Annotated in this window: 47 protein-coding genes and 2 pseudogenes (1 of these 49 running past the window's edge); 25 read left to right on the top strand and 24 right to left on the bottom strand. The window is 70.1% G+C overall.

Annotation, left to right across the window (positions count from 1 at the left end):
• A protein-coding gene (locus ACFY2X_RS29435) for an MFS transporter (RefSeq protein WP_389944240.1) crosses the window boundary here: on the bottom strand, positions 1–181 show its beginning. The gene continues 1268 nt to the left of window position 1, outside the view; the window shows 181 of its 1449 coding nt (coding positions 1–181); the start codon lies at positions 179–181; the stop codon falls past the left edge of the window.
• A 54-nt stretch (positions 182–235) separates the two neighbouring features.
• Positions 236–1849: a methyltransferase domain-containing protein gene (locus ACFY2X_RS29430; protein ID WP_389944237.1), complete on the bottom strand. Its 1614-nt coding sequence runs from the start codon at positions 1847–1849 to the stop codon at positions 236–238.
• A 67-nt stretch (positions 1850–1916) separates the two neighbouring features.
• Here ACFY2X_RS29430 and ACFY2X_RS29425 point away from each other — a divergent pair, with 67 nt between their 5' ends.
• Positions 1917–2519, top strand: coding sequence for a helix-turn-helix domain-containing protein (locus ACFY2X_RS29425; protein ID WP_389944234.1), 603 nt, complete (start codon positions 1917–1919; stop codon positions 2517–2519).
• A gap of 102 nt (positions 2520–2621) precedes the next feature.
• Here ACFY2X_RS29425 and ACFY2X_RS29420 read toward each other — a convergent pair whose 3' ends face one another.
• On the bottom strand, positions 2622–3368 hold the full coding sequence (locus ACFY2X_RS29420; protein ID WP_389944231.1) for a hypothetical protein: 747 nt from the start codon (positions 3366–3368) through the stop codon (positions 2622–2624).
• Positions 3369–3784: 416 nt separating this feature from the next.
• Between ACFY2X_RS29420 and ACFY2X_RS29415 the strand changes: the two genes are divergently transcribed.
• Entirely contained in the window at positions 3785–5248 is a 1464-nt protein-coding gene (locus ACFY2X_RS29415; RefSeq protein ID WP_389944229.1) for a multicopper oxidase family protein, read from the top strand.
• Between the two features lie 136 nt (positions 5249–5384).
• Here the strand turns inward: ACFY2X_RS29415 and ACFY2X_RS29410 are convergent, their stop codons facing one another.
• Together ACFY2X_RS29410 and ACFY2X_RS29405 are read right to left on the bottom strand one after the other, a co-directional pair.
• Positions 5385–6362 (bottom strand): asparaginase, encoded by a 978-nt coding sequence (locus ACFY2X_RS29410; RefSeq protein WP_389944227.1) that lies wholly within the window; start codon positions 6360–6362, stop codon positions 5385–5387.
• A 20-nt stretch (positions 6363–6382) separates the two neighbouring features.
• Complete coding sequence (locus ACFY2X_RS29405) at positions 6383–7138, bottom strand: Clp protease N-terminal domain-containing protein (protein WP_389944224.1); 756 nt, start codon at positions 7136–7138, stop codon at positions 6383–6385.
• 96 nt (positions 7139–7234) lie between these two features.
• Between ACFY2X_RS29405 and ACFY2X_RS29400 the strand changes: the two genes are divergently transcribed.
• Positions 7235–7447: a hypothetical protein gene (locus tag ACFY2X_RS29400; RefSeq protein ID WP_389944220.1), complete on the top strand. Its 213-nt coding sequence runs from the start codon at positions 7235–7237 to the stop codon at positions 7445–7447.
• A gap of 82 nt (positions 7448–7529) precedes the next feature.
• On the opposite strand, the gene ACFY2X_RS29395 is transcribed toward ACFY2X_RS29400, so the two are convergent.
• Both ACFY2X_RS29395 and ACFY2X_RS29390 read right to left on the bottom strand, forming a co-directional pair.
• Complete coding sequence (locus ACFY2X_RS29395; protein WP_389944217.1) at positions 7530–8186, bottom strand: response regulator; 657 nt, start codon at positions 8184–8186, stop codon at positions 7530–7532.
• Positions 8183–9346 (bottom strand): sensor histidine kinase, encoded by a 1164-nt coding sequence (locus ACFY2X_RS29390; protein WP_389944214.1) that lies wholly within the window; start codon positions 9344–9346, stop codon positions 8183–8185. The genes ACFY2X_RS29395 and ACFY2X_RS29390 overlap by 4 nt, the downstream gene beginning before the upstream one ends.
• Positions 9347–9694: 348 nt before the next feature.
• On the opposite strand from ACFY2X_RS29390, the gene ACFY2X_RS29385 reads away from it, so the two are divergent.
• Positions 9695–10636: a DUF418 domain-containing protein gene (locus tag ACFY2X_RS29385; protein WP_389944211.1), complete on the top strand. Its 942-nt coding sequence runs from the start codon at positions 9695–9697 to the stop codon at positions 10634–10636.
• A gap of 180 nt (positions 10637–10816) precedes the next feature.
• On the opposite strand, the gene ACFY2X_RS29380 is transcribed toward ACFY2X_RS29385, so the two are convergent.
• Positions 10817–11839 carry an Lrp/AsnC family transcriptional regulator gene (locus ACFY2X_RS29380; protein WP_389944208.1) on the bottom strand — a complete coding sequence of 341 codons (1023 nt, stop codon included), beginning with the start codon at positions 11837–11839 and terminating at the stop codon, positions 10817–10819.
• A gap of 81 nt (positions 11840–11920) precedes the next feature.
• On the opposite strand from ACFY2X_RS29380, the gene ACFY2X_RS29375 reads away from it, so the two are divergent.
• Positions 11921–12784: an NAD(P)H-binding protein gene (locus tag ACFY2X_RS29375; RefSeq protein ID WP_389944205.1), complete on the top strand. Its 864-nt coding sequence runs from the start codon at positions 11921–11923 to the stop codon at positions 12782–12784.
• Between the two features lie 111 nt (positions 12785–12895).
• Here the strand turns inward: ACFY2X_RS29375 and ACFY2X_RS29370 are convergent, their stop codons facing one another.
• Complete coding sequence (locus ACFY2X_RS29370; RefSeq protein ID WP_389944567.1) at positions 12896–13321, bottom strand: VOC family protein; 426 nt, start codon at positions 13319–13321, stop codon at positions 12896–12898.
• A 268-nt stretch (positions 13322–13589) separates the two neighbouring features.
• On the opposite strand from ACFY2X_RS29370, the gene ACFY2X_RS29365 reads away from it, so the two are divergent.
• Complete coding sequence (locus tag ACFY2X_RS29365) at positions 13590–14816, top strand: MFS transporter (protein WP_389944202.1); 1227 nt, start codon at positions 13590–13592, stop codon at positions 14814–14816.
• 127 nt (positions 14817–14943) lie between these two features.
• On the opposite strand, the gene ACFY2X_RS29360 is transcribed toward ACFY2X_RS29365, so the two are convergent.
• Positions 14944–15981 (bottom strand): hypothetical protein, encoded by a 1038-nt coding sequence (locus ACFY2X_RS29360; protein WP_389944199.1) that lies wholly within the window; start codon positions 15979–15981, stop codon positions 14944–14946.
• An 846-nt stretch (positions 15982–16827) separates the two neighbouring features.
• On the opposite strand from ACFY2X_RS29360, the gene ACFY2X_RS29355 reads away from it, so the two are divergent.
• From ACFY2X_RS29355 to ACFY2X_RS29310, 10 genes are all read left to right on the top strand, one after another.
• Positions 16828–17226, top strand: coding sequence for a hypothetical protein (locus ACFY2X_RS29355; protein WP_389944196.1), 399 nt, complete (start codon positions 16828–16830; stop codon positions 17224–17226).
• Positions 17227–17259: 33 nt separating this feature from the next.
• Complete coding sequence (locus ACFY2X_RS29350) at positions 17260–18441, top strand: hypothetical protein (protein WP_389944193.1); 1182 nt, start codon at positions 17260–17262, stop codon at positions 18439–18441.
• Positions 18442–18445: 4 nt separating this feature from the next.
• On the top strand, positions 18446–19435 hold the full coding sequence (locus tag ACFY2X_RS29345) for a hypothetical protein (protein WP_389944190.1): 990 nt from the start codon (positions 18446–18448) through the stop codon (positions 19433–19435).
• A gap of 6 nt (positions 19436–19441) precedes the next feature.
• Entirely contained in the window at positions 19442–21721 is a 2280-nt protein-coding gene (locus ACFY2X_RS29340) for a hypothetical protein (RefSeq protein WP_389944187.1), read from the top strand.
• Positions 21718–22863 (top strand): hypothetical protein, encoded by a 1146-nt coding sequence (locus tag ACFY2X_RS29335; RefSeq protein ID WP_389944184.1) that lies wholly within the window; start codon positions 21718–21720, stop codon positions 22861–22863. Before ACFY2X_RS29340 ends, ACFY2X_RS29335 begins: the two co-directional genes overlap by 4 nt.
• A gap of 9 nt (positions 22864–22872) precedes the next feature.
• Positions 22873–23679, top strand: a complete 807-nt coding sequence (locus ACFY2X_RS29330) for a hypothetical protein (protein WP_389944181.1) — start codon at positions 22873–22875, stop codon at positions 23677–23679.
• 1 nt (position 23680) lies between these two features.
• Positions 23681–36892 carry a LysM peptidoglycan-binding domain-containing protein gene (locus ACFY2X_RS29325; protein WP_389944178.1) on the top strand — a complete coding sequence of 4404 codons (13212 nt, stop codon included), beginning with the start codon at positions 23681–23683 and terminating at the stop codon, positions 36890–36892.
• Between the two features lie 207 nt (positions 36893–37099).
• Positions 37100–38638, top strand: a complete 1539-nt coding sequence (locus ACFY2X_RS29320; protein WP_389944175.1) for a N,N-dimethylformamidase beta subunit family domain-containing protein — start codon at positions 37100–37102, stop codon at positions 38636–38638.
• Positions 38639–38785: 147 nt separating this feature from the next.
• On the top strand, positions 38786–39388 hold the full coding sequence (locus ACFY2X_RS29315; RefSeq protein WP_389944172.1) for a winged helix-turn-helix domain-containing protein: 603 nt from the start codon (positions 38786–38788) through the stop codon (positions 39386–39388).
• Positions 39389–39456: 68 nt separating this feature from the next.
• Entirely contained in the window at positions 39457–40743 is a 1287-nt protein-coding gene (locus ACFY2X_RS29310; RefSeq protein WP_389944169.1) for an MFS transporter, read from the top strand.
• A gap of 27 nt (positions 40744–40770) precedes the next feature.
• On the opposite strand, the gene ACFY2X_RS29305 is transcribed toward ACFY2X_RS29310, so the two are convergent.
• Positions 40771–41823 carry a DUF5937 family protein gene (locus ACFY2X_RS29305; protein WP_389944165.1) on the bottom strand — a complete coding sequence of 351 codons (1053 nt, stop codon included), beginning with the start codon at positions 41821–41823 and terminating at the stop codon, positions 40771–40773.
• A 93-nt stretch (positions 41824–41916) separates the two neighbouring features.
• On the opposite strand from ACFY2X_RS29305, the gene ACFY2X_RS29300 reads away from it, so the two are divergent.
• Positions 41917–43296, top strand: a complete 1380-nt coding sequence (locus ACFY2X_RS29300) for an MFS transporter (RefSeq protein ID WP_389944162.1) — start codon at positions 41917–41919, stop codon at positions 43294–43296.
• A 38-nt stretch (positions 43297–43334) separates the two neighbouring features.
• On the opposite strand, the pseudogene ACFY2X_RS29295 reads toward ACFY2X_RS29300, so the two are convergent.
• A pseudogene (locus tag ACFY2X_RS29295) lies at positions 43335–43510 on the bottom strand (IS5/IS1182 family transposase); the annotation flags it as partial.
• A 219-nt stretch (positions 43511–43729) separates the two neighbouring features.
• On the opposite strand from ACFY2X_RS29295, the gene ACFY2X_RS29290 reads away from it, so the two are divergent.
• Positions 43730–45079, top strand: coding sequence for a carotenoid oxygenase family protein (locus tag ACFY2X_RS29290; protein WP_389944159.1), 1350 nt, complete (start codon positions 43730–43732; stop codon positions 45077–45079).
• Between the two features lie 67 nt (positions 45080–45146).
• Here ACFY2X_RS29290 and ACFY2X_RS29285 read toward each other — a convergent pair whose 3' ends face one another.
• The 3 genes from ACFY2X_RS29285 to ACFY2X_RS29275 form a co-directional block, all read right to left on the bottom strand.
• The gene (locus ACFY2X_RS29285) at positions 45147–45818 is read right to left on the bottom strand and encodes a shikimate kinase (RefSeq protein ID WP_389944156.1); all 672 of its coding nucleotides are present in this window, start codon (positions 45816–45818) and stop codon (positions 45147–45149) included.
• A gap of 79 nt (positions 45819–45897) precedes the next feature.
• Entirely contained in the window at positions 45898–46128 is a 231-nt protein-coding gene (locus ACFY2X_RS29280) for a hypothetical protein (RefSeq protein ID WP_389944153.1), read from the bottom strand.
• Between the two features lie 3 nt (positions 46129–46131).
• Positions 46132–46641 (bottom strand): Lrp/AsnC family transcriptional regulator, encoded by a 510-nt coding sequence (locus ACFY2X_RS29275; protein ID WP_389944150.1) that lies wholly within the window; start codon positions 46639–46641, stop codon positions 46132–46134.
• Between the two features lie 114 nt (positions 46642–46755).
• On the opposite strand from ACFY2X_RS29275, the gene ACFY2X_RS29270 reads away from it, so the two are divergent.
• The 3 genes from ACFY2X_RS29270 (at position 46756) to ACFY2X_RS29260 (ending at position 48884) form a co-directional block, all read left to right on the top strand.
• Positions 46756–47817 carry a Glu/Leu/Phe/Val dehydrogenase dimerization domain-containing protein gene (locus ACFY2X_RS29270; protein ID WP_389944147.1) on the top strand — a complete coding sequence of 354 codons (1062 nt, stop codon included), beginning with the start codon at positions 46756–46758 and terminating at the stop codon, positions 47815–47817.
• Positions 47814–48251 carry a DUF2000 domain-containing protein gene (locus ACFY2X_RS29265; RefSeq protein WP_389944144.1) on the top strand — a complete coding sequence of 146 codons (438 nt, stop codon included), beginning with the start codon at positions 47814–47816 and terminating at the stop codon, positions 48249–48251. Before ACFY2X_RS29270 ends, ACFY2X_RS29265 begins: the two co-directional genes overlap by 4 nt.
• Positions 48252–48422: 171 nt before the next feature.
• Positions 48423–48884 carry a DinB family protein gene (locus ACFY2X_RS29260; protein ID WP_389944141.1) on the top strand — a complete coding sequence of 154 codons (462 nt, stop codon included), beginning with the start codon at positions 48423–48425 and terminating at the stop codon, positions 48882–48884.
• A 16-nt stretch (positions 48885–48900) separates the two neighbouring features.
• On the opposite strand, the gene ACFY2X_RS29255 is transcribed toward ACFY2X_RS29260, so the two are convergent.
• Both ACFY2X_RS29255 and ACFY2X_RS29250 read right to left on the bottom strand, forming a co-directional pair.
• On the bottom strand, positions 48901–49029 hold the full coding sequence (locus ACFY2X_RS29255) for a hypothetical protein (RefSeq protein WP_389944138.1): 129 nt from the start codon (positions 49027–49029) through the stop codon (positions 48901–48903).
• Between the two features lie 129 nt (positions 49030–49158).
• Positions 49159–49704 carry a hypothetical protein gene (locus ACFY2X_RS29250; RefSeq protein WP_389944135.1) on the bottom strand — a complete coding sequence of 182 codons (546 nt, stop codon included), beginning with the start codon at positions 49702–49704 and terminating at the stop codon, positions 49159–49161.
• 114 nt (positions 49705–49818) lie between these two features.
• Between ACFY2X_RS29250 and ACFY2X_RS29245 the strand changes: the two are divergent.
• Positions 49819–49956: pseudogene (locus ACFY2X_RS29245) on the top strand (IS5/IS1182 family transposase); the annotation flags it as partial.
• Between the two features lie 30 nt (positions 49957–49986).
• Here ACFY2X_RS29245 and ACFY2X_RS29240 read toward each other — a convergent pair.
• The 3 genes from ACFY2X_RS29240 to ACFY2X_RS29230 all read right to left on the bottom strand — a co-directional run bounded on the left by ACFY2X_RS29240 (position 49987) and on the right by ACFY2X_RS29230 (position 52114).
• On the bottom strand, positions 49987–50325 hold the full coding sequence (locus ACFY2X_RS29240) for a hypothetical protein (RefSeq protein WP_389944132.1): 339 nt from the start codon (positions 50323–50325) through the stop codon (positions 49987–49989).
• A 248-nt stretch (positions 50326–50573) separates the two neighbouring features.
• Complete coding sequence (locus ACFY2X_RS29235) at positions 50574–50987, bottom strand: hypothetical protein (RefSeq protein ID WP_389944130.1); 414 nt, start codon at positions 50985–50987, stop codon at positions 50574–50576.
• A gap of 62 nt (positions 50988–51049) precedes the next feature.
• Positions 51050–52114 carry a cobalamin-independent methionine synthase II family protein gene (locus ACFY2X_RS29230; RefSeq protein ID WP_389944127.1) on the bottom strand — a complete coding sequence of 355 codons (1065 nt, stop codon included), beginning with the start codon at positions 52112–52114 and terminating at the stop codon, positions 51050–51052.
• A gap of 41 nt (positions 52115–52155) precedes the next feature.
• On the opposite strand from ACFY2X_RS29230, the gene ACFY2X_RS29225 reads away from it, so the two are divergent.
• Positions 52156–52374, top strand: coding sequence for a hypothetical protein (locus tag ACFY2X_RS29225; RefSeq protein WP_389944124.1), 219 nt, complete (start codon positions 52156–52158; stop codon positions 52372–52374).
• Positions 52375–52489: 115 nt separating this feature from the next.
• Here the strand turns inward: ACFY2X_RS29225 and ACFY2X_RS29220 are convergent, their stop codons facing one another.
• From ACFY2X_RS29220 to ACFY2X_RS29205, 4 genes are all read right to left on the bottom strand, one after another.
• Positions 52490–53350, bottom strand: coding sequence for a universal stress protein (locus tag ACFY2X_RS29220; protein WP_389944121.1), 861 nt, complete (start codon positions 53348–53350; stop codon positions 52490–52492).
• A gap of 209 nt (positions 53351–53559) precedes the next feature.
• Positions 53560–54537 (bottom strand): VOC family protein, encoded by a 978-nt coding sequence (locus ACFY2X_RS29215; RefSeq protein ID WP_389944118.1) that lies wholly within the window; start codon positions 54535–54537, stop codon positions 53560–53562.
• 105 nt (positions 54538–54642) lie between these two features.
• On the bottom strand, positions 54643–55392 hold the full coding sequence (locus ACFY2X_RS29210; protein WP_389944115.1) for a TetR/AcrR family transcriptional regulator: 750 nt from the start codon (positions 55390–55392) through the stop codon (positions 54643–54645).
• Between the two features lie 115 nt (positions 55393–55507).
• On the bottom strand, positions 55508–55936 hold the full coding sequence (locus ACFY2X_RS29205; RefSeq protein ID WP_389944112.1) for an Hsp20/alpha crystallin family protein: 429 nt from the start codon (positions 55934–55936) through the stop codon (positions 55508–55510).
• A gap of 445 nt (positions 55937–56381) precedes the next feature.
• Between ACFY2X_RS29205 and ACFY2X_RS29200 the strand changes: the two genes are divergently transcribed.
• Both ACFY2X_RS29200 and ACFY2X_RS29195 read left to right on the top strand, forming a co-directional pair.
• The gene (locus tag ACFY2X_RS29200) at positions 56382–57245 is read left to right on the top strand and encodes a universal stress protein (RefSeq protein ID WP_389944110.1); all 864 of its coding nucleotides are present in this window, start codon (positions 56382–56384) and stop codon (positions 57243–57245) included.
• Positions 57245–57671 (top strand): HPP family protein (locus ACFY2X_RS29195; protein ID WP_389944107.1); only part of this gene is annotated, 427 nt, incomplete at its 3' end. The genes ACFY2X_RS29200 and ACFY2X_RS29195, both read left to right, overlap by 1 nt.

Here is a 57671-nt window from a genome sequence, read left to right as displayed (position 1 = left end):
CCTGGAAGGAGGCGGTGAACGCCTGCGCCAACGTCGGCAGGCCGACATTGGCGATGCTGGTGCCGAGTGAGGACAGCAACATGGACAGCGAAAGGCCGGTGAGCGCCCATCGAGCCGAAGGCGTCGATTCCGCATGTCCGGCTGCTGGTTCGTCTCTTTCTGCGATAAGCGGCTTCAACATGAACTCCGTTGTGTGGCGGCGCGGGCCGTACCTGGTCTGGTGGAGGTGGTGATGTCAGGCGTCGGCCGGTGCCTGCGCGCCGAGCGAGCGGCGGCGTGCGACCAGGACGGCGTCGTGGATGGTGATGGCACGCCCGTCAGGGTCCACCGCGGCGCGCGGGCGGGTCTCGGCCACCAGCACCCGCCACTCGGTGGGGTCGAGGGCGGCGGCGACTTCCTCGCCGGTGAACATCGCGTCCGGGAAGAGTCTCCGGCCGATGGTGGTCCGCAGGTCGGACGGGTGATGTCCGACGATCAGCAGGGTTCCGCCGGGGGCCACCGCGGCAGCCAGCCGCGCGAACAGCTCCCGCCTCGCGTCGCCGGGCAGGTGCATGTACTGCGCCGACACCAGGTCGTACGCGCCCTCGGCGGGAGGCTGGTCGCGTAGATCGGCGTGCGTCCATGTGATGCGGCCGGCGACCTGCGCGCCCGCGGCCGTGGCGTGCGCGGCGGCCCGCTCCAGCGCGGTGGTGGAGATGTCGGCCGCGGTGACGCGCCACCCGCGTTCGGCGAGCCAGATCGCGTCGGCGCCTTCACCGCTGCCCACGTCGAGCACCTGGCCGGGGGCGAGTTCGGCGGCTTCGGCGACGAGCTGCGGGTTGGGGCGTCCGCTCCACAGCGCCGGGCGGGCGCGATAGCGCTCCTCCCAGGCATCCCGCTCGAACATGGTGCGCACCTGGTGCCGGTACGCGTCGACGGCGTCGCGGGTGTCCTCGGCGACGAGGTCGGCGTTGATCGCGGCGCCGGCCTTCAGGCCCGCGGCGGCAGCCGCGATCACTTGCGCCTGTATGTCGGCCACGTTGCCCGCCACCCACACGCCGGGCACGCCGGTGGCTCCGGTGGGGTCGGCGGGAACCTGGCTGCCGACGACCTGGCCGCCGAACTCCACGTCGACCGGCTTCAGCCCGAGCGACTCCAGCACCTCCGCGCGGGCGGACAACCGCGGCGCGACGGCCAATCCGTCGAGCGCGACGATCTCGCCCGAGGCCAGCCGTACGCCGGTGAGCGTGTCGCCGTCCGTCTCCAGCGCCGCGACCGGGCCGTCCACGACGGTGATGCCGCGTGCCGCCAGCCGCTCGGCCCGTTCCGCGTCAGGTGCCGGGGTGTGGTGCAGCAGGAGCAGCACGTTCCGGCTCCACTGCCGCCACAGCTCCGCCTGATGCCAGGCCGGCGGCCCGTTCGCCAGGACGCCGATGCGCCGGTCGCGGACCTCCCACCCGTGGCAGTAGGGGCAGTGCAGTACGTCCCGGCCCCAGCGCTGGGCCAACCCCGGCACGTCGGGCAGCTCGTCGACGAGCCCGGTGGTCACAAGCAGCCGCCGCGCCCGTACGGAGCGCGCGCCGTCCAGCGTCACCAGGAAGCCGTCACCGTCCTTGGCGGTGGCCTCGACCCGTCCGGTGACGATCCGGCCACCGTACCGGGTCACCTCATCCCGTCCGGCCGCCACCAGCTCGGCGGGTGGCGTGCCCTCCCGGGTCAGGTAGTTGTGCACGTGCCCGGCGGGTGCGTTGCGCGGCTGCCCGGCGTCGACCACCAGCACCGTCCGCCGCGCCCGAGCCAGCGTCAGGGCGCCGCTGAGCCCGGCGGCGCCGCCGCCCACCACGACCACGTCGTATGCGTCTTCCATCATGGGTCTCCCTTCGCTCGCCGCCTACGGTGCATCCGACCGGCTGGGTCGGCAAAGTAAATTTGCCGACATGGCAAACGACGACACCGCGATCCTGGCCTCCGTGGGCCCGCGGCTGCGCGCGCTGCGCAAGAAGCGCGGCACCACCCTGACCCAGCTCGCGGAGACCACCGGTATCTCGACCAGCACCCTGTCCCGCCTCGAGTCCGGTGAGCGCAGAGTCACCCTGGAGTTGTTGCTGCCGCTGGCGCGCGCCTACCAGGTGCCGCTCGACGAGCTCGTCGGCGCGCCTTCGGTGGGTGACCCGCGGGTGCGGTTGAAGCCGATCAAGCGCGGGGACTCGACGATCGTGCCGCTGACCCAGCACCCCAGCGGGTTGCAGGCGTTCAAGATGGTCCTCGGCACCGACCGCCGCGAACCCGATCTGCGTATGCACGAGGGCTACGAGTGGCTGTACGTGCTCAGCGGGAAGCTGCGACTGGTGCTCGCCGAACACGACATCGTGCTCAAGGCGGGGGAGGCCGCGGAGTTCGACACGCGGCTGCCGCACTGGTTCGGCAGCACCGGAGAGGCGCCGGTGGAGATCCTCAGCCTGTTCGGAGCGCAGGGCGAACGCATGCATGTCCGCGCGAAACCGCGTGGTGCGCAGTCCGGCGGTCCCGGCCCGGGTTGATCGCCGCGCTTTCCACCCGGCGCCCGTGCGCAGGTACGGCGGGCCCGCCCGGGCCGACGCCGAGCGGACGAAGCCGGAGGCGTCGGCGGGGGCGGGCTCGGCTCAGCAGCGGCGTCCGTCGATCTTCTTGATCCAGCCCGAGCAGTTGCCACAGGTCTTGCGGGCCTGCCACTTGCCTTCGTCGTAGTTCCAGGTCTCGGCGTGGAAGTACAGCGTGCCGGCCGGGATCTGGGCCTTCCGGGTGAAGCCGCGCGCGATGAGGTACTGGTTCATGGCGTCGACCTCGGCGCATGCGTTCACCGGCCACGCCTCCCCCTGCCCGACACCGGCGAGCAGTTCCTGCATCACCGGGTGCTGCTGGGCGGAACGCGTGTAGGCGCCGCTGGTGCCGATCCAGTAGTCGTCGGAGGACGAGTCGGATAGTCCCGCGATCACGGTGCCGTAGGCGGAGCCCATGGCGGCGGAGGTGTTGCGTGTCTTGATCGCCTCGCTTCTGGCGCGGTCGATCCGTGCGGCGTGCGTCTTGAGGGCGGCTTCGGCGGCCTTGAGCCGGTCGGCCTCGACCTTCTTGGTCGCGTAGTAGACCCAGGCGCCCTGGGTGCTCTTCTCCCGCACCCAGGTGATGAACGCCTTGCGCGCCTCGCTCTCGGCGGTGCCGTTGAGCAGGGAGGTCTCCAGGGAGGCCATCCTGCTCCGCAGCGCCTCCAGGGCGTCAGCGAAGGACCCGACGGGCTGGTCGGCCTTGATCGCGTCCTGCAGGAACATGCGTGCGTTCAGCGCCCATTTCTTGAGATCGGTGGTGGGGACCAGGTCCTCTTCTGTCGGCAGGGAGGCGAATGTTTGCTCCATCGGGGCGCCTTTCCGTCTGGATGGCCGTGGGCTGGCTACAGCCTCCACTCCGGCGATCCGGGACTGATTGCAAGGCGTTGTACGCGGAGGCGGGTTGTGGGGGTGTGGCACCCTTCCGGTTTCCTCCGGTGGCGGCCGTCTCGCGGATGGCGTGGTGCGCGGGCCGGACCCCGTTGGCCTCGGCTTTTATCACAAAAAGCGGGCAAGTCGACGAACCATGACAAGAGACTCAAATGAGCAATATGGAAGAAGGCATTAGGAAACGCTGATGCGACGATCTGTCTGGCGGTCACGCAGTTAACGGGATGGATTCAACTAAACCTCAATAAGAGGCCTTATGGCCTTGAAGTGGACGTTGTCCACCTGTCCTGGCGTCACCGAATTCCGGCCAATGCGGCGCAGCGATGGGAGAACGGATGCTGAGCAGGCGGAACATGCTCGCCGTGGGCGCTCTGACGCTCGGCGGCGCGGTGGGCACCAAGGGGCTGCTTTTCAACGACCGTGCCGCTTACTCGTCCGCGCGAGGCTTCTACCCACACGTTCACGGTGTCCAACCGGCACGGGTCGGAGCGGCGCTGACCGTTGCGCCGTTCTCCATGCAGATGCCCGTGCCACCGGTGTTGAAGCCGATGGTGTCGACCAACGACGTCGACGTGTACCGGCTCGACATACGGCCGGCCGACATCGAGATCCTCCCCGGGGTAAGGACTCCGGTGTATACCTACGGCGGCCAGTTCGTCGGTCCCACCATCCGGGCCAGGACCGGGCGCCGGGTGATGATCAGATACAAGAACGCCCTCGACCGCCCGGCGAACGTGCACCTGCACGGCGGTCACGTCGAAGCGGACCACGACGGTCATCCGATGGATGTCATCCAGACCGGACAGTCGCGGTGGTACAACTACCCGAACAGGCAACAGGGCGCGACGCTCTGGTATCACGACCACAGCCACCACACGGAGGCGGAGAACGTCTACCGCGGCCTGCACGGCTTCTATCTGATCGACGACGACAGCGAGAAGAGCCTCCGGCTGCCGGGGGGAGCGTACGACATCCCGATCATCATCCGTGACGCCCTGTTCGACGCGGATGGCAAGATGGTCTTCGGCGGCAATCCGGCCGAGCGCAACGTCATCCTCGCCAACGGAAAGCCTCAGCCGTACTTCCCGGTCGCCGCGCGCAAATATCGCCTCCGGCTGCTCAACGGCGCCACCGAACGGACCTTCAACCTGAACCTCGGCGGCGCCGAGATGACGCAGATCGCCTCCGACGGAGGCCTGCTGCCGGCGCCGGTTCCCCGGACCGAGATCCGGCTCAGCTCCGCCGAGCGGGTGGAGGTGGTGGTGGACTTCTCGCGCTACCCGGTCGGCACACAGGTGGTCCTCTCCGACGGGACCACGCCGGTGCTCCGGTTCGACGTGGTGAGACGGGCGGTGGACTTCAGCCGGGTCCCCGATCAGCTCCGGGCGCTCCCCGTTCTCCCCGCCGCGACGGTCACCCGCAACATACGGCTGAGCTTCGACATCTCCGGGTTCCCTCCCGTGGGCCTGGTCGACGGCAAGACCTACGATCCGGCCCGGGCCGACCAGCAGATCAAGTTGGGCGCCACGGAGATCTGGAACATCACCAACGGGGACGGCCAGTTCGGATTCCACCACAACTTCCACATGCACCTCGTGCAGTTCCAGGTGCTGGACCGCGACGGTCAGCCTCCGTCGCTGGACGACGCGGGACGCAAGGACACCGTCCCCGTTCCGCCGGGCACGTCCGTTCGGGTGAAGGCGACCTTTGCCGACTACATCGGACGGTACGTCTACCACTGCCATTTCCTGGAGCACTCCTCGCTCGGGATGATGGCGCAGATGGAGATCGCCCCCTGAGCGCCTGACACTGCGCCTGACACCGCCCGGACCGCCCGGACCGCCCGGGCGCCGGGCCCGGGTGAAGGCCGAGTCCGCCGCCTGGCTGCAGGTGAGCGGCGAGTGCGTTCAGGAAGCCGCGGAGCATGCCGCCGGGTCACAGCCCGTCGAACCACGCCCGGACGCCTTCGGCGCTGCCGGTGCCGAGAGCGACCATCAGGGCGATACGGGCCTTGGCGGCGGCAAGACCGCGTGCGCCGATGGCGCCGACACCGGCGGCCAGGCCGTAGGTGCCGGACCGCATGTCCTCCAGCGCGACATCGCGGGTGCGGCACCGGGACGCGACGACCACCGGAATGCCCCACTCGGTGAGCTCGCTGATCGCGGTGAACAGGCTCACCGGCACGTTGGCCATGCCGGTGCCCTCCAACACGACCCCCCGTGCGCCGGCGTCCACTGCGGCGGTGAGCAGCGCGGCGTCGATACCGGGATATGTCTTGATCAGCGCGACGTCGGACTCGGGTTCGCCCTGCGGCGCGGGTGGGCGGGGCGGTGCCGTGCCCAGCGTCTCCACGCGCCCGGCCACGACCCGCCCCAGGGGAGGGAACGGTGCGGAGGAGAACGCCGCGACGCCGGTGGCGTCGACCTTGGTGACCCAGCGGGCGGCGTGCAACTCGTCGTTGACGCACACGACGGCGCCCGCCTGGCGAAGGCGCGGATCGGCCGCGGCGGCGATGGAGGCGGCCAGGTTGCGAGGGCCGTCGGCGGACAGCTCGTCCAAGCGCCGCATGGCACCGGTGAACACGATTCCGCCTCGTGACGCCGCCGGCCCGGCGAGCAGGTCGGCCAGGAAGGCGGTCTCCTCGAGGGTATCGGTTCCGTGGGTGACCACCACCCCGTCGAAACCGTCGTCGAGAACGGCCGAGCGCACGCGCCGGGCCAGGGCCAGCATGGTCGCCGGGGACATGTCCCAGCTCGGCTCCGCGGTGACGTCTTCCACCGTCACGTCCGCGGCGAGCTGATCCGCCGGCACGCCGTCCAGCAGGTCGGTGCCGGAGGCGATCGCGAGCCGGTCGTCACGTCGCGTGTAGGCGATGGTGTCCTTGGTCGCGAGTAGCAGCACGTGTGAGGCCATGGTGTCCCTTCGGGTCGAGTTCACTGGTGGTGGGAGGCGGGGCCGAGGTGGTGCTCCAGTCGTTCGATGCGTGCGATGAGCGGCTGGAGTTGCTGGCGCACCGCCGCGGCCAGCGCCTGCGCGGGATCGGCGGCCGCGGTGGCAGAGGTCTGCGCGCGCAGGTGCACGTAGCCGGCCAGGGCCGCCGCCACGGCCCGGCGCGTCAGCCGGGGCTCGGCCCCCAGCGCGCGCAGCACCTGACCGGCGGTGCCGTCGAGTTCGTTGACAAGCCCGAGCAGCAGGTGCTCACAGCCCACGTAGTTGTGCCCCAGCGCGGTCGCCTCGGCCACCGCCAGTTCGAGCGCGCCGGCGGCGGGGCCGCTGAAGTGCACCGATGAATCGTCGCTGGAGCCGCCCTCTTCGGGGTCCGCCCGCCGCTCCAGATCACGCCGGATCTGGGCGGGATCGATCTCGACCGCCCGCAGCACGTGCAGCGCCAGGTTGTCGCCCTCGGTCACCATGCCGGCGAGCAGGTGCCCGGTCCCGACGTTCGGTGAGGTGTCGGCACGCGCCTGGTCGATCGCCAGCTTGATGACGGCGCGGGCACGGGCGGTGAAGAGCGGCAATCGCTCATCCAGATCGCTGGCCTCCAGCTCGCCCAGGGCGGTCTGCCGGATGGCGGTGATCCGGCGCACCGCCTGCTCCAGCGCTCGCTGGCAGATCGCGGACACCGGCACACCGGCGTCCTTGACGGCTTCCGCCAGTTCGTCGGGCAGGTAAACGTTGATCTTCGGCATGGCGCCACCTGTCGTCTGTTGGGGTTATCTACGGGTTACTCGATATTTATACCCCCTATAGGGTTAGTTTCTCTAGGTTAGATAACCCTATCTGTCATGGTTCTCTCGCCTTACCCCGAGCGGGTCGGCGGCTCACCGGAAGCACTCGCACGGAAGGCCCGGCTCGGGCGTCGCGGCCGGGAGATGCTCGCCGGCGGACAGCGGCTCAACGACTACCTCGACCTCCTGGATTCCAGCTGGATGTCGAGCAGCCGGGCGACCTGTGATCAACCTGTGGCAGGCCGTTCGGTGACGGCGGCCACGCGATGATCGGCTTCACCGTGATCGGCTTCACCGGCGGGTGAGAGCTCCTCGCCGATCAGGCCGGGCGGACCGGGGGCGCCCGGCGGCGCTACGCGGTGCCCATCATGCGGTTCTCCCAGGCCCAGGCGGCGATCTCGACCCGGTTACGTACGCCGAGCTTGGCCTGGACACCGGAGATGTGACCCTTGACGGTGCTCAGGGAGATGAACAACTCGGCGGCGATCTCCTGGTTGGTACGGCCTCTGGCGATTGCCCGGACGACCTCGGTCTCCCGTGCGGACAGCGGCTGGGCGGGTCCGCGGGCGGCCGGTGCTCCGGCGGACGCAAGGTGGCGCAGCAGCCGCAGGGTGACCGACGGCGAGATCAGGGCGTCCCCGGCGTGCGCGGCCCGGACGGCCTCGACGAGAAGGGCGGGGCCGGCGTCCTTCAGGACGAAGCCGACCGCCCCGCCGTGCAGCGCGCCGTAGACGTATTCGTCGAGGTCGAAGGTGGTGACCATGATCACCCGGAGCGGGTCGGGGACACCGGGGCCGGCCAGGGCACGGGTGACCTCGATGCCGTCGAGGCGGGGCATCTGAATGTCCACCAGGCACACGTCCGGGCGCAGCCGCCGAGCCAGCGCGACCGCCTCGGCGCCGTCCGAGGCCTCGGCGACCACGCTGATGTCGGGCTGGTCCTCAAGGATGATCCGCAGGCAGCCACGGATCATCGCCTGGTCGTCGGCCAGCAGGACCCTGATGGTCATCGGCGCTTCCGCGCGGGGAGAGGCAGGGTGGCCAGCACGGACCAGCCGGCCCCGGGGCGCGGACCGGCGCGCAGCGTGCCGCCCAGGGCGTCGAGGCGTTCGCGCATCCCGGTCAGGCCGTACCCGCCGCGGCGATGGTGGCGGGCCGAGGCCGACGGGGCGTCGTCGACGACCTCGACGGTGACGACCTCCCGATCCTGGGTGACGCTGACCGTGACCGAGCGGGCGTGCGGGGCGTGACGGGAGACGTTGGTCAGCGACTCCTGGACGACCCGGTAGACGGTGCTGGTCACCTCGGGCGGCCACACCGATTCACCTTGACCTTCGCCCTCGGGCAGTCGCAAGTGCACCGCGGGGCCGCGACCGTCGAAGCGCCTGACCAGGTCGCTGAGCCGTTCGGGTCCGAGCGTGGCGGGAGCCGCGTCATCGACGTCGCGCAGCAGGCCGACGACGCGTCGCGTCGCGGCCAGCGCGTCGGAGCCGGCGGCCTCGATGTCCGCGAGGGAGGCGTCCGTCTTCTCCGGATGCCTGCGGGTGACGAGCCGGGCGGCCTGAGCCTGGAGCACGATGCTGGTGACGTGATGGGCGACGACATCGTGCAGTTCCCTGGCCAGGTTCAGGCGCTCGTCACGGCGAACCTTCTCGGCGGCGGCCCGGCGGCGGGCGGCCAGCAGCCGCGGGCACAGCCCGGCCACGAGGGCGGCCAGCCATCCCGCGCCGTTCAGCATCGTCACAGCCGGGACTCCGAAGGAGGACGCATGGGCGGAAAGCAGGCTGCAGGCGACCACCGCGAACCCTCCGGCCGCGATGGCGCAGGCCGAGGAGACCGGGAGCGTTCTGACCGCGGAGCCGACGAGCACCGACAGGCCCAGGACCATGGCGGGGCCGGGTTCGGCCGGCAGGTGGGCGAACCGGGCCGCCAGGATGGCGGCCACCGCGACGGCCAGACCCGCGACCGCCGCCCGTGACCGGTCCAGCCGGCGCACCAGAGCGATCACGCACACCGCCGCCCCGGCGGCGCAGCCGAACTGCCAGTAACCGCCGCCCCAGCTGCCGGCGATCCGGGACGCCCAGAAGGCGAGCACCGCCGCGAACACGGCGCCGAGCCCGAGGTCGGCCGCGATCCCGGCCGGCCTCGCCCGCCGATCCCAAACATTCACGCCGTTCAGGCTAGGAGATCCTCACCCGCGCGCTGAACCGGCCGAAAGTACTGTCACGACCCCGCGATCCCTGCTTTCGACCGATGCCGCCGCCGGGCCGGGCCCGCAGGATGAAGCCCCATGCCATATGGAGAACTTCCCTCTCATGCCGGAGCCCGAGAGCCTGACCAGCCGATACGGCGACCGCCGGGCTCCGGTCCACTGCCGTCCGGGCATCCCGCGGGTCCGGGCCATCGGCTCGATCTGTTCCAAGGGGACCCGCGTCCCCGCCGCCCGTTCCCAGAGGACGGCCCGGGAGGTCCTGCGACGACCACCCCTGGACGGGCGCGCATCTCCGCCCTCGACGTGGTGCGCGGGTTCGCACTGTGCGGGATCCTGCTGGCCAACATCCAGCCGATAGCCAACGTCGGCAAAGTCGTCGTGCAGCGTCCGCCGGCAGTGGGGGAGGAGTGGATGGGACTGCTCGTCGAGCAGCGCTTCTTCCCGATCTTCTCCCTGCTGTTCGGTGTCGGCTTCTCCCTGCTGTTGAACTCCGCCACGGGCCGCGCCGCCCACCCGCGGCTCATCCTGCTGCGCCGGCTCCTGGTGCTGCTCGGGATCGGCCTGGTGCACCACGTGCTGCTGTGGCAGGGTGACATCCTGACCGTCTACGCCATCGTCGGCCTGCTGGTGCTGCTGCCCTCGACCTGGCTGCCGCGGTGGGCCGTGGCCGGCCTCTCCGCCGTGCTCATCCCGGCGTCGCTGATCGCCGCCGGCGGCCCTTTCACGCTGGTCCCCGGGCTGTTCCTGCTGGGCTCGGCGCTGACCCGGTACGGGGTGATCGGCCGGATCGAGCGCTCCACCCGGGTGCCGGCCGTACTGGGCCTGGTCCTCGCGGCGGGGGCGGCGCCCGTCCTGTGGCTGCAGGCCGGCGACCAGGGAAACCCGGAGGCCGACCTCCCCTTCGCCGTGGCCGGGCTGCTGCTCGCGGGAGTGTACGTGTGCGCCCTGCTGACCCTGCTCAGGACGCCGCTCCGACCGGTGCTGCAGGCCGTCTTCTCGCCGCTGGGCAGGATGGCGCTGACCAACTACCTGACCGCCACGGTCCTCGTCCTGGGGGTCGGCCGCGTCCTCGACGGCCCGCCGGACAGCTGGTCCTCGACGACGGTGGTCCTGATCGCCGCTGTCATCCTCGCCACCCAGTGGCTGTGGTCCACCCTCTGGCTGCGCCGATACCGCCAGGGGCCCCTTGAGTGGCTCTGGCGCTGGGCCACCTGGGCTCAGCGTCCGCCCCTGCGCCGCGCCCTCTGACGGCCCAATACTCCGAAGCCACGGCGGGCCGCAACGACCATGAGCGCCAACGTGCTCTTGTTCGATGGCGCGGGGTTGGCCGCACGCGGGGTGAGCATCAGGACAGGAGGGCGCCCACCCGTTTGACCGTACGGATCATGGGCGCGGTCTCCATCAGGTCTAGTGGGGGGACTGCCGGGTTTACCGGCAGGGGAATCGCTTCCCTGTTACGGTTCCTTTGTTTGAAACGGTCAGGGCTTGGCCGTCGCCTACTTCTGCCGAGGGAAGCGAGAAGCCGCTCTCTTCAGGGAGCGGAGGAGTCACTTCGCGCACGCCGTCGAGCGGCGCGACCCGCTCGGTGATGTAGCGGTAGAGATCTTGGGTGTCGCGGCAGGTCACCCCGGCCATGAGGTTGGTCGGGCCGGTGGTGGCCGCCACCACATCGGCCTCGGGGTGAGTGGCCAGCGCGGCACCGACCGAGGCCAGGGCCGAGGGTTTCACCTTCATCCACAGCCATGCCTCGGCGTGGTAGCCGAGGGCCTGCGGAGGGATCTCGACGTCGAACCTGAGGGCGCTGCTGGATCGCAGCTGGTCGAGGCGGCGCCGCACGGTGGTTTGCGACCATCCGCTGGCCGCCGCCAGCTCGGCGTATCCGGCCCGCCCGTCCTGGGCCAGCACACGCAGCAGGGCGTGATCCTGCCCGCTCAGCAAGACCTCCGTCGCGTACGCCGGGGCCGGCCGGAGCCGCTCTGCCTGTTCGTCGGAGAGCACGGTGACCCTGCTGCGCCATCCGGCGAACATGTGCAGGGTCGCGTGGGCGGACATGGCGACGAGGCGCGGGGTTCGCGGCAGTTTTTTCAGCAGCAAGGCCTCGCCGTCCTGATCGCCGCCGGTCTGGACGCCGCAGGCGATCTCCGTGCCGCCGGACAGCAGACGGACCCAGACGGTGTCGTCGCGGCGGGCGAGCGCCTCGGCCACCGCGCCGGCCGCATCCGGCGCGCACACCAGGCGCACAGACCACGAGGTGTACCCGAAGTGCGGGCCGTTGAGCAGGCCGACCACTCGTAGCAAGCCATGCGAGCGCAGCTTCCGATAGCGGCGGGCGATCGTGTGCTCGGAGACGCCGAGCACCTCGGCCACCGTGCGGAAGGAGGCGCGGCCGTCGAGCTGGAGCGCGTGCACGAGAGCGTGATCTACCGCATCAAAGATGCTATTTATCGCCATATATTCGTTTTACATGCGATTTATTGCCGTCTCGTGACTCATGAGCTGCGTGGCCCGCCGAGTCGGCGCGATCGTTGGTGCATGAGCACATACCTTGTCTTCGGCGCTACCGGAAACGTCGGCAGAAGGGTGGCCGAGCGGCTGACCCGGGACGGCGCCGCCGTACGAGCCACGAGCCGCACCCCTGAGACCGCGAAACTGCCGCACGGCATCGAAGTGATCGTGCCGGACCTGGAGGCGCCGGGCGCCCTCGACGATGTTGAGGCGGCGTTCCTGATGTGGCCGTTCCACTCGGCGGAACCGGCGGGCCCCATCGTGGAGGCGCTCAAACGCGGCGTCCGCCGTGTCGTCTTCATGACCGGCGGCGACGCTCGTCCCGGGCTCGCACCAGAGGAGCAGCCCAACCCGGTCGCCCGCTGGCATGCCACCGTCGAGCGCCTGATCGAGCAGTCGGGCATGGAGTGGACGGTGCTGAGCCCCAGCACCTTCATGGCCAATACGCTGTGGTGGCGTGAGCAGATCAAGGCGGGGGACATCGTGCGCGGGGCCTTCGGCTCACTGGCGACGGTGCCGATTCACGAGGACGACATCGCGGCGGTGGCTGTACACGCCTTGACCGGAGCCGGGCACGCCGGACGCCGCTACACCCTCACCGGGCCCGAGACGCTGACCCAGGCCGAGCAGGTGCGGGTGATCGGCGAGGCGATCGGCCGCACGCTGCGCTGGCAGGACCTGTCGCCGGCGGAGGAACGCGCCCGGCTGCTGGCCGACCCCGGCTTCCCCGACGGCTTCGTCGAGGAGTTGCTCGCCGGCTACGCCAAGATGGCGGCGGCCCCGCCCCCGGCCGCCACCTCTGTGGTGCGCGACATCACCGGGAGACCCGCCACGCCGCTGTCGGTGTGGGCCGCCGATCACGCTGCGGACTTCGGCGGATCGGTGCGGTGAAGGTGATCGTCATCCCGTCGTGTCTCCTGGGATCAGGATTTCCGCTCACTGTCGCAGGGACATCGTGTTGATCTACATTGTAAAGGCGCTCTGCTGAGACAAAAAAGACAATCAGCCGATCTGTTCGGCCAGGGCGACGATGATGCCCGCGGGACCGCGGAGGTAGCAGAGCCGAAAGATGCTCTCGTACTGCGCCACCTCGCCGAGGAGTTCGGCGCCGTGGGCGCGCAGGCGAACGATGGTGTCGTCGATGTCGTCGACGGCGAACATGACGCGATGCAGGCCCAGCGTGTTGGGCGGCGGGTTCTCCGGTTCGGCGCCGGACGCCGCGGGGGTGTGGTACTTGGTCAGCTCCAGCTTGCTGTGGCCGTCCGGGGTACGCATCATCGCGATGTCGCTGCGGACGCCGTCGAGTCCGACGGTGCGGTCCGCCCAAAGGCCTTCGACCTGCCCCTTGCCTTCCAGCTCCATGCCGAGCTCGGTGAAGAACTCGACAGCCGCGTCCAGGTCGTCGACGACGATGGCGACGTTGTCCATCCGCTGAACGGTCATGTCTCCGAGCATAAAGAACGCGGCGAGCCGCCGGTCCGAGGTGCCGGAACCGGCGGCTCGCCGCTGGTGGGGATCCGGCGGCTAGAAGCCGGAGTCGCCAGTGGCCGTTCGGGTGCCGCTCAAGTTCCCGAGGCAAAGAGCCGGCTCACGGTGTCGCCAGTGAGCGCGGTCGCCGTGACCCTCCTCACCACATAGCGCGTGGACGCGAAAACACGTTGCCGTAGATGCTTTCAAAACGTATGGTCTTGCGCTCGTGATCACAGTGGTGGAGCGGGTCCTGCCGGCCCGGCTGGGGACAGGATTCCGGTGGTTGCTGGCCTCGAGCTGGCTGACGAATCTCGGTGATGGGGTCGCGGCCGCGGCGGGCCCGCTGCTGATCGCGACGTTGACGCGCGACCCGCTGATGATTTCGCTGTCGGCCCTGGTGGGCTGGGCGCCTCCGCTGCTGTTCAGCCTGTATGCGGGCGTGCTGTCGGATCGGTACGACCGGCGCAGGATCGTGGTCGTCGCGAACGCGGTGCGGGCCGTGGTGCTGGCGGCGCTCGTCGCGCTCATGGTGACCGGCACCGTGACCGTGGCGACGGCGCTGGTGGCGCTCACGCTCCGGTCCATTGCCGAGGTTTTCGCCGACAACGCGACGGCCACGCTGACTCCCATGATGGTCAGCAAGGACGATCTCGTCATCGCCAACGCCCGTTTGGGCACGGGGTTCATCACGCTCAATCAGCTCGCCGGGCCGCCGATCGGCGCGGCACTGTTCGGCCTGGGCTTGACCTGGCCGTTCGCGAGCCAGCTGCTCCTGGTGCTGGCGGGGATCGTGCTGGTCTCCCGGATCACGTTGCCGCCGCACGGCCGGCAGGCCGACGATCTCATGCCTGACACCGTACGGGAACTGATCGCCGGGTTCAGCTGGACCATCCAGCACGCGGCGGTCCGCACGCTGGCGCTCACAATCCTGATCTTCAACTTCACGTTCGGCGCGGCCTGGTCGGTTCTCGTCCTCTACACCCAGGAGCAGCTCGGCCTCGGCGCCCTGGGCTTCGGTCTGATGACCACCATCGGCGGGATCGGCGGCTTGATCGGCACCGGCCTGTACGGGGCCATCACCCGCAGGGTGAGCCTCGGCGCCCTGATGCGGATCGGACTCGTCATCGAAACGTTCACTCACCTGGGCTTGGCCCTGACCCATTCGCCGTGGGTCGCCGGGGGCATCTTCCTGGTCTTCGGCGCGCACGCGTTCATATGGAGCACGACCTCGGTCACCGTCCGCCAGCGCGCGGTCCCGCGCGAACTGCAGGGCCGGGTGGGCAGCGTCAACACCGTCTGCGTCTACGCCGGTCTGGTGGTCGGCTCGTTGATCGGCGGTGTCCTGGCCACCCGCCTCGGTGTCGCGGCGCCCTTCTGGTTCGCCTTCGCTGGTTCCGCGGTGTTCGTGGTGCTGCTGTGGCGGCAGCTCATGCTCATCGCCCACGACGACTGAGATGTTCGGTGGATGTGAACGCTCGATCTGACAGTCCCATGCCGGGATCCGCGACGGCTGGCGGCGACGGATAAGCCTCATGAGAGGAGACGCCGAAACGGCATGGGAGTTCGGCGACAGCCATACTTCATCCGGTAGACCAGAGCACCCAGTTGGGCGGCCTCTCTGACTCTCCATCCCAACCCAGTAACCAGGTCCGGGTGGAGTCGGGCTGCGTGGTGACGGCCACGAGGTGGGTGAAGTCGCCGGGTAGCTGTACGGGGGTCAGGCGTCCCTGCGACAGGTGCGTAAGCTTGTTACCGTCCGCCTCTGGGAGCCAGAATCCGCCGCTCCCGTCAGGGACCATGCGGTTACCGATGTCCCGCGCCACCGGCTTGCCGAACTGCTGCGACCAGGTGGCACCGTCCCAGTGGAGGATCAGCAGCCGCGCTTGTTCGCAGGTGTCATCGTCCACCACCGTGCAGTCGGGCTCCGGGATATCGGAGCCGACTCTGCCCACCGCCCAGAGGTCGTTGGGGCCGGCGACGAACTGGTCCGTGAGGTCCACCCACGATTGCCGTGCGTCCTGGGGCAGGTCGAGCTTGGGCGAGGGAATCGGGTGCCAGGCTCGTCCGTCCCAGCGGGCGAAGTGCGGCACGTTCTCCGCAGCGGTGTACTCGTCTGGCTCCTTGTCCTCGCTCCGCCGGAATCCGGCCGCCCAGGCCTCGTCCGATCCCCGGACGCTGACCAGCAGCGGTGTCATTCCAAGCTCGTACCTGCGGGTAGAACCGCCCGACCAGCGGACAAGGCCGGATCTCTTCCTGAGCCAGAGCCCGTCCGCGCCGAACGCTGCCATGACTTTCTTCAGGCGGTCCTCCGTCTTCAGGCGGTTCTCCTCCGTCCATCCGGTGCCGTTCCACCTGGCCACGCACCATGACTTTCGAGGCTCGCCAAACACCCACACGGCGCCCTCCCACGTAGTGAGAACCTGCGCCAGTCCCAAGGCGCAGGCGGGCCCAGGCACCGGCCCCCATGCCTGGCCGTCGTAGCGCCATATCGCACCGCTGGAGCTGTCGGAAGAGAGAGGAGTATCGCAGTCCACCCGGCGATGGCCGACCACCCAGACTTGCCCGTCCCGTGTCGCGGCCACATCGGCGGGATAGCCGTCGATGAATGCCACCGCCATGCGCCATCCCTCTCAGCGAAGGCCCGGCTGGACCGGAAGATCACAAATGCCCGATGTCGTTGATGGAGCGCGGCACGAGGTGTGGTCACTGGCGTCAGACCTCGCTGAACCGTCGCGTCCCGCTCCGCAGCGATATTAAGCGGTATTAAGAAGGGGCCGGGGCGCGGCAATGCGCTCCGGCTACCCGACGAGTCCCGGGCCGGTACACGCTGCCAGACAGTGGTGAGGTGTACCGGCCTCATGATTTCCGCAGAATTCTTACTGATGAAGCTGTTGTGAACGGGATGCCGCCCCATATTGCCCAATTGATTCTGGGACACATGAAAATCAACACGACCGTGGGCTGCAAAGAGTGAGGAATGGGAGGAGTTTCCCGGCCATCTCGAACGTCGGAAGGTGGCCTTGGGGAACTGCGGGCGAGCCTATGGAACCGGTTGCCAGCGTGAGCACAGTTGTGCCAGATGCCCTCTTTTGCGCATTAACCCATTTCAGAGGCCTCGACTGCGGTGAAGGACGGCTCGGCGAGGCCCCCGCCGCCAGCGGCAGGCTCGCCCAGTTCGACGACCGTGCCCGTCGGGCAACCACCATCGACCTCGGCCTACCGAGTCTCCGCGAGATCGCCGGTCACACCGCATCCGGTGTCGGCGACCAATAGTAAAACCTGTTTAAGATTCACAGCACAAAGATCACGGTTTCTTGGCCGACAGACACGGTCTCCTGGCCGACAGACACGGTCTCGCGGCATAGCCTGAATGGCGCGGCACCGTTTCATATGCGGCGGAGCGTGTTCCGTGGCGGCACTAGGGCGCGTTCGATGCCTCGGCTACCTTGAAGGAAGTCTCATAAATGGCTACTGGCAATGCCTACTTCTACAACCTGTCCGAGCAGGATGTCGTTATCGACGTGAACAACTTCAACGGGGACAAGGTCGCCGGGCTCGGATCGGCGCCCTACAGCCCGAACAAAAGCAGCAACGGCCCGTATCAGCGTTACGACACCGCAGAGCCCCAGCAGGGGCAGTTCGGCACCACGAACACGCTCGAGTACAACGTGGCGGGCGGCGGGGGCGGTAAGGTCAGTGTCACGATCAATGTCGACTTCGGCCGCTATCCGGCGAACATGGACTTGATCGTCTACCTCTACAACTCGGCGGTGATGGTGATGTCGCCGAGCGACAGCGTGCCCTATCTCGGCAAGAACGGCCAGACCATCCAGGTCGGCCCCGGCTCGGACCAGCGAATCTGATCCGCCGAGCCAGCCCATTTGGAAGGGGTCGCGGTGGCGACCGGCTACATGTTCTCAGGCCCGGTGGCGGGTGGACAGCCGTACATCTATTACGCCACCGGTGCCCAGCCGGCGACCTACGACGTGGTAGTCGGCCTGGACCAGGTCTTTTCCTCCACGCCGGCGCTACCGATCGTCGCCGGTATCTTCACCCTCGCGTCGGCGAGCAGCGGGTTGTCCTACACGATCACGGCCGCGATGGCGGCGATCTGGAACTTCGACGCGAGCCAGTTCGACTCGAACGGGCTGTTCCGGACCGCGGTCTGCGGCAACTTCGATCAGCTGCTGGTCGACCTGGACATGGCCGGTCTCCTTCCCGGGCGGCTGCAGGCGATCCGCGGCTGGATCGCCCAGTCGATCCCGCAGACGTTCGCCGAGTCGCTGTACCTACGGCACGGATTCGACCCCGTCCGGCGCTGCGTCGAGCTGACGCCAGGGATGCGCCTGCGGATCGACTTCGAGGACCATCAGGCGGTCGACCCGGGCGACGACCTGCGCAACGGCTTCGTGGGGAGCGGCACGTCGTATGTCGAGCTGAGCGGGGTCGCGTCGCAGGGGGGTGGCCAGGTGGTCGGCTTCGATCCCTATCTCAGCCGCCTGATGGGGCTGTCGGTGGCTCCGACGAGCGGCGGCGCCGCGGGAGTGATCGACCTGCAGGGCGCCGCCAACCAGCTGGCCTACTGGCGCCTGTTCTACCCGTCCCAGTTCCCGACGAGCGACGACACCGGGTTCACGGGGATCAACCAGAACGCCACGCTGATCGGTGCCGGCGACCGCACCACGCTCGAGGCCGCTACCAGCTCCTATGTCGCCGGCACCACGCTGCCGGCCGGCGCTGTGGCCGCATGGTTCCGCGGTCGCGCGAGCGTCGTGCCGGAGGTGCCGGTGTTCCTGCAGGGGGTGCGCGCCTACGTGCCGGTCGGGACGACCGTGCGCGACCTGCTCTGCGGCGTCATGCCGCTGCCGCGCAGCACGGCCACGCAGGTCAGCTCGCACGTGATGACGCGTCCCTACGACGCCCTCGTCGCGGGCTCCTCCTGGGCGCCGCTCACCGTGGACACCTACTCCGACGTCCCGCTCGGCGCGCAGGCGCCCTGGAGCTCCGCGCTCGACACCTTCGACTTGCCGATCCTCGGCGGCGACTCGCTGTGGGTCCCGATCCCCAGCCCGACGTAGACCGATGGGTGTCACTTTCACGCAGCAGCCGGGCGATGCGTTGTGGAGCGTCGACAGTGGTCCATCCACGTGCACTGTCGCGTGGGCACCGTTCGACACCGGTGGCGTGCCGGCGAGCGCCGTCGCCCTGTCCGACACGTGGTCGACGTTTCTGGGGACCTACCTCGTGCTGCCCCCGCACAGCCGGCTCTCGACCGCCCTCGCGACGAGCCTGGTCCAGTACCTCGACTGGCGCCCGCCCGGCAGCGTCCGCTTCGCCTGGATCGCCAACCCCGGCGACGACCCCCACGCGTGGGACGCCAGCACGATCGGCTTCGACGGCGACACGACCACCGGGCGCAGCGGCCTGCTGCTGCGCAACCTCGCGCTGTGGGTCGGCGCCGGCTGCACGGGCGCCACTGACAGCGGCGGCGACGCGATCGTCCTCACCATCCCGGCCGGCAGCGTCTCGCTGACCGCGCAGGCAGGTGCGGCCACGTTCCCCGTCACGGCGTCCGCGCTGACCGTGCCGTTCAGCGGCCCGCAGGCGGGCTGCGCCGTCACGGAGCTGACGCTGACCGAGGCGAGCGGGGCGTTCGAGCAGCTCGACGTCGGCATGCGCTACTTCACACCGGCACCGGGCAACCCACCGCTCCAGACCCGCCTGGTCTCCTACCGCTACCCGGTCCTGGCGACGACGCAGCCGGCGAGCGGCGCGTCGGTACCGGTGACGGTCTCGCTCGACCCCGCCGCGCCCCTCGACGACACCCGCACCTTCCTCGGGCTGGTGCCCTCAAAGGCTGACAAGGGCCCTGAGCTCGCGTCGTACTACCGGACCGCGAACCGGCTGGCCGTCCGGCTCACCCCGCTGGCGACGCCGGCCGCCAAGCTCGTGCCCGCGGTCCGCGCGCTGTCCGACCCGCCGTCGCCGTTCGACCCGTTCTACTTCGTCCCGCGGGGCGGCTTCGGCGTGCAGGTGGTCGACGGCGGCGGCAACCCCGTCAGCGGTACGTAGCGGCTGATGTGCGGCACATCGGGCCTCGAGTACGTCGACCTGCCGGACGGCGGCGGCGAACTGTGGTTCAGCCCGGGCGGGGCGGCCCTGGCCGGCGAGCAGGGCCTGACCGCCACGGCCACGACGGCGTACGCGTCGGTGTTCGGCTCCGGCGGCCTCGTTTACCATGCCCAGCCCGACGGCTCACCCTTGTTCCGAACGACCGGCACGCCCAACTTCCTGGCCTTCGACGAGTTGCCCGGCGTGACGCTGCCACCCGCGCCGCAGGACGGGACGCTGCCGCCCGGGTTCCCGATGGTGCCGTACGCCGGCGTGGTGGACGACGACCTGTCGCCCTACCGGCGGCTGGAGTACAAGGTGATCGCGCCGACCCGCCGTACGACGATCGCCGGCGTGAGCACCGCCGCGGCGCGCGCCCGGCCGGCGGCCGCCGTCGACGGCACCGGTAACAGCGGTGGTGGTCCGAGCGTGACGCCGCAGGGGCTGCTGGCCGACGTCGACGCGAACGGCATCACCGGCCTGACCCTGCTCGTGTCCGGCAGCGACGCCGTCCAGATTCCCGACGTCAGCCCCGAGCTCGCCGCGGCGCTGCAGTCCAACCAGCTGTTCCTCGTCGCGTCCGACCCGAGCAGCCTCATGACCTCCGGGACGGTCGCCGGCACGGTGACGATCGGCGCGGGTCCCGACCAGTGGACGATCGACGTGTGGCCGAGTGCCTGGTCGGCCATGGGCACGACGCTGGTCATGAAATTCGCCGGCAAGTCGCTGGCCGATCTGGCCGCGGACACCAGCACGTGGACGCAGCCCACCGACTTCAACGGCGGGGCGTCAGGCGTCCAGACCGCGCAGCAGACGCTGCTGGCGGCGATCGACGAGGCGGTCGAGCGCGCCTCGACCGACACCGAGTTCCAGCCGTTCGCGCAGCTGGCCGGTGACCCGACCTGGCAGGGCCTGCTGTTCCTGAACGCGCCGATCCCGCCGGCCGACCTGCCCGGCCAGCTGTCCGGGCTGGCGGCGGGCATCGACGCCGGCCAGTTCAAGGCGCACCACCTCGGCCTGACCGTGACACCGGTCGACGCGAGCAGCGGATCGCCGACGGCGCGGCCGTCGTCGCTGTTCGGGTTGATCTTCTACGAGAGCACGACCTCGGCGGCCGGCGCGCAGGGACCGTACGCCTTCAACGTGCTGAACCTGAAGGTGCGCTTTGAGAACTCCACCGTGGCGACCTTCTCCAGCCAGATCCAGCTGCTGGTGGACGAGCTGTTCGCCGAGCCGGCGACCCGCACCGACGCCACCACCAAGACCGCCTGCGCCGACAACGTGCTGCTGTTGTACGGCGTCTACCAGCGACAGGGAACGACGAGCGGCTACCGGTTCTCCACCGATCAGGACAACGTGTTCGTCATGACCAGCGGCGTTCTGTCGAGCGTCGAGATCGCGACGGCGCAGTTCGTCACGGTCGTTCCGGCTTCGGAGGCCGACCCCCCGTCCAAGCCCGCCGAGTCGTCGTTCGTGATGAGCGGCGCGCTGCGCTTCCTGCCGCCGGCGAGCGCGGACGGGTTCGACCTGTTCTCCTTCGGCCCGGCCGCCGCCGACCCGCTGCCACTGTCCCAGCAACGCCTGAGCTTCGCCAACCTCGCGGTCGACCTCGCCTACGACCCGGCCGACCCCACCAAGGACGTCTACACCTTCAACGCGACCAAGCTCGCGCTGGACGGCTCGCAGAGCCCGGCGCGCTCCAGCGGGGTGTTCAACGACTTCCCGCTCACCCTGTCGGGCTTCCTGCACGTGCAGCCGGCCGCGGCGGGCGGCAACGCCGGCTCGGCCACCCCGGCCGGCCTCGGCTACGCCGGAGTCGACGTCCCGGACCTGCCGCAGGGGTCGATCCAGGCGCCGTGGTTCGGCATCGTCGCCGACCTCGGCCTCGGCACGGCCGGCGCGCTGGCCGCCAAGGTGGGACTCACGGCCGGCCTGCTTGCGGCATGGGCGCCGGGCAAGCCGGACGCTCCGAACGTCGGGGTCGCCCTCAAGCTGCCCGGGACGGGCGGCGGCGGCAAGCTGCTCTCGCTCGAGAGCGTGCTCAAGCTCAAGATCGGGGATCTGACATTCACCCGCGACGCCGACGCCTACGTGCTGGCGCTCCAGCAGATCGCGATCAGCGTGCTCTCGCTCAGCTTCCCGCCCGGCGGGCAGGTCGATGCCCTGCTTTTCGCCGACCCGACCGGCCGAGATCGCACGACGCTCGGCTGGTACGCCGGCTACGCCAAGACGAAAGGCAAGTCATGAGACCGGTCACCCGCGACGCCGTGCCGAACAACTCCCCCTACGCCATCCGGCTCAACACGATGGTCAGCCTCCAAGTGGACGCGTCGCAGCCGCCGAACTGGAAGTTCAGCGTGGACTCGGTGATCAGGGCTCTCAAGACCAATACCCCTTCGCGCTGGGACCTGCTGCAGGCGGAGTGGTATCTCGCCACCGGAACGGTGCCCCCGGCGAACCCCGGCTGGACATTGCCGGCCCTCCTGAATGCGTACGCGACCATCAACCGCCGCCTGACCAAGGGGGCCAAGGGCTGCAACAAGGCGGGTCCGCTGCTCACAGGCATGTTCGGCGAGTTCTGCAGCTTCTGCGAGCAGTACTTGCCCGGCCATCTCGTGGTCCAGCACTGCACGCCGATGTCGCCGTTCCCGTACTTCACGCTGTGCTGGGACAACCTCCTGCTGGCCTGCGAGGCCTGCAACGGCTCGACCGGCATGCTCGACAAGCTGACTCGTGACGAGGTCGACCGCTGGGGCACGTACGCCGACGACTGCGCCCGCAACGTCGCGATCCGCGGGACCCCCGGCAACCCCGCCACCGCGCGCTACCTCTGGCCCGACCTCAACCCGCTCGCCTACCGCAACCTCGTGCCGTACCTGACCTTCTGGGGGAACAACCAGTGGAACGTGCTACCGTTCGGGGAGTCGGTCAAGATCGGGAGCGCTATCACGCAGTCGAGCCTGGCGAACCGGCATATCACCGCCACCATCTTCTGCAACGGCACCTGGTACCAAAACCAGACCGTGATGGTGCAGACATCGCCGCTCGACCAGCAGGCCTTGGACTCGGTCAACTACTACGGCTTCGGCCGCACCGGCATCGGCCCGGGTGAGATCGCCGACTGCCGCATGTACAACCGGACGTGCACCTGGTTCAAGGCGATCAGCTTCATAGGGCGGCTCACGTCGGAGCCGTTCGACTCCGTCTGGCCTCTGATCGTGAGGACCGCGGGGCAGAGCGGCTTCTACTCGGTATGGATACGCGTCCTCCACCTGATGGGGGGCGCTGGCGTCTTTGTGCCGAGCGACCCGACGATCTCGTACATGCAGCAGTTCATCACCGACATGGCGGCCTACTACCCCAACACGAACACGACCGCGGTGCCGTAGGGAGCTGCCATGCGTTCACTGACCAGACTGGAATGGCGGGACGAGTGGGTCGGCGCCCGTCCGGCCGACGTCGCCCTCGACGCGCTCGGCCGCTTCTGCGCGGCGTGCGAACGGCGGCTGCCGCAGGCCGCGATCGCCTGGCACGCCGTCCGCCAGGAGCCGATCGACGGGCGGCTGACCGCGGCCGATTGGGCGGAGACGATCCCGCTCTGCCACAACTGCGCGGCGGCCGCCACGCGATCGGAGGCCGACCTCGAGACCGTGCTGCTGCCGTACCGCGACCTCACCTTCCTGCTCGGCGACGACTCGCCGCTGCGCTACGAACGCGGCGACGGCGACGGCGACGGCGACGGCGATGCGGGCGGGCGGGTGATGGTGATCGCGGGCGGCGGGCGCGGGCAGGAGACGGTCGCCTACTTCGCGCTCAACGAGCACATCCCGGCGCTCGGGAGCGAGTTTCCGTTCGAGCCCGACGCCGACCGGCTCACGCGCGACTGGGTGGATCCGCGGATGTCGTTGCGCACGCGTGCCTGGGATGCCGCCGGCACCGCGGCCGCCCAGCTCCGGACGGCACCGAGGGAGCACCACGCCGCCGTGCTCGACCTCGCCAGTATGCTGGCCGACGAGACCGGCTTCTGGTCGACGTGGGCGACGGTGCTCTGGCGCGAGATGGGCGACCGCGAGGTGCTCGAGCGTGTCCTGCAGCCGCAGGCCGCCGGGCCCGCCGCGACCCTCTCGCCCGAGGCCGCTGTGCCGCACGCGTTCCCCGCCACACGTCCCGGCTGGATGCCGCCGACCGAGCCGGCCGGAGCCTGACGTGCGGCCCGGCAACGCGCTCGCCGTTGCGCTCGACCCGGTGCTGTGCGCCGTCCAGACCGCGCTCGACAAGGCGAAGGGCGAGGGCAGCGTGCCACTCGACGCGAGCACGCTCAACGTGGACGGCGCGAGCGGTGCGGCCGTCGTGGCGCTGATCGCCGCGCAGCTCGGCGCGGCACCCACGCTCGAGGGCGCCACGCAGATCAGCCAGGTCGACGGCCAGGACGCCCTGCTGGTGAAGGGCAACGCCACCGGCGTGATCCTGGGGATCCAGACGCCTGCCGTCACCGCGACCTTCACGACGGTCGCCGACTCCAAGCTCGCGAGCGGGCTGGAGATTCAGGTGACGATGCAGATCGCCGGCGGCCCGAACTGGAGCTTCGCGACCAGCTTCCCCCAGCTCAGCCAGACCGGCATCGCGCAGATGACCCTCGACAACGCGACGGTCGCGCCGGCCTTCGTGCTGCGCAGCGTCGACGGGCCGGGCGACGCCTACGGACCGGTCGAGCGTGCCGGACTGAACCTCGAGGTGGGCGTGGTGATGGACGGCAAGGGGCCGTTCGGGCTGCTCGGCGACGTGCTGAGCGCCGTCTCGGGCACGCTGAAGATGGCGGGGCCGGTGTCCATCGGGGCGAGCGCCGAGTCGATGGCGATCCGCGCGCCGAGCGGCGTGCCGACGGTCGGCTTCCCGGTGTCGGGGCTCGCACCGATCAGCCTCGCCGGCAGCCAGGTCATGGTGTCCGGCGTGGCGAACTTCGGCAGCGGCACCTGGTCGTGCGGCGTCGAGCTGGACGTCTGGGCGCTGGTGTCCATCGGCGGCAACTCGGTGCCACTCGGCGTGGGCATCCCGGTCGGCTTCGGGTCGTGGCGGCTGTTCGTCGTGCCCGACCAGGGCGTGCGCCTGTTCCAGCTGCTGGAGTTCATACCAGGCCTGTCGCTGCTCGAGCAGGTCCCCGACCAAGTGCAGAACGTGGTGAACGTCGACGTCGGCACCTTCGCGCTCGTGCTCGGCAAGGGCACCGGCGGCTGGTCCGTCCAGTCGCTCCAGGTCATCGTCAGCAGCCCGCAGGCCTGGACGATCATTCCCGGCGTCGTCGAGATCGAGCAGATAGCGGTGGCGCTCACGGCGAGCTGGCCCGTCGTGAGCGGGACGGTCGGTGGCATGATCGGGTTGGACCCGGTCGACGGCCAGCCGGCCGTCGACATCTCCGTGACCGTGCCCGTCCCGCTGAGCGCCGGCCCGATCAGGATCAGTTCCCTGCCCGGCGTGCAGCTGCCCGGACTGGGCGCGCTCACCACCCTGATCGGCGGCGCCGACCTGACCGCGCTGCTTCCCGCGGGCATGGAGAACGTGGGGTCGTTCGTGCTGGGGTCGTTCGCCGTGTCGGTCGACCCGGCGGCGTTCGCGCTGCAGGAGGCGTCGATCTCGCTGGCCGCCGACGCGTGGACGATCATCCCGCAGCGCCTCGAGCTCGACGACATCTTCATCAACCTGGACGTGCGACCGGCGGCGCAGACGTCGCTGACGGGCTCGATCGGCGGCACGCTCACCATCGCCGACGCCGGCGTGGCCGTGCTGGTCGAGCGGAGCGCGTCGGCGCCGGACTGGGAGCTGTCGGTCAACGCCTCGGACGTGCGGCTGCCGAGCCTCGCCGACATCGGCACGCTGGCCGGCACCGACCTGCAGACGCTGATGCCGAAGGCGATCGCCGATCTCAGCTTCGAGATCGCCCACCTCAAGCTGGACGCCGACCTCTCGAAGGGCGCGATGCTGCTGTTCGGGATCATCGTCCAGCTGGAGGGTCCGTGGGTCATCGTCAAGGATCGCTTCGAGATCGACCAGGCGATGGCCTCGCTCACGCTCGACTGGCGCTCGGGCACGATGGTGCCGTCGGGCGAGCTGCGCGCGGTGCTCGACTTCGGTGACCTGGTCTATCTCGAGCTGGACGCGCAGCGGCCGCCGAGCGGCGGCTGGATCCTCAATGGCGCGCTGGAGCAGCCGGTCGACGTCACCGAGCTCGTGTCGCTGGCCACCGGGATCCAGATCGACTCCGGGCTCGCGTCCGGCATCGAGATCGACGTCGTGTCGCTCACCTACCACACGCTCGACGGCTCCTACCAGTTCGCGGTCGCGGCGAGCTGGAAGCCCAAGCTCGCCGGCGGACTCCAGCTGGAGGTCGACGCCTCGCTCGCCCTGGCTCGCGCGCCCGACCAGGTCAACGCCGGCCAGTGGGTCTACTCGGGCCACATCGAGGGCGACCTGAAGAGCCACTTCGGCTCCGACCAGCTCGAGCTCGCGATCGTCTACGGCTTCCAGCCCAACGGCAACAGTTTCGTCTTCAGGCTCGGCTTCAACCAGCTCACCCTCACGGCGACGTACACCACGCTCGCGGACGGCGACGCGGTGATCACCGCGCGGCTGACCGGTGTCTCGTTCGGCGAGCTCCTCGAATGGCTCGTGAACCTCGTCGACTCGAGCCTGCACTTCCAGCTGTCCGCGCCGTGGGACATGCTCAACAAGATCTACTTCGACGACTTCGCGATCGTCGGCAACCTCACCAAGCGCACGATCGGCGTGGAGTACGACCCGAACCTGAACCTCGGCCTCGCCGACGTCACGTCGGTCACCCTGACCTATTTGCACAAGGGCGGCTCGCCGACGATCGACATCGCGATCGTCGGCTCGTTCGCCGGGCAGGAGTATCCGCCGGACAAGCCGCTCACCTGGGACCTTCTGCAGGACCCGCCGCCGGCCGCGCCCGGCGCGGGAGCGGCTCTGATCGACCTGCAGGACCTGGGCGTCGGCCAGCACCTCGTGCTCGCCGACCAGCACGCCACGACGATGGGCCAGGTCATGGCCGACGTGCACGCGATCATCGTCAACACCACGGGCGACAAGCCCTGGGACCAGCTGAAATTCGACCCCGGCGCCGGCTGGCTGGTCGCCGCCGGCTTCACGGTGATGGACACCGTGTCGCTGAAGCTGATCTTCAACGACCCGGTGATGTACGGCGTGGAAATCTCGCTGGCGGGCCAGAAGGCGGGGCCGTTCGCGGGGCTGGACTTCCAGATCCTCTACCGCAAGATCAGTGACGACGTCGGCGTTTACCACACCGAGCTCAAGCTCCCCGACGCCATGCGGCACCTGGAGTTCGGCGCGGTGTCGATCACGTTGCCGATCGTCGTCATCGACATCTACACCGACGGCGGCTTCTACCTCGACTTCGGGTTCCCCTACAACAACGGCTGGACCGTCTGCTTCGGCGTCCAGGTGTTCCCGTTCGTCGGCGTGGGCGGCTTCTACGCCGGCCGGCTGAGTGCCGCCGACGGTGCGGCCAACCTGGTCCCGGCGGTCACGAACGGGACGTTCAGCCCGGTGATCGAGTTCGGCGTCGCGCTGGCGATCGGAGTCGGCAAGACCATCAACGAGGGGCCGCTGTCGGCGGGCGTCTCGATCACCGCCCAGGGCGTCCTGCAGGGCGTGGTCGCCTGGTTCAACCCGGCCGACGCCTCACAACCGAGCGACCGCTACTACAAGGTCGACGGCAGCCTCGCGCTCGTCGGCAAGCTCTACGGCACCGTCGACTTCAAGATCATTACCGTCAGCGTCTCGGTGGTGGCGACGGTGACCGCGTCCGTGCAGATCGAGGCGTACGCGCCGATCATGCTCGGCCTGTCGGTCGACGTCCAGGTTCAGGCGAGCATCAAGATCCTGGGCATCCGGATCCACTTCTCGTTCTCGATGCACCTGGACGCCTCGTTCACGATCGGATCCCGGCAGGCGACGCCCTGGCAGCTGGCCCTGGGTGGCGGCGCGCCGCCCGGGCAGCCACGGCTGCCGGCGGCGCGGCGGCTGGAGGGCGCACACCACCTGTTCGCAGCACCGCGGGCGCTCGCGGCGATCGCCGTCGCCGCCGCGCCGCCGCTCGACTGGCAACCGGTCAACGTCGTGGGCGCCCGGCAGCTCCTGACGCTGACGATGCTGCCGGTCTTCACCGTCGCACCCGCACCGGCGGGCGGCGAGGCGGTGGTCACCGTGGCGATGGTGCCGTCGATGGACAGCCCGCCGCCGGACACGACGACCACAACGGCCACCTCGTTCGACGCGCTCGTCGAGTCGCTGGTGCTGTGGGGCATGCAGACGCTGACCGGCAGCGCGTCCGGGCGGTTGACGGCGGTCGACCTGCAGTTGATCTACGAGGACCTGACCTCCGGCCACATCGCCGCCGGCGGGTTCGCCTACGGCAACGTGGCCGGCTTCATGGTGGAGAACTTCGTCGTGGCGATCGCGGCGCCCCCGTCCGGTACCACCGAGACACCGGCCGCCGTCGTCCCGATGCCGCCGCCGCTGCGGATGAGCCCCGACGGGCAGCCCGCCGTCGATTTCTGGACGGCACAGCCGGTCGACGCGCAGTGGCAGCAGGGCGTGCAGGAGCTGTTCGCGCAGCTGGCCGTCGACTACGGCTACAGCCGCGCGCCCGACCCCCTCGACGGCGAGGACCCCCTCGGCCCGCTGGACCCGCTCGGCGACGGCCAGGCGGCTGACGGCACCGAGCCGCTGGCCGAGGCCCTGTTCGGCGACTGGGCTCTGATGGTCGCCCGCGGCGCGATCCAGGCGGCACGTGACCAGCTGTCGAAGGCGACGGAGACGACGACGGCCACCGGCAGCCTGATCGGGCTGGCCTGGCTCGCCGCCGCCGGGCCGCCGGAGGACGGCAAGCCCGGCGCCGGCCATCCGCCGCCGGTCGTCTACCACGCCCGCGCGGGCGACACCGCCGCCTCGATCGCCGCCCTGTTCGGTGTGACGGTGCCCGAGCTCATCGCGGCCAACGCGGACGACTTCCCCTGGAGCGACATCCCGCCAGGCACCGCGTGCACGATCCCGCCGCCCCTGGCGCTGGCGGGATACGTGACCGTTCCGGGCGACACGCTGGCCTCGATCGCCGGCGCGTGGTGGACCGACACCGCCAGTGTCCAGGCGGCCAATCCCGGCGTCGACTTCACCGACCTGGCGGGCGGCACGCCGGTGGCCGTGCCGGTGCCGGCGGCGCTGTTCGACATCGCGGCGGCCAACCTCGGTGCGACGTTGTCGCAGAACGCGCTGCCGATCGCGGGGCTGACCTACACGGTGCTGGCCGGCGACACACTCAGCAAGATCGCCGTGGCTGACTACCGGCAGCCGGCGAGCGCCATCGCCGCGCTCGCCGAGGCCAACGCCGAGGCTCCCGGCGTGCTGCTGGCCGGCGCGGCGGACACGCTCACACTGGCGACGGCGGTGGGCACGATCCCCTACGTGGTCGCCGCCGGAGACGGGCTCGAGCTGGTGGCGGCGTTCGCCTGCGTGCGCAACCGCCCGGCCACCCCCTACGACGCCGACCAGAGCTGGTTCGCCAACGCGATCTCCCAGGCCAACCCGGGGATCGACTTCAGCAAGCCGCTCGGCCCGTCGACCTCGCTCCAGATCCCGGGCGCCACCGCGACACCGAGCGGCCCGAGCCCGACCGGCCAGAGCAGCACCTACAGCGCCAAGGCCGGGGACACCCTCCTGCTCGTCGCGGGCTACTTCGCCATGGTCCAGCTGAACTCCAGCGACCCGCAGCTCGAGGCGGCCGCGACCGGCATCACCGCGCTCAACCCCACGATCGACTGGACGAAGGCCGGCACGACGATCCAGCTCCCGCCACAGCAGCACACGATCGTCGCGGGCGACACGCTCGGCGTCCTGGCCGGCCGCTTCGGCCTCACGGTCGCCGACATCGCCACGCTCAACGCCTGCGCGCAGGTGCTCACCCCCAACGCGACGCTGACGCTGCCGCCCAGCCTCAGCTACCAGGTCCCCGCGGGCGCCGAACTCGCCGACGTCGCCGCCACGCTCGGGCTGACCGTCGATGAGTTCGCCGGGCGCGTCGGCGCCGTGCCGGGCGTCCTGGCCGCGGACCAGTCCGTGACGCTGCCGAACCGGCGCCAGATGGACGTCGGCGAACTCACCGGTCAGATCTCCGGCGCCGGCACCGCGAACGTCGCCGGGATGGCGTCCCACTTCACCCTCCACGGCCTGCGGCTGCCCGTGCCGCCCGACCCGGCCAACCCGGTGGACGCCGCGCTGTACGCACTGACCGGCCAGCAGTTTCCGGCTCCGTCCCAGCCGCTGAGCGGCGACTACGCCATCACCTTCTCCGTCGGTGACACGGCGGGGACCGGCTGGATCCATCCCGTCGTCCCGTACACCACCAGCGGGTCCGACACGCTGCAGTCGCTCGAGCAGGCCTACGGCGCCGTCATCACGACGCTCAACCCCGCGGTCGACTGGAGCACGCTGCAGGCCGGCGAGGTGATCAGCGTCCCCGCGGACGGCGTGAGCGTCGAGTTCGACCAGGCGACGCTCGCCGGCGAGTCGCCGGAGACGTCGTTCTCGATCACCTCGTCCGCCGAGATCGTGCCGCTCGTCAGCGCGCAGTCGGTCCGGCACTCGGTCGCCGCGCCCGTGCCGTGGGCGGCGGCCGCGCCGCCGGTTCCGCCGGTCACGCCCGGCGCGCCGTCGCCACCGCCGCGGCCGGCCGGTGGCGGCCTCGCGCTGTGGCGGCTCCCGGCCGGCCTGCTGTCGAGCGTGGCCGCGTCGCCGTCGACGCACCCGTACGCACTGATGACCTCGCTGAAGTCGCAGCCGGTGATCGACGACCCGGCCGAGGCGAACTACTACGCGTGGGCGACGTGGCTGCCGATCACGATCGAACGCGTGCCGACGCCGGACGGCGGCTGGCTCGAGGGGACCTACGCGGTGATCGGCGCCGCCCAGACCGACCGGGACGCGCTGTTCGGCCTGTGGACGGCCGCCACGGCCGCGGGCGTCAACCTGTCGCTCGCCTACACGGCCGCCGCCGGCGGTACCGGCCTGGCCTCCGACGCGCTCGACACCGCCGCGACGGCGGTGCTCAAGACGAACCTGTCGACCGAGACGCACAGCGGCGCCGAGGCGGCGGATGCGGACACCGGACTCGGCAGTCCGCCGCCCGCGAGCGCCGCCTACGCCGAGCTGGGCGCGCCGGCGCAGTTCCTCCAGCTGCTGTGGGAGGCCAGCGTCGTCGGCACCGGCGGCTTCTACCTGGCCTACGCCAAAACCGGCGGCGGCGGGCTGCCGAACTCGGTATGGGCGTCGGGCGACCAGGCGCAACTTCACGTCATGGCGCTGCTCGACGACGCGCTGGCCGCAACACCCGACCGGACGCTGTACCCGTTCATCACCGGCGCCGTCGTGGCCGACAACCTCGACCCCTCCAAGCTGAACGTGTTCGCCGAGGCCACCGACAGCAGCGACGAGACCGCGGTGGCGACGGCGCCGCCGGGCAACATCGCCTTCCAGCTCACGCGGGCCAACGACTCGGCTCCGTCCGACCCGAATCCACTGCAGCGCTCGCTGAGCCTGTTCAGCATGCTCGACTACGTCGTCACCGGCGACGGCTTCGCCCGCTCGCCGCTCGCGCTGCCCGTGGGCCCGACCGGCGACGGCAGCGTCTGGACCTACGACCAGACACTGCCGGTCTTCCGGCTCGCACAGCCCCGGCCGGCGGACATGGCGCCGGGCCTGCCCCCCGGCGCCGACGACCCGTACGCGGGGATCGCGCCCGGCGCGGAAGTGAACGTCGCGCTGGCGTTCCGCGACGTGTTCGGCAACCAGGTCGGCACCGCGGGTGCGACGCTGCCGTCCGCGCCGGTCGGCTACTACGACCCGGTGCGACCCCTGGCGGCGTGGCCGGGCATCAGCGCCGCCTACGCGATCGGCGGAACAGCCGGCGCGCCCGTGCTCGACCTGCGCGCCGGCCTCAGCGTCGACAAGTACGTCCCCGGGCCGGGGAACCTGTTCCCGGTCGCCGTCCGCACCGCGGCGGCGCACCAGGCGACCTACCGTCAGGTGCACTACCAGGTGCAGCAGCCCGACGTGACGTTCTCGGCCGCCACCTCGCTCGACGCGCCCTGCACACCCCACCTCACCGGCCCGGCGCTCGAGACGCCGCTGCGCGGCTTCGTCATGGGCACGTACCTGTACCTTGGCACGGCCCAGGACCTGCAGCAGTACGAGCACACCGTCGCCTCCGGCGGTGAGCGACTCGGCGCCGTCGCCGGCGACTACACGCTGACGCCGGCGCAGCTGCTGACCGCCAACGCGGCCGCCGACGCCGCGCAACTCGTCGACGGCCCGCTGACGCTGCCGCTCACCCAGGTCGTCGTACCGGGCGACACCCTCGACGCGATCGCGACGGCCGACGGCGTGGCCTCCACGGCGGCGCTGCTGGGCATGAACGACACGGTCGCGCTCGCGTCCGGCGCGATCATGGTGACTCAGGCGTGGCGCTACTGGACGGGAACGGGCGACACACTCGATGCGATCGCGACGCTCGAGAACACCACGGCGCCCGCGGTCGCGGTCGCCAACACCAACACGCCGCACATCCTCGACACCACCAAATCCGTCAGCTACGGAGGCAAGACCGAGCCGATCGGCGCGACCGACACCTTCGGGACGCTGGCGTCGAAGCTCGGAGCGACCGTCGCCCAGCTGGCCGCGGCCAACCACGATGTCCCGCTGTTCCTGACGGGCATCGCGGTGTTCATCGCGCAGGCGCCTGTCCCGCCCGGCGACACCGGCGGCGCCCGCAGCCACACGACCGCCGCCGGCGACACCCTCGCCGGCATCGCGCAGGCGCAGCACTGCACCGTCGCCGGCCTCGCACTCGCCAACGGCCAGGCCGCGGTGCTCGACACCACCAAGACCGTCGAAGTCAACGGGACCACGGTGCCGATCCGCGACGGTACATTCGCCACCGTCGTCGCCGACCTGCTGGCGAAGGACACCGCGGCCAGTATCGCCGACGTCGGCGTCGCCATCGCCGACCCGCCCGATGCGGCGAACAACGTCCTGCTGGAGAAGGTGACGCTCGCGATCCCCGACTACGTCGTCCAGCCGAACGACACCCTCGCCGGCGTGCTCGAGACCTACGGCAGCATCTTCGACCTCGAGCAGATCGCCCTGCTCAACGACCCGCTCGCGAGCGGGCTGTATCCGACGGGCACCCCGCTGGTGACCGGCAGCCGCCCGCTCACGCCGCTGGCGGGCGACAGCTTCGCGACGATCGCCGCCGACGCCGGCCTGACCGTCGACCAGCTCGGCGCGGCGAACGCCGCCACGAATCTGAACGCGGACCAGCCGCTGGTGATCCCCGGCGCCACCGAGCTCGGCGCGACGCAGCAGGCCGGCTACCAGGTTCCGTTCGACACCGCGCCAATGCCGACGCTCAACGACATCGCGGTCGCCTTCGACACCGATCCGGCGCAGCTTGGAGCCGACAACGCGACGATGCCGGGCCTCGTCGCCGCCGACGTCACCCTCACCTACACGCCCACCGGCGAGCAGACGGCGACCCGGGCGGGCGACACGCTGGCGTCGGTGGCGGGCCGAGTCGGCGCCGCCGACGCGGCCGCCCTGGTGACCGACCCCGCGGTGAACACACTGGCGGGCCTCGTCGCCGCCGGGGCGCTGCTGCAGTGCCCGCTCGCGCAGGTGAACGGGCGCTCGCTGTCGGCGCTCGCCCAGACGCTCGGAGTCGACCCGACCGACCTGGCAACGGCCAACTCGGCGCTGATCGGCCTGATCACGCCAGGTAATACGCTCGTCGTCACGCGGCAGGACCTCGTCACGGGGACCGACCAGACGGCGACCATCTCGACCACCGCGAACGACACGATCGCCTCGCTGGTGCGCAAGCTCCAGCTCCAGGTACCGGCGATGGAACTCGCCGACCTGCTGGCCGCTTACGGCGGCTCGGCAACGCTGCTCACCTCCACGAGCGTGATCGTGCCTCCCGCCCGCGTGGCCGTCTCCTCACCGCTGAAAAACCCGCAGGTCGGCGCGCCGTTCACACCGCTCGAGGTCACCGTGACGATCGCCCGTCAGCCCGACCTCGCCGACGCCGCGGCGACGGCGGGCGGCCTCACCGACGTCGTCTCCGCCACCTCGGCGCTCGTGCCGGACCTGGCCGACTACGGCGACCTCGCCGGCTTCGCCACAGCCATCGAGACCGCGCTGGCCCCGCTGCGCCTCAAGCTGGCGGCGGGTCCCGACCCGGACGGCGCCCAGCGGCGGCTGTGGATGATCGACTTCGGCTCCGACGGCTTCGCCCAAGTCGCCGTCCAGGGCACGACGCCGCGCTTCTACGCGCTGCCCCCGATCGGCCGTGAGCTGACCAGCGGACCCGTGTCGATCAAGCTCTACGACCCCAAGACGGGCACGCTGTCCGACGATCCCGTCACTCGCACGTTCGCCTCGATCCACCTCGACACCTGGATGCGCACGGCGCTCGAGGCCATCGACCTCTTCCTGTCGCCCGTGGTCGCCGCGCCGGCGTTCCGGCTGAACCCGTCGGCCTTCACCACACTCGTCCAGAGCAAAGGCGTGATCGCCGCGGCATTGCGCGACCGCGTGGCCGAGATCCTCCTCGACCCCGCCCCCGACCCGGCCGGCCTGGCGGCGGCGCAGCAGGCGCTCTACGAAAGCATGCTCACCACGCTGTCGAGCGCGTACACCACCGACGCGGTCGTCCAGTTCCCCGTCGCGGTCACCTCGCCCTACGGTCCCACGTACACCACGGGCTCCGCCGACACCTTCGCGACCGTCGCCGCCGCCTACGGAGTCAGCCCTGAGGCCGCGCAGGCGCAGTTCGCGGACGTCGCCCCGCACGGCACGTTCCCGCCGCATACGACACTCGACCAGAGCGCGATGCTTTACACGACCGGCACGAGCGACACCTTCGCGACGCTCGCCGCGTTCTTCACCACGGACCCGGGCACGGTCGCCATCGCGGCCCTCGACGTCCCCGGCCTCGTCCCAGCAGGGACGATGGTCGGCAGCTACCACGTCCAGGCGAACGAAAAGCTGCGCGACATCGCGACGGGCTCGGGCGTGCCCGCGGCGACGATCGCCGCCGACTGCACCGTCCTGTCGCCACAGGTCCAGGTGCACTGCTTCTCGCCGCCAGAGCCGATCGCGCCGCGGCTGGTCGCCACACCGTCGGTCGAGCGCTACCCGGCGACGAGTGGCAACACCGCACAGCAGTTGCTCGCCTGGTTCTCGGTCAGCGCCACCGCGCTCGGCGAGGCGATCGAGGACGCGCGCGGGATCCTTTGCGCCGGCGCGGTCGTGGCCAACACCGCCGACGACAGCCGCTACACCATAGGCGCGGGCGACACCTTCACCAGCCTGTTGCAGCCGCTCGGCGCAACGAGCGTAGGGGCGCTGCTGCCCACTCTCCAGCTTGTCTCCGGCGCGGGACTGCTCCAGCCCGGCGTCGCGCTAGCGCTCGGGCGGGTTCAAAAGACTCCCCGCGGCCAGGACTCGTTCACCACGCTCGCCGCCTTCTTCGACGACGACCCCGCGAGCCTGGCCGTCGCCAACCAGGACATCGCGTCGGTGTTCGTGCCGGGGACCGTCTTCACGCTCGCCTCGAATGCGACCTACACGATCAAGGGGCCCGAGACCATCGCGCAGGTCGCCCAGGCCCTCGCAACCGACCCAGAACAGTTTGCCATCGACCCGAACGTCGTCCAGCAGCCTGGTGTCTTCAACACCTCCACGCCGCTCCACGGGCTCCAGCCCCTGCCGGACTTCTCGCTGTCGACGGCGAAGGTCCCGCTCGTCAACGGCACACAGTTCGCCTCGTTCCTGTTCGGCACGAGCGCCGACGCCAGCTTCCGCAGCCTGTTCCTCAACCTGGACTGTGGGGTCGGCGAGCTGGAGTTCCAGATCGCCGACGTGCCCGGCGCGCCGGGCTACCAGACGTCGGACTGGCTGCGCCTCGGGGTCCCGCTCAACACACCGCCCCAGCCGGGGATCGACCTCCACGTCGGCGAGGTCGACGTGCCGATCCCGCTGCGGTCCTACCCACAGTTGCCGCTGATGGAGGCACTCGACGCCTGCGCCACCTGGACGCCGCCCCACCATCCGCCGACGACGATCGGCGAGGCCAGGCAATGGCATCTGTCGGCCAGCCTGCAGCACCAGAGCGCCGCGCAGGACGAGACGCTGCTTCAGGTGACCTTCAACTGCCCGACGTCGGTGAGCACGCAGGACACCGTAGTCGACCCGCTGTTCGACAAGCTTGCCCAGTTCGTCACCGCATGGCCGAATCTCCAGCACGACGTCGCCGCGCTCGCCGCGATGACGCCCGGCACCGCTGATCCCGGAGACCGCCTGGCGAACATGACCGGGGCCTTCGCCACACTGATCACGGATCTGGCCGGTGGGTTCGCGGCCGACGCGATGGACGCGTCGCCGACCGACGGCGACGACGACTCACAGATCTACACGTTCCTGCTCGATACAACCTACGACTTCAGCGGCCAGCACATGGAAACGGTCGAACTCACGCTCCAGCCGGGCAGCACCACCGCCGACATCCCCTGGCCGGCGATCTGGGTCACCTGGACCGGCGCCGACGGCAAGCCGCAGACCAGGCGGCTGACGGCGGATGCCGCCGAGGCCGACCGGTCACGACGCTACTACTACCCGCAGAACGTGCCAGCGTTCGCCGCGCTCACCCATCGCTTCGCGCTGCCGGGCAGCGCCGTGCCGGAGAACGTCAAGGACGAACCGCGCGGACGCGACGCGGTCCGGTGGCAGGCCGGCGCGGTCGCGGCGGCGGTGCGCCGCAACGCCGAACTGGTGGGCGGTGCGACGACGGCGACGCAGTTCGTCTACCAGACACCCTGGATCTCCTTCGCGAACCCCGCGATCCCCCTGCTCCGAACCAGCGCCGAGATCGACCTTACCAGCGGCGGCAGCGGCTTCCAGCAGCGGCTCGAGGCCGGCCTCACCACACTGCTCACCAGCGGCGGCAAACCGCTGACCGGCACCTACAACGTCCGGCTTCTGTGCCGTTACGCGCTCGAGCTCGCCGTACCGTCGAACACAGGCGGCGGTGATCCGATCGTCGAGCTGCTCCCCGTCTTCTATGTGCCGCTGTGGCCGCTGAGCCTGGGCACCAGCCTGAGCGACTTCGCGACGGGCGCGGCCACCCAGCTGACGACATGGCTCTCAGACCAGGCCCTTACGCCGGCCGTCACGGACGCCTACGTGCTCGACCTGTCGTTGTTCGCGAGCGGCGACGTGACGATGACGCGGCCACTGGTCGAGCTGTCTGGCCTGAGAATGGCCGTCACGTAGCAGGCTGCGCGTCCACATCAGCCGGTTCGGCGCCTACGCCGACTGGGGTGGGCTATGCCCGGGGGTGGTTGCCCGTGTCGGTTGTGATCGTGCCGGAACCGGTATGGGGAAAGAGATCACAATGATGGAGGCCGGACGGCGTGTTGCGTGCCCGTGAGCCTGGGGGTCCTGCGTCAATGTCGCTTGACGCAGTGAGGGTGGGGTGCGATGAGCCGATTGGGGCGCAGGGGCTTTCTCGGGGTGCTGGCCGCGACGGTGGTGACCGCTGGATGTGATGGTTCGCCCGCGCCGCGTGGCGCGGTGGCGGGGAGGTCTGCGCCGGTTCCGCGTACGCCGCGGCCGACGGTGCTTCCTGAGTCGTTGTTGCCCGGGGACCCGGGTTGGCGTATTCGCCGGCGTGGCCCGGATGAGGCGATCGAGGGGTATGCGGATCAGTTTTCGGCGGTGCCCGGTGAGGAGGTGGCGCTTCGCGTTTCCACGACGGGGGCTGTTTTCCGGGTGACTGCCTATCGGGTTGGCTGGTATGGCGGGGCGCAGGCGCGGCGGGTGTGGCGGTCGAGGCCGATCAGGGGTGTGCGGCAGGACCGTCGGGGCAGGTTCGTGGCGGCGACGCGCACCGTGCACGCTGATTGGGCGGTGTCGGTCTGGGTGCCTACGCGGGGTTGGCCGGAGGGGGTTTATTTGCTGCGGCTGGACTCCGACGCCGGGTTTCAGCGTTATGTGCCGCTTGTGGTGCGTTCGGTGTCTGCGGCGGGCAAGACGCTGCTGGTGCATGCGATCACGACCTGGCAGGCCTACAACAGGTGGGGCGGCTACAGCCTTTACATGGGGGAGAGCGGTTCCTACGACACCCGTTCGCTGGCGGTGACGTTCGATCGTCCTTACGAGGGTGACGGTGCGCGGAAGTTCATGGTTCATGAGCGGGCGCTGGTGGTGCTGGCCGAGCGGCTCGGCATTCGGCTGGCGTATACGACCGGGCCGGATCTGCACGCCGATCCGGCCGTGCTGGACGGGGCCGCCTCGATCGTGTTTCTCGGGCATGACGAGTATTGGACGCCGCAGGAGCGCCGGCATGTGAGGCGGGCCAGGGACGCGGGTTCGAATGTGGCGTTTCTTGGTGCGAACAGTTGTTACTGGAGAATCCGGCTGGAGCCTACTCGGAAGGGCGTCAACAGGCTGGTCGTCTGTTACAAGAGTGATGCCGGAAGCGATCCGATGTTCGGCAGGCGCCCGTCTTTGGTGAGCACGAATTTCCGGCTGTCGCCCGCGGCCGACCCCGAGTCCTCGCTGGTCGGGGTCTTGTATGACGGCTTTCCGGTGGATGCGCCGTTCGTGGTGCACTCGCCGGGTCACTGGCTGTTCGAGGGTGCCGGGGTGAAGCGGGGTGACGCGTTCGCGCATCTGGTGGGGGTGGAGTACGACCGTGTCGTGCCGGGTGTGCCGACGCCGAGGCCGTTGGAGATCATCGCGCACTCGCCGCTGGTCTGCGGGGGCCGGTCGAGTTTCGCCGATGCCGGTTACTACACGGCCGCCGGCGGTGCGGGGGTGTTCGCCTCGGGGACGATGCGCTGGGTGGAGGGGTTGATGGCCGGAACCCGCGATGGGAACGGGTCACACGGCATGGATGCGCGGACCAGGAGATTCGTGACGAAGGTGACCAAGAACCTGCTCACCGGTTTTGCCCGGGGGCCGGCGGGTGAGCTGTTTCCCGGGCCGAAGGACAACGTCGACGAGGTTTACGCCTGATCGGCCGGGCGTGTGTGCCGTGTGCCTGCCGGAGCTTTTCGGGGTGGTGACGGGTGGTCTCGCACCGGCCGGTCACATTGAAAAGGAATTTTTGCAAAATTACCTTTGCGAAGCTAGGTTGTGGGGCACACCCTGGAGGGGAGCACGATGAGTGAGGTCTTCCGTGTCACAGATCCACGCACATTGAAGGCCGTGGCCCATCCGCTGCGTGGCCGCCTGCTCGGCCTGCTCCGCGTCGATGGTCCGGCGACGGCCACCGAGCTGGCCAAAAAGGTCGGCGAGAGCTCCGGCTCGACCAGCTATCACCTGCGTGAGCTGGCCAGGTACGGGTTCATCGAGGAAGATCCCGAGCAGCGCGACGCTCGCGAGCGCCGTTGGCGGGCCCGCCATCGCTACACCTCGTGGAGCAACGCCCAGCTGGCCGGCACGCCGGAGGGGCGGGAGGCGGCCGCGGCGGCGCGCCGCCGTCAGCTCGCCATCCTCGCCCGCGACCATGAGGCCTTCGAGCGGGAGATGGACGCCTGGGGTGCCGAGTGGATCGACGCCGCCGGGATGAGCGACGAGACCGTGGGGCTCACGCCGGTCTCCGCCGTGGAGTTCCGCCGCCGGGCGATGGAGCTGGCCCGTGAGCTGGCCGAGCGTGACGCGGGCGACCCCGCGGCGGAGCAGGTCAACGTCCATCTCGCCGTTTTCCCCTGCCATCCCGACAACGGGCCCGCCAAACCCGGCGGGCCCGCGAAGCCCGGGTGACCGCCGCGGGTTCCTCATCACCCGGTGCCGAACAAGCAGCCCTTACCGCAGAGATTAGGCGGACCTTGATGATCCCCTTGTCCCCCCGATCGGCGCGACGCCGTTTCGCTCTGATCAGCTTCCTGAGCTGGCTGCCGACCGGTCTGACGCTGGCTCCGATGATCCTGCTCATGACCGGGCGGGGACTCGGCCTCGCCGAGATCGGCCTGGTGACCGCCGCCTATTCGGCCACGTGCATCGCGCTGGAGTTGCCCACCGGCGGGCTCGCCGACGTGCTGGGCCGCCGGGTGGTGCTCGCGGCCGCCGCGGCGTTCGGCCTGGCAAGCCTGACCATGCTGGCCTTCGCCACCGTGACCTGGCAGTTCCTGCTGGCCATGGTCCTCAACGGCGTGGCGCGGGCGCTGTCCAGCGGGCCCGCGCAGGCCTGGTACGTCGATGCGCTGCACGCGGCCGAAGGCCCGGACGCCGACCTCAAGCCCGGCCTGGCGCGTGGTGAGGCCATGGGGTCGGTCGCGTTGTGCGTCGGCATGCTGGTGGGCGGTTTCGTCCCGCTCGCCGTACCGGAGCAGACGATCACCCCGCTGGCGGTGCCCGTGCTGGCGGGGGCGGTGGCGTCCGGTGTCCTGCTGGTGGCCGCGCTCGTCGCCATGCCCGAGCCGCCGCGTCCGCGCGCCACGTTCGCCGGGGTGCTGCGGGGCGTGCCGGCCGCCGTCGGCGCGAGCCTGCGGCTGGCGCTTCGTGACCCGGGCTTGAGCAGGCTCCTGCTTGTCGCCTTCGCGATCGGCGTCGTGGTCGGCTCGATCGAGTTGCTGACCCCCGGGCGGCTGGCGTCGCTGACCGGGCGGGCGGAGAGCGGCGGCTCGGTGTATGCGGTCGTGGCCGCTCTCGGGTTCGCCGCCAACGCGATGGGCCACGTCCTCGCCCCGGCCGCCGCCCGGTTGCTCGGCACGTCGGCTCGTGCCGCGGCGGCCGCGACCGTGCTCGCCGCGGCGGCGGTGGGCGCGCTCGCCGCCTCCGTGGCGTTGTCCGGCGTGGCCGGTGTCGTCGCCGCCGCGGCTGCCTATGTCGTGCTGTTCGTGGGGCTCTCGGTGATCGGGCTGCTGCGGGCGGAGATGATGCACCGGCGCGTCGTGTCGGCCCAGCGGGCGACGCTCATGTCGGTGAACTCGCTTCTGCTCCAGTTCGGCGGGCTGGTCTCCTCGTTGGCCGTCGTCTGGCTGGCCGCCGGGGCCGGTACGGCCGTCGCCTGGGCCGTGGGGGCCGTCGTGCTGGTGCTGGCGGTGCCGCTGTATCCGCGCGGGACCGGGCGGGCCGTCGCCGAGGAGGCGGTGGCCGTACCGGACCGGGTGGCGTGAGCCCTCGCCACGGCGAAGATCCGAGCCCTAGCGGAGGACCGCCTCGACGTAGTCCGTTCCCAGCCGGGCGGTGGCGGACAGATCGAGATGGTGTTCGGTGTAGCGGCCCCTGCGCCGGGTGGACAGCAGGCCCACCCGGCGCAGCACCGCGAGGTGCCTGGACACTTCGGGTGCGGTGATCTGCCAGATCAGGGCGAGTTCCCCGGTGGTGTGGGGGCCTCGGGCGAGGGAGCGGCACAGGCGCATGCGGACCGGATGCGACAGGGCCTCCAGGCGGCGCCTGACGGTGTCGAACGGGACCGGGCCGGGCAGCGGGTGGGCGGGCAGGGGGTATTGCACCACGGGCCGCCAGCCCTCCTTGTGCACGACGACGAGGTGGGGCCAGCCGAACGAGGTCGGGCTGAACGTGATCCCGTCGTGTGCGGACGACAGGTGGGCGTCGGCGACCTTGTCGATGGTGAGCCGTCCGGCCTGGAGGCTGAGCGCGGGCGATATCGCGCTCACCGCCTCCGCCAGGCTCCTGCGCCGGGCGAGGTCGGCCTTGTGCCGGGCGTCGGCGGCGAGGGAGACCTGGACGCGCCGCCAGGCGTCGGCGAAGAAGGCGTCGTGGCAGTCTTCCAGAAGCCTGCGCAGCCAGTGGCGCAGACCTGCGAGATCTCTGAACAGCCATTCGACGAACGCGGCCTGCCGGGGGCCTCGTGCCTCGGCCCGGTCCCTCGCCTCCCGGATCTGGGTGGCGTCGTCGACGACCCGGCGGGTGCCGCAGGCCGGGACGAGCGCGGCAGAGAGGAAACGATCGTCGTCCAGGGCGTCGAGGTCGTCCAGGTCCTCCCTCAGGCTCTCGCGCACGAGGTAGGGGACCAGGAAGTCGGAGCGTCCCACCTGCCAGAGGAAATCGGCCGCATGGATGCGGTCGGCGAGATCGGCCGGCAGGGAGGCGCCGGTGGTGACCACCCAGGAATGTAGTGCCGGGTGATGAGCCGGTTCCGCCAGCACGTGCAGCATGGCGGCCAGTTCCCCGAGGGGTGACGGCCCGAAGGTGACGCGGTCGTCCATCACGCCATCGATCGTGAAGCTCACCCCGGTATTTTCCCCTTTCGCGTGGCATGTGCTGGCATCAGTTGACGGATCCCGTCAATCGGGCCCGTTTTGGTTGATGGATTTCGTCAACTGATGCGGACCTTCGCCGGGGTGCCGACGACCGTGGTCGACGTGAAGACGTTTCAATCGCTCGTCGCGGTCGGCGGCAGCCGCCGCTACTCGGCCGCCCTGCTCGTGGACGCCCTCGGTGCTGGTCTGCTGCGCCCCTTTCTCCTGCTGTACGGCGTGGCCGCCCTCGGCATGAGCGTGGCCGCCGCGGGCGTCGCCCTTTCGGCCGGGCTGCTCGCCGGCCTGGCGGCGCTGCCGTACGCCGGGCGCCTGATCGACCGGGCCGGTGGCCGTCCGATGGTGGTCGCCAGCATGCTGGCCCGGTTCGGCGGGGTGGTCGCGCTGCTGGTGCTGGACAGCCCGGCAGGTTTCGTGGCGGCGGCCGTCCTGCTCGGGCTGGGCGCACAGGTCTGGCCCGCCTCGCACGCCGCGCTGGTGACCGAGCTGGTCGAGGGGCGCGCGCGGGACACGGCCCTGGCCGCGGGACGGGCGCTGCGCAACGCCGGGCTGGGAGCGGGTGCCCTGCTGGCCACCCTCGCGCTCGCCGGAGGGACCGCCGCGCTGAAGACGCTCGCCGTGGCCACCGGGACCGGTTACCTGGTGGCGGCCCTGCTCGTGTTGCGCACGCCGGCGTCCCGCCCCACGGCTCACCTTGCCGTCCCGGGGCCCGGGGGCTCCGGGAATCTCGGGCGGGGGCTGCTGGCGCTGTATCTGCTGAACCTGCCGTACGCGCTGACCTTCGATGTGCTGGAGGTCGCGCTTCCCGCGGTCCTGGTCGAGCAGCTCCACGTGAGCCCGGCCTGGTCAAGCGGGATCTTCGTGGGAAACACCGTGCTCGTCATCGCGTTGCAGGTCTGGCTGGTGACCCGGCTCGCCGACCGGCCCCGCAGATCGGTGCTCGCGCTGTCGGGACTGCTCCTGGCCTCCTCCTACGCCCTGTACGGCCTGGCCACGCTGGCCACGGGAAGCTCCGGTGCGGCGGCCGTCGCCCTGGTCTCCGTCGTGTACACGATCGGGGAGATCCTCTACACGGGCAGCGGGCCCGCGCTGGTCATCGCGACCGCCCCGCCGGGGCGCGTCGGGCGTGCGCTGGCCCGCTTCGAGTTGTCCACGGGCATCGGCCGCGCGCTCGCCCCCGCCGTCCTGACCGCCCTGTTCTCCCTCGGCCATGGGATCTTGTGGATCGCGCTGGCCGCCGCCACGGGCCTGGCCGCTGCCGGGGTCCGCCGCCTGGCCCCGCCCGACGCGCGTACGGCGGAGCCTCACTCGCCTGGCGCGTCCCCGGTCGAGCGCGGCCACGGTCGCCGCGGCGGCATCGTGGATGTGGATGAGCGCGGTCGTGCCGGAAGGCCGGGGTACGGGCAGGCGCCGTCGCCTGGTCAGTGCGATCAGCCGCAGGGTTGACGTCTCCGGGCCTTAGAGGCCGCGCGGATAGGTGACGGTCATCGGCGTCGATGGGGTCGGGCGTCCCAGCGGTGAGTGTGCCAGGCTCGGCGGACCAGGTTACGGACGGTGATGATGGCGTCGGCGAGGTCGAAGAAGGCCTCCACGACCTGCGCTCGTCGTTCGTAACAGCGGGCCAGGCGTTCGTCCGCTCGATATGCCAGCGCGCTGTCGCGCCTGATCGCCCGCCTGGAGCGGGCCGGACCGGTGAGCCGGGTGCCCGCGCCGGTCTCGTCACGACCTCCGTCCGAGCCTGCCGCCGAAGATTCTTGCGCCGCCCTGACCTGCGCGTATGCCGGGCGGCTGACCGCGTTCGGCAAAACAAGACTGTTCTTCGCGGATTTCCCCGCGCATGGTTGTCGGCGTCCCCGACCACACCGGCAGGAGATCCACCATGGCCGAGACCGTCCCGCTGCATCTCGCGAGCAACAACGCGCCGGTCGCGGAGGAGGTGACGCTGGAGCCCGCCAAGGTGACGGGCGAGATCCCCGCTGAGCTGTCGGGCCAGTTCTTCCGCAACGGGCCCAACCCGCGCACCGGCTGGTCGCCGCACTCCTTCGCGGGCGACGGCATGATCCACACGATCGCGCTGGACGGCGGCCGGGCGCGCTGGTACCGCAACCGGTACGTCCGCACGCCGCTGTACGAGCACCCCGGCGAGTCCCGGTTCGCCCTCGCCTTCGATCCCGGCACGGGCCGGATCGACTACCGGGTGACCACAGCCAACACGCACCTGATCGCGCACGCGGGCAGGCTGTTCGCGCTGGAGGAGGGCGGCTTCCCGTACGAGGTGACGCCCGACCTGGCCACCATCGGGGCGTACACCTTTGACGGGGCGCTGCAGACGCCGATGACCGCGCACCCGAAGACCTGCCCGATCACCGGTGAGCTGCTGTTCTTCGGCTACCGGCTGCGCCCGCCGTACCTGACGTACTACCGCGCCGACGCTGCGGGGAAAGTGGTGCAGACGCGGGTGATCGACGTGCCGCGGGCGACGATGATGCACGACTTCGCCGTCACCCGCGAGCACGTGATCTTCCTGGACCTGCCGGTCGTCTTCGACGCGGCCCAGGCCGCCGCCGGTGCACCGCCATGGCACTGGGACGACGCCCATCAGGCCAGGTTCGGCGTCCTGCCGCGCACGGCCGGCGACGACGCGCCCGTACGCTGGTTCGACATCGCGCCGTGCTACGTCTGGCACACCATGAATGCCTTCGAGGACCCCGCCACCGGCACGATCACGGTCACCGGCACCCGGGTGCCGTCGCTGTGGCGCGGCGGCCCCGAGGACGTCGGCGGCGGCCTGCCCACGTTGCACCGCTGGACCCTGGACCCGCGCGCGGGCACGGTCGCGGAGGCCCCCATCGACGACGCGCCCAGCGAGTACCCGCGTGTCGCCGACAGCGCGATCGGGCTGCCGCACCGCTACGGCTACACCACCAGCTTCACCCTGGAGGCCGAGCCGGAGCGGTCGGAGATCTACGCCTATGACCTGGCCGACGGCGGCGTACGGGCGGTGCATCGCTTCCCGGCCGGGCACACCTGCGGCGAGGCGGTGTTCGTGGCGGCGGGCGCGGCCGGGGAGAACGACGGCTACCTGATGACCTTCGCCCACGACCGGGCCACCGACCGCAGCTATCTGGCCATCCTGGACGCCGCCGACCTGGCTGCGCCGCCACTGGCCGAGGTGCATGTCCCAGTCCGCGTCCCGGCCGGCTTCCATGGCAACTGGATCCCGGCCTGAGCATCGGGGTACCGTCTCCCGGAGATGCCCGATGGGCTACAGCCGCTGAATCCCACGTCATGACCACCTATCCCTCAAGGCCGAACACCGCGAAGACTCGCCGTGCGAGATCTTCCTCGGTGCTTCCGGAAGCCACCCTGAGCCCGTAGAGGCCCAGATGCCGGGTCTGCTCGGTGAGCCGGTCGGTGAACAGTGCGTCGCGCTGAAGCAGGTTCTGCAGCGCCCGCCGCGGGTCGCTGGTCTTGGCGAGAAATCCCCATGCCGGTCCGCCCCGGCTGTCGAACACCGCCCGGCGGAACTGGGGAGTCGGCAGCAGCCACACGGCATGGCCCACTTCGGTGAGCAGGGGTTGGACGAGGCCGGGCAGCAGCCGGAATCCCTCGGCGACCACCAGCCGGTCAGCGGGGAGGGCGAGAAGGTCTTCAATGATCAGGTTGAATCCTTCGCCGTGGAACCAGTGGAAGGTATCGAGCATCTCGCGCGGACTTCTGGCCACCCAGCGTTCGTCCATGTCCATGGCAGCGAACTTGCCCAGGTAAGGAGCTTGTTCCACCGGCATGCGGCGAGCGTGGTCGGGCATGACCGCGTCGGTATCGTACAGACGCATCCCATACCGGTCGGCAATGCATCGGGCGATGGTGGATTTTCCGGACCCGCTGCCGCCGCCGATCCAGTAGACGTGGCTCAACCGTTCCCTCCAAACGCTGGGGGAAGTCCCTTCGTGCAGTGCAGAGTGCATTCGTTAGCTCCTGTCGGGTGCTTGCCCGGCGGGCGTTGAGGACGAACATCCAGTGCACCAACCGAGCCAGACCCGCCGTTCACCGGAGGCGGTCACCGGGGCCCAGCAGGCTGGTGACCTCGGCGATCGCCTCCGGAGAAGGATGAAAGTAGCGGCGCACGTTCTCGGTCTTCTTGTGCCGAGACTCGGCCATCAGCATGAGCAGACTCGCGCCGCCTTCGCCCAGATGGGGCAGTGCCGAATGCCGAAACTCGTGCAGCTCCCAGCCGGTGTCCGGCCCGCCGAGCGCGGTGTGGGCGTCCAGCAGCACATTTCAGGTCGTTGCGGTGGAGGGCTTCCTGGCAGGCGGCTGTGGGCGGTCAGGTACGTCGGGGAGCCTGGTGGGGGCGGCGTCGTGTACCTGCTGGAAGATCACCGAGGTGCGGAAGCCCGCGATCTCCCGGCGCTTGCTGAGCCGGTCGAGCAGGAAGGCGTGCAGGTGGTCGAGATCCTGGACGGCGACGTGGAGAAGAAAGTCATCACCGCCGCCCAGCACGAACACGCTGAGCACTTCCGGCATGGCGCTCGCGGAGGCCTGGAAGGCATCGATGACGGTGCGGCTGAGGGGGCGTACCTGTACCGAGACCATGGCCTGGACGCCGCGGTTGAGCGCGGTCGGGTTGATCTCGGCGTGGTAGCCGCGGATGACGCCACGGCGGGTCAGCGCCCTGACGCGTTCCAGGCAGGTGGAGGGCGCGACGCCGAGTCTGCGTGCCAGTTCCCGGTTGGACTGCCGCGCATCCGTCTGGAGAAGCCGGATGATCTCCGAATCAAGTTCGTCCATGTACGGGATTCTGCCAGCTATTCCGATCATACGTACGGCCAGAACTCCATCACACGGCTGGATGTCCAATACTTGCGCGGAAACATCGCTCGTATAACACGGAGGTTCGACGACATGTCCGCCCTCGACCACGAACAGGTCCTGATCCGCACTGGACCGCGCTCGCGCCTGCCTGTCATCGTCGCCGTGCATTCGTCCACGCTCGGCCAGGCGGTAGGTGGATTCCGGCTCTGGCGCTACGCCGATTGGCAGGACGGCCTCGCCGACGCGTTGCGCCTGTCGGCCGGCATGACCGCCAAATGCGCCGTGGCCGGGCTGGCGAACGGCGGCGGCAAGACCGTCGTCGCCGTGCCTCAGGGGGCCGAACTGGACGCGGCCATGCGCCGCGCGGTGCTGGACGACGTGGCCGACGCCATCGCGTCACTGGACGGGGCCTATGCGACCGGTCCAGACGTCGGAACGACTCCACAGGACATGGCGGTTATCGGTGAGCGCACCCCTCATGTCTTCTGCAGGCCGGCACAGCACGGCGGCAGTGGCGACTCCTCGCCGGCCACCGCGCTCGGCACGCTGGCGGCACTGCGCGCGGTAAGCCGACGCCTCCACGGCACGCAGGTGCTCGCAGGCGTGCGCCTGTCGCTGGTGGGACTGGGCAGCGTCGGCATGCGGCTGGCACGCCTGCTCGCCGATGAGGGAGCTGAGCTCCTGGTCAGCGACATCAACCCCGCCAAACGAGCGGCAAGTGAGGAACTCGGCGCCACCTGGGCCTCGCCAGAGCAAGCCCTCATCGCGGATGCCGACATCCTCGTCCCGGCCGCGCTCGGCGGCATCCTCACCGGGGACGTCGTGCCGCATTTGCGCTGTTCCGCCATAGTGGGGCCAGCCAACAACCAGCTGGCCACCGCGGCCGTCGCCGACCTCCTGCATCGGCGCGGCATCGTCTGGGTGCCCGACTACGTCGTCAGCGCGGGTGGAGTCATCAACGCGCTCACCCTGGAGCTGCACCACGAAACGCCCGACGAGGCACGCGAACGCGTCGAGGCCATCGAGCACACCGTCGCCCACCTCCTCGACACGGCGGAACACCGGCAGATGACACCCGCCCAGGCCGCGACGGAACTGGCCCGGCTCCGCCTCGACGGCCCTCCCTCCACCCCGCGACACGCATCCGCATGAGCGAGAACGGAAGATCCACCATGCCCTTGGCCACGAAGCTGGTCCTCGTCGTCCGCGACGACCTCGAGCCCGCGCTGGCGGTGAACGCGGCGGCGGTGGTCGGGCTTAGCCTGGGCGCACGCCTGGGCCACCCACTCGGCAGTGACGGCATCGACGCATCTGGCCGATCCCACGCGGGCCTGAACCCCCACCCGGTGCCCGTGCTCACCGCCTCCGCCGACGAGTTGCGGGAATTGCACGAGCGCGCCCAGGCCCGACAGGACCTGATCACTGTGGGCTTCAACGAGGTGGCCCGTCGCGCCCGTGACTACAACGACTATCTCGCTACATTGAAGACCACGTCCGCAGAGGACGTCGACTTCGTGGCCGTCGCCGTGTTCGGGCCACGCAACCGCGTGACCGCCCTCACCAAGCGCCTTCCCCTGCACGTCTGATCGGACGCCACCGGTCACGGCCCGGCCCGCGCGGCAGGCGACTCCTCACCGCCGTGAACTAGGAAAGGATTATTGATCTTGAGCAACTCTGGCCGTAGCAGAAGAGCCGAATTCTTCGCCAGCGAGCATGAACGTCGCTTCTGTTATTCCGCCACCGGCGACGAGCGGAGCATGCTCCTCGACGTTCTCAGCTCGCACCGTGCAACGCTGGAGCTGAAGTGCGTGGGCCTGAACGCCGAACTGGCCTGGCGGTCGGTGGAGCCTTCCACGCTCTCGCTGCTCGGACTGGTCCGCCACCTGGCCGACATGGAGCGCCGCTGGTTCCGGCGGGTGATGGCCGGGCACGACGCACCTGCCCGTTTCTCCTCCGAGCATAACCCCGACGAGGACTTCGACGGCGCCGTAGCCGACCCCGCTGTCATCACCGCCGCCTGGCAGGCCTGGCGGGAGGAGGTGGCCTTCGCCGACAGCTACGTCACCTCCGCTGCCGACCTCGACATCACCGGCAAGGACGCATGGCGCGGAACGGTGTCGCTGCGCTGGGTGCTCATTCACATGATCGAGGAGTACGCCCGGCACAACGGCCACGCCGACCTGCTCCGCGAACGCATCGACGGAGCAATGGGTGTGTGAGGGCTCACGGGTGAAGTCACGCCGATTTCGCGCCACGGAGCCTGTCGCCCTGCCCCATGATGGCTACGTCGGCGCGATGGACCGCCTGTCCCTCGCCGCGCAGTTGGCTGAGCACCAGCGACATGTCCAGCGTGGTCTTGTACATGACCAGTTGGCCAGCAGCGAGTTGAATTTGATCATCTCATGCTCAGCGGGGTCGTTGTCGGCGAACCGGCGCGTGGCGGCGGAGTGGGTTAGCGGCGGCTCTCGTTCGTACGCATACCGTGAGGTTGATCTACCAGTCGGTGAGGTCGACCACGCGTGCGCAGTGCGGATCGTCGCCAGCCGGCCGGGTCCGATATTGCTCGTCGATAAGAGAGGGCAGTGCGGTCAGCAGCGCGGTGAGCGCACCCGACAGGCTTAGGTCCACGGCGGTCGTCCCGGGCCCGGCCTTCGGGCTTTCCAGGTAGAGGCGCAGCCGGTCCGAGCCCAGCAACAGGAAGCCCAGAAGGAGCGGCTTGGGACGATCTTCGGTGAAGGGGTGGACGAGGGTGCGCACCACTCTCAGCGTCAGATCGTCCGGTGTGTTTTCGGCGGGCTCGACGACGGCGGGGTCCACCCGGACGAGGGGCATGCCCATCACGGCGCCGACACCGGCGCCGAGCGAGCGTGGGGTGCTGAGCACAGCGCGCAACAGGGCGATGACGTCGTAACCGCTGCGCAGGTCGTCGTCCTCGCGCAAGGGGATCTCGTAGGCCGTCAGCCGGTCCGCCCGGCGGCGCCGGCGGCGCCGGATGATGTCGGCCTGCTGCTCCATGATCTCTTGGCGTGAGTACGTCATCCCCCCCATTTAAAGGTCGCACGGATAGGCACGGTTGGGGACACCAGCAACAGAAAGGGCACATGGTCCAGATGATCACGGAGTTGCGACACTCTGTGATCACTGAGGAGACCTGTGCCCGCGCTGCCATCATGGCTCACCGAACCGCTCTGGGACCAATTCGCGGTCCTGCTGCCCGCACGGCCGGAATACCACCCGGACCATCCACTCGGCTGCCACCGCCGACGCACCAGCGACCGGATCATCTTCGACCCATGACCGCACCCCTATCCGTACGGCCTCCTACAGCCCCGGGTAGAAGCCCGGAGAGCCCAGCTGCTCGAACCAGCTCGGTGGCTCAGACGCGGTGAACGCGTTGGCCATCGCGTCCAGCCAGGCGCCGAACGTGGGGAAGTCCGGGGTGGAGCTGGCCAGGTCCTCCCAGTCCCCGCCCTCAACGTAGCGTGCGCGCCCTTCCTGATCGTCGTAGTGGTGGTAGTAGACCGGATATTCGCCGTCTGCGTCCGGCTGGGTGACATCGAAGCACCAGACCGCCTCGTTGTCTGCGTCGGCGAGGGCGAAGCCGACCAGATGGTTGGTGGACAGCCATCGGCCGTCGCCGCGGTCCACCTGCTCGGGCATATGCACGAGATCGGAGTTCAGCGCAACGATGGCATCGTCACCGACGACGACGAACTCGATGTACCTGTTGGATGAGACGTCCCAGCGCTTACCGGCAAAGGTGTTGTGCTCGGCGAGGAAGGCCCGGTAGCTGGGCGGAGCCGTCCAGTCGACGGTTCCGAAATGGGGCTTCAGCCCTGTCTCGCGGTCGCGGACGGCTTCGGCGGAGGCGGGATCGGTAGAACTACACCAGGCGATGACGCATTCAATTACGCAGCGTCACGTTCGAGAACCCCGGCAGCCCGAGTGGGCAAGTCCTGGCCCAGCCCGCAGACAGCCTCCATCCACACCAATCCGCGTGGCCTCTTAGAACATCCTGTAACGCAGGGCGACGCCGTCGATGCCGGGGGGCCGAGGGCCTGCTCCTCGTTGGCGCGCATCGACCGCATACGCCGGTCGAAGGCGCGATGGCCGCTGGGCAGTGCGAAGGGGTGTTCCTCGGTCAGCGGCTCGGTGCCGTGGTCGCGATAGCCGTACCCGAGGAAGAACGACTGGGCGAGGAAGCGGCGGGCTCCCACGACCTCGGCCGCGCGGAGCAGGTTCGCGGTGCCCTGGTCGCGCGGCGCGTCGGTGGCGTGGAGCGCGCTGTGGGACTCGGCGGCGCGTGCAGCCGCGTCGGACACCAGCCGAGGCCGCTGTAGCGGACGTGCCTCGCCTGCCGTCACGACAGGCGAGGCATGCTCGCCTAACCGCCCAGGGCCTCAGAGGCCAGGGCGGTGCCCTGCACGCGGGCGGTGATCTTGGCGAAGGCGATCTCGCGCGAGGTGGAGGTGTCGTCGGCGAACGGGGAGAAGCCGCAGTCGTCGCAGGTTCCCAGCTGTTCTGCCGGGATGTGCCGGGCGGCTGCCAGCACCCGGTCACGCACCTGCTCGGGTGTCTCCACTCGCGGGTCGACCGGGTCGGTGACCCCGACGAAGACCTTCACGCCGGGGCGGAGGTTGTCGCCGATGATGCCCAGCACCCGGGCCGGGTCGGCCTCACTGGCCAGCTGGATGTAGAAGTTGCCCACCTGCAGCTGGAAGAGCCGCGGAAGTAGGCCCGCGTAGTCGACGTCGAGGCTGTGGGTGGAGTCCTGGTCGCCGCCGGGGCAGGTGTGCACGCCGATCCGGGCCCGCTCGGCCGGGGTGAAGCGCTCCAGCACCTGGTTGTTGAGGGTGACGAAGTCCTCCAGCAGCCCGCCGGTGGGGTCGAGCTTCAGCGACAGCCGTCCCTCGGTGAAGTCCAGCTGCACCACATGGGCACCCGCGTTGAGGCAGCCGCGGATGTCGGCCTCGGCCTCGGCGGCCAGGTCGTCCAGGAAGACCTTGCGGGGGTAGCCGGCGATCCCGTCGGCCGGATACAGCAGGCTCAAGGCGGAAGGGGCGATGACCGCCTGTTTGACCGGCAGGCGGGTACGGCGCTGCGCCTGGCGCAGATAGGTCTCGGCGTGCACGCTGTAGCGGAACGGCCCCGATGTCAGGCGCGGCAGCTGCCGGGTGTGCCCGTCGGCGAAGGGGATGACCGCGCCGTCGGGGCTGAGGGTGTCCAGCCCGGTGATCGGATAGGTGGCGAAGCTCGGTTTGGCCTGCTCGCCGTCGACGAGAACCGGAGAGCCGGTCTGCTCCAGCCGCGCGATCGTGTCGGCGACCGCGTCGGCCTGCCTGGCGGCCAGCGCGGCGTCGTCGATCCGGCCTGCGGCATGATCGACCAGCGCGGCCAGCAGAGCGGGGGGTCGGGGGATGCTTCCGATAGGTTCGGTGGGGATGCCCATGCGGTGAGCCTAGATAACGATCTGTGCTTAATCAATCACTCATGGGCGTCAGATCATGCCCGCGCAGCCTGACCTGCGATCACCTGGGCCGCTTTGCCGCGGCGCCGACCGGGGGCCGGATCGGCCACAGGCGGGCCGGCTCGATCTCCCCGCCTTGCCGTTCGATCCTGTGCGGATCCTCCTCGGCTCCCGACGCCCGCCCCGGCTACCAGGGCGGGCTCAACGGCGAGATCGCCTACTCGTCCGCACGGGGCTGCTAACCCATGTTGCGTGACCACACCCAAGAAGCAGCATGCGTACCCTCCTCACGCCGGCAGTCGCCGTGGCCCAGTAGGTAGAGGGTGCGGATCAAGTACGTCCGGTCCGCCCGGACGTTCAGTGGCGGACGGTGATGACGGGCACGTGGGAGTGGTGCAGCACCGCGTGGGCGATGGCTCCCAGACCGAGCGGGGCGCGCGCCCCGCCGTGCGCCCCGATGACGACGAGGTCGGCGTCCGCGGACGCCTCGATCAATGCCTTCGCCGCGTGTTCGTGAACGACGTGCTCGATGAGCGTGACGTCGGGGAACTTCTCGCGCCACCCGGCGAGGACCTCGGCCAGCAGGTGCGCTTCCTCTTCGCCGACACCCTTGACGTCGTAGACGAGAGGCTGGATGTCCCCGGGTGCTCTTGTGGCGGGGTGCCGCCAGGCGTGCACGGCCCGCAGGGTGGCACGCCGCAGCGCGGCCTCGCGAAAGGCGAAGTCCAGGACGGGTTCCTCGCCGGGCTGCCCGATGACGCCCACGACGATCTCGCCGCGCTCACCGGCGTGTGGCTGCCGGACGACGGCCACCGGGCAGGACGCCCGGGCGGTGACGTACCGGCTCACCGAGCCCAGCAGCAGTTCGGCGAATCCGCCGCGCCCCCGGTTTCCCACGACGAGCAGTTGTGCCCCCTCGGCGGCGATGACGAGCGCCTCCGGCGCTCCGCCGTCGACGATCTCGGTTGCCACCTCCAGATGCGGCCGGCCCGCCTGGGCGTGAACGGCCGCCTGGTGGAGCATCTCCTGTGCCGCGGCCTCCGCGCCCGCCCCCCAGCTGAGAGGCTGCGGGGCGAGGGGCACGTCGTGGGCCCACCGCAGGGCGGCGTGGACGAGCCGCAACGGGGCGCCGCGGAGCGCGGCTTCCTGACCGGCCCAGCTCGCAGCATGGACCGAGGGTGTCGATCCGTCGACACCTACGACGATCGGCCTTGCCACGGTTGCCGCCTCTCGTGTTCCCGAGCCGCTGGCGGGATGCCGGAGGTTCGCATTGCCGCGGGCCCGGGGATCGGGTGTCCTGTGCGTCTGCCGTCTCAGTTCAGGTTACGCACAGGCGCCGGGCGGACGGGAGCCGGGCCCGCCCGGAGGCCGTCTTGGCGGTGCGCGACGATCACGGTTTGCGGTGGCCGCCGCGGGGGATGGGGTTCCTAGCCCGCCTGGCGGAAGATGATCGCGACGCCGAGCGCCGCGTCGGCCGGCACGAAGATCTCCCCCGCGGCCGTCTCTGCGAGCGGGACTCCGCTCGCGCGCAGGAAGCGTTCGGTGGCGGCGGCGTCGCGTACGGACACCGCGTACGCGACGAACGCGGGCAGGCCTGGTGCGTGCTCTCCCGGCAGAAGGCCGGCGAGGGCTGACTCGGGGACGAGAGTGACCTTTGCATCATCGAGGTCGAATGTCCGGGCGAACCCCTCGCTCCGCGCCGGGCGGCCGAGGTAGTTCTCGTAACGTCGTTCGATGTCGGGCAGTTCGGCGTCGGCCACGCACATCATGCACTGGACGAGCTCGACCGCGCCGTTGGGATGATCCACGTGCCGCTGCGCGTCGAGCGTCCCGTTCTCGGCGATCCCGACCCTGCCCTCCGGCACGCGACCTCGTGCTCTTCCCGGCTCATGACTGTCGATTTCCAGGTAGCGGACCGGCACCATCCGCGTTCCGCCCACGGTTTCGACCGGGCGTTGCACGGTGTGCACGCCGCCGTGGCCGACGCCGTTCGCCTCCAGTCGTGCGGCGGCACCATCGATGTCGGGTGAGTCGAACATCACGATGTGCATCCCCTGGAAACGCTTCAGGCACGCGGTCAGGTTCGCCGCGGTTCCGCGGATGGCCGCCAGGAGCCCGGGCAGTTTGTCGTCCGGAACGCGCAGCGGGACCAGGTGGGCGTCGGCCGGGATGCGGTCGGTTCCGCCGTCGCCGACGAGAGTCACCACCTCGATGAAGTTGCGCGGGAAGTACACGTGGGTGTTCGCCGCCCCGAACGGCTCCGGTGGTTCGCCTGCGGCCTTCGGCATGGTGGGGTAGGACGGCGGCGGCAGCGTGAAGCCCAGCTGCCGGTACCGCGCAAGTGCCTCTTCCATGTTCCGCACCACGTGGCCCACGTGATGCAGGCCGCTGATGTCGTGCCCCATGCTCGGGTCGCCTCCCGTTCCTGTTGCCGGCTGTGAGTTCGTCGTTCGTCAGATGGTCAGGGCCTTACGCCCGGTGTCGCCATGGCGCCGGGGAGGCTCACGGAGTCAGTCGCCGGTGGCTCTGTAGGCCGCGGCCCGATAGTCGTGGGCGAGCTGTTGGAAGATCTCGATCACCTTCGCCGCGACAGCGGCGAATCGTACGGCGGGCGGCGGCGTTGCGGGCTCGAAGGTCCGGCGCAAGGTGTCCGCCAGATGGTCGGCCTTGTCCTCGAGACCGAGCTCGATGGTCGCCGGAAGCAGCGGCTCGATGGCGAAGAAGCCGAACACGATGGTGGGCAGCGAATAGTCCAGATCCTCCGGGCGCAGGCCCTCACGCAGCAGGTCGCCTTCGGCGAGTGCGGCCAGATATTCGCGTGAGGCGAGGAGCTTGGCGCTTTCCAGTGGTTTCCTGGCGGGGCTGGAGAGGAACTTGTCCAGGGTTTCGGCGTCCCTGGTGAAGATGGCGCGCAGCACGGGCCGCCGCATCGCCTCCAGGAAGAACCTGCGCATGTAGCGGTGGAGCGCGATCTCGGTGGGGTCGGTCCGCATCGCGGCCACCACCGCGTCGATCATCGCGGCCGCCTCTCGCGCTCCGACGGCGAAGAACAGCTGCTCGCGCGTGCGCCAGTGCAGGTACACCGTGCCCTTGCCGACACCGGCGCGCTTGGCGATCTCGTCGATCGTCACTCGCCGGTATCCCCAGCGCAGCAGCAGGTCCTTGGCGGTGTCGAGAATCCGGTCGGCGCGGATGCTCTGGTCGACACGTTCGGGTTCGGCCACGATCTCCCAATCAGATGACTGATGACTCGTGACCAAATTAGCACTTTGGTCATCAATCTTCCATCACTACTTCCTTGCCTGCGTCTGTACCGGCGCCGTTTCCAGGACGTGCGCCGGGCCCGCCCGTGGCAAAGCGGGCCCGGCCGGACGGTCACTTCTCCTGTTCCTGCGTCTCGATCTGGATTCGCCTCCCCTCCTGCTTCTTCTCGGCCAGCTTCACGCTGACCTCGAGAATCCCCTTGTCGTAGACGGCCTTGACGTCGTTCTCGTCCGCGCTGGGAGGGAGCGTGATGGAGCGGGTGAACGTCCCGTACCGGAACTCGCTCTGCCCCTGTTCCTTCTGCTCTTCGTGCCGCTCCGCGTGAATGGTGAGGACGCCGTTGGCCAGAGTGATCTCCACATCCTTCTCGGGATCGATGCCCGGCAGCTCGGCACGCAGGACGTACCGGCCGTCCCTGACGTAGTCCTCGAACCGGATGGTCTGCCAGGCCTGTGACCGGGCGGTGGACAACGGCCACTCCAGCCAGTTGAACAGCTCGGGGAACAGGCCCCGCGGCTCGCGACGCATCGGCATGTTCATGGGTGTCTCCGTGTCCCATCAGATGTTCCTGCCCTGTTCATCCCACCTCCGCGGCGGCCTCCGGCGCAGGGGCGGAAGTCCCCGATGGCAGGGGCTTTGGGCCTGCCGCCACGCCGCCCTCATGACCGGCCTCGCCCGCGTCCGGCGGGCCCGCAGGAGGTCGCAGAAGGAGGCCGCCGGCCCCGCGGCCGCCACACGGGGAGTGATCAGGACAATCCTGACCGGGCGATAGGTTCCGCCGGGCCAATCCTCGGAGACCCTCCAGGTCGTGACCGGTTCGCGAGCGGCCGAAGCGGTCACGGGCGTGGCGTGTTCCCCGCCGTGAAGGCCTTGCCGTGGGAAAGGCCTTGAGAACAGGGGCCGGAAGTCCCGGCCGACCGGGTCTTTCGGCCGCTGCGGGAAACGCCGCGAAGCGGTCAGATGGAGGCAGACCTGAGGAGGAGATATGACGGCGCATGTGGTGGTGGGCGTAGACGGCTCACCCGCGTCCAAAGCCGCGGTCGGGTGGGCCGCCGAGGACGCCGCGCGGCGCGGGTGCGCGTTGCGGGTCGTGCACGCCTGTGAGCCGTGGGCCTACGACATCCCGCTTCAGACGCCGCCGGGCTTTCGCGATTCGGTGAGCGAGCACTGCCAGGGCGTGCTGGAGGCGGCGGCGGATCTGGCGCGGGAGCGTGCCCCGGGGGTCGAGGTGAGCACCCTGCTGGAGACCGGCAAGGCCGCCGCGGTGCTGCGCCGCGAGGCCGAGGACGCCGAGCAGGTGGTGGTGGGCAGCCGAGGGCTGGGCGGGTTCACCGGGTTGCTGCTGGGATCGGTCTCCCTCGCCCTGGCCGGGCACGTGGCGGCGCCGGTCGTGGTCGTCAGGGGCCCGCAGGAGCGAACGCACGGGGAGATCGTCGTCGGGTTCGACGGGTCGGCGCACTCGGCCGTGGTACTGGAGTACGCCTTCGAGGAGGCCACCCGGCGCCAGGCCCGGCTGCACGCGATCCACACCTGGCAGACGCCCGTCGTGGGACCGTACGCCTACCTCCCCTCCCTGGAAGAGGAGATCTTCGCGAGCGAGCGGCGCATGACCACCGAGGCCCTGGCCCCCTGGCGGGAGAAGTATCCCAAGGTCGACGTCAGGGAGACGGTGGTGTGCGGGCATCCCGTCGCCGTCATCCGCGAGGCCGCGGAGAGCGCGGACCTGGCCGTCGTCGGATCACACGGCCTGGGCGCGATCGGCTCGGCCGTGCTCGGCTCGGTGAGCCACGGCGTCCTGCACCACGCCCACTGCCCGGTCGCCGTGGTGCGCGCTCGGGGTGAGACGTGATGGACGTGCAGAACATGACCGTGGCCCAGGTGATGAGCCGGTCCCTGGTCGCCGTCGGCCCCGACGAGTCGCCGTTGATGGCCTGGGAGATCATGCGCCGGGCGGACATCCACCACCTGCCGGTCGTGGACGGCAACGGCCACCTGTGCGGCATCCTCACCCGTGAAGACCTCACCACGCAGTGGTCGGGCGGACCGGCCGAACAGTCGAGCGTGCCGGTTCACACGCTGCTGGTCGATCGCCGCTGCCCGCACACCTCACCCGAGGCGCGCCTGGCCGAGGCCGCGGCGGCCATGGTCGGCGCCGGTGTCGACGCCATCCCGGTCCTGAACGAGTCGGCGATCGTGACGGGGATAGTGACCACCACCGACGTGTTGCGGGCCGTGGCCGGCAGGCTCGCCGAGCGGCAGGGGACACCGGAGCTGA

The organism is Streptosporangium sp. NPDC000396 (assembly GCF_042898655.1).
Lineage (GTDB): Bacteria > Actinomycetota > Actinomycetes > Streptosporangiales > Streptosporangiaceae > Streptosporangium.
This window is presented reverse-complemented; position numbering and strand designations above follow the sequence as displayed.

Excerpts from the sequence above, each read along its gene's own strand:
- ACFY2X_RS29430 (WP_389944237.1), bottom strand. The coding sequence starts at position 1,849 with ATGATGGAAGACGCATACGACGTGGTCGTGGTGGGCGGCGGCGCCGCC.
- ACFY2X_RS29425 (WP_389944234.1), top strand. The coding sequence starts at position 1,917 with ATGGCAAACGACGACACCGCGATCCTGGCCTCCGTGGGCCCGCGGCTG.
- ACFY2X_RS29420 (WP_389944231.1), bottom strand. The coding sequence starts at position 3,368 with ATGGAGCAAACATTCGCCTCCCTGCCGACAGAAGAGGACCTGGTCCCC.
- ACFY2X_RS29415 (WP_389944229.1), top strand. The coding sequence starts at position 3,785 with ATGCTGAGCAGGCGGAACATGCTCGCCGTGGGCGCTCTGACGCTCGGC.
- ACFY2X_RS29410 (WP_389944227.1), bottom strand. The coding sequence starts at position 6,362 with ATGGCCTCACACGTGCTGCTACTCGCGACCAAGGACACCATCGCCTAC.
- ACFY2X_RS29405 (WP_389944224.1), bottom strand. The coding sequence starts at position 7,138 with ATGCCGAAGATCAACGTTTACCTGCCCGACGAACTGGCGGAAGCCGTC.
- ACFY2X_RS29400 (WP_389944220.1), top strand. The coding sequence starts at position 7,235 with ATGGTTCTCTCGCCTTACCCCGAGCGGGTCGGCGGCTCACCGGAAGCA.
- ACFY2X_RS29395 (WP_389944217.1), bottom strand. The coding sequence starts at position 8,186 with ATGACCATCAGGGTCCTGCTGGCCGACGACCAGGCGATGATCCGTGGC.
- ACFY2X_RS29380 (WP_389944208.1), bottom strand. The coding sequence starts at position 11,839 with ATGGCGATAAATAGCATCTTTGATGCGGTAGATCACGCTCTCGTGCAC.
- ACFY2X_RS29375 (WP_389944205.1), top strand. The coding sequence starts at position 11,921 with ATGAGCACATACCTTGTCTTCGGCGCTACCGGAAACGTCGGCAGAAGG.
- ACFY2X_RS29370 (WP_389944567.1), bottom strand. The coding sequence starts at position 13,321 with ATGGACAACGTCGCCATCGTCGTCGACGACCTGGACGCGGCTGTCGAG.
- ACFY2X_RS29360 (WP_389944199.1), bottom strand. The coding sequence starts at position 15,981 with ATGGCGGTGGCATTCATCGACGGCTATCCCGCCGATGTGGCCGCGACA.
- ACFY2X_RS29355 (WP_389944196.1), top strand. The coding sequence starts at position 16,828 with ATGGCTACTGGCAATGCCTACTTCTACAACCTGTCCGAGCAGGATGTC.
- ACFY2X_RS29345 (WP_389944190.1), top strand. The coding sequence starts at position 18,446 with ATGGGTGTCACTTTCACGCAGCAGCCGGGCGATGCGTTGTGGAGCGTC.
- ACFY2X_RS29340 (WP_389944187.1), top strand. The coding sequence starts at position 19,442 with ATGTGCGGCACATCGGGCCTCGAGTACGTCGACCTGCCGGACGGCGGC.
- ACFY2X_RS29335 (WP_389944184.1), top strand. The coding sequence starts at position 21,718 with ATGAGACCGGTCACCCGCGACGCCGTGCCGAACAACTCCCCCTACGCC.
- ACFY2X_RS29330 (WP_389944181.1), top strand. The coding sequence starts at position 22,873 with ATGCGTTCACTGACCAGACTGGAATGGCGGGACGAGTGGGTCGGCGCC.
- ACFY2X_RS29320 (WP_389944175.1), top strand. The coding sequence starts at position 37,100 with ATGAGCCGATTGGGGCGCAGGGGCTTTCTCGGGGTGCTGGCCGCGACG.
- ACFY2X_RS29315 (WP_389944172.1), top strand. The coding sequence starts at position 38,786 with ATGAGTGAGGTCTTCCGTGTCACAGATCCACGCACATTGAAGGCCGTG.
- ACFY2X_RS29310 (WP_389944169.1), top strand. The coding sequence starts at position 39,457 with ATGATCCCCTTGTCCCCCCGATCGGCGCGACGCCGTTTCGCTCTGATC.
- ACFY2X_RS29300 (WP_389944162.1), top strand. The coding sequence starts at position 41,917 with ATGCGGACCTTCGCCGGGGTGCCGACGACCGTGGTCGACGTGAAGACG.
- ACFY2X_RS29290 (WP_389944159.1), top strand. The coding sequence starts at position 43,730 with ATGGCCGAGACCGTCCCGCTGCATCTCGCGAGCAACAACGCGCCGGTC.
- ACFY2X_RS29285 (WP_389944156.1), bottom strand. The coding sequence starts at position 45,818 with ATGCACTCTGCACTGCACGAAGGGACTTCCCCCAGCGTTTGGAGGGAA.
- ACFY2X_RS29275 (WP_389944150.1), bottom strand. The coding sequence starts at position 46,641 with ATGGACGAACTTGATTCGGAGATCATCCGGCTTCTCCAGACGGATGCG.
- ACFY2X_RS29270 (WP_389944147.1), top strand. The coding sequence starts at position 46,756 with ATGTCCGCCCTCGACCACGAACAGGTCCTGATCCGCACTGGACCGCGC.
- ACFY2X_RS29265 (WP_389944144.1), top strand. The coding sequence starts at position 47,814 with ATGAGCGAGAACGGAAGATCCACCATGCCCTTGGCCACGAAGCTGGTC.
- ACFY2X_RS29260 (WP_389944141.1), top strand. The coding sequence starts at position 48,423 with ATGCTCCTCGACGTTCTCAGCTCGCACCGTGCAACGCTGGAGCTGAAG.
- ACFY2X_RS29255 (WP_389944138.1), bottom strand. The coding sequence starts at position 49,029 with ATGTACAAGACCACGCTGGACATGTCGCTGGTGCTCAGCCAACTGCGC.
- ACFY2X_RS29250 (WP_389944135.1), bottom strand. The coding sequence starts at position 49,704 with ATGACGTACTCACGCCAAGAGATCATGGAGCAGCAGGCCGACATCATC.
- ACFY2X_RS29240 (WP_389944132.1), bottom strand. The coding sequence starts at position 50,325 with ATGCCCGAGCAGGTGGACCGCGGCGACGGCCGATGGCTGTCCACCAAC.
- ACFY2X_RS29230 (WP_389944127.1), bottom strand. The coding sequence starts at position 52,114 with ATGGGCATCCCCACCGAACCTATCGGAAGCATCCCCCGACCCCCCGCT.
- ACFY2X_RS29225 (WP_389944124.1), top strand. The coding sequence starts at position 52,156 with ATGGGCGTCAGATCATGCCCGCGCAGCCTGACCTGCGATCACCTGGGC.
- ACFY2X_RS29215 (WP_389944118.1), bottom strand. The coding sequence starts at position 54,537 with ATGGGGCACGACATCAGCGGCCTGCATCACGTGGGCCACGTGGTGCGG.
- ACFY2X_RS29205 (WP_389944112.1), bottom strand. The coding sequence starts at position 55,936 with ATGAACATGCCGATGCGTCGCGAGCCGCGGGGCCTGTTCCCCGAGCTG.
- ACFY2X_RS29200 (WP_389944110.1), top strand. The coding sequence starts at position 56,382 with ATGACGGCGCATGTGGTGGTGGGCGTAGACGGCTCACCCGCGTCCAAA.